This is a genomic window from Pseudomonas sp. C 49-2 (assembly GCF_003970195.1).
Taxonomy (GTDB): domain Bacteria; phylum Pseudomonadota; class Gammaproteobacteria; order Pseudomonadales; family Pseudomonadaceae; genus Aquipseudomonas; species Aquipseudomonas canadensis.
Window position 1 is genome coordinate 115343 of record NZ_RXYG01000008.1, and the last position, 56595, is coordinate 171937.

A 56595-nucleotide genomic window follows, 5' to 3' on the forward strand; every position below is an offset into this window, starting at 1 on the left:
GCCACTATGCAAGACCGTCCAACTGCAGTCTCGCCCTACCCCACCCGTTACACCTTGGACACGCCGTCTATCGAACTGCTGAACCACGCCAACGTGTTCTGCCGCGAAAGCCTGGACATCGGCACCCGCGCGTTCCTGCCCCACCTGCCGAAAAACCTGGGCAACGCACGTGTGGCGGACTTGGGTTGCGGCAACGGTGTATTGGCGATTGCCAGCGCCCTGCAAAACCCCGAAGCGCAGTACACCTTGGTAGACGAGTCCTATATGGCCGTGCAATCGGCGGCCGAAAACTGGCAAGCCGCCCTCGGTGATCGCGACGTAGTCATACGCGCCGCCGATGGCCTTGCCGGCCAGGAACCCGGTTCACTGGACGTCGTTCTGTGCAACCCCCCCTTCCATCAACAACAGGTGGTCGGTGACTTCCTCGCCTGGCGCATGTTCCAGCAGGCGCGTGAAGCGCTGGTGGTGGGCGGTGCCCTCTATATAGTCGGCAACCGTCATCTGGGTTATCACACCAAACTGGCGCGCTTGTTCCGGGGTGTCGAGCAAGTCGCCACCACGCCAAAGTTCGTGATCCTCAAAGCCCGTAAATAAACCCCGTAAATAAAAAAACCCTGCTTCTCTCGCGAAAAGCAGGGTTGGAAAGCCGAGCCGTCAGGCCCGGATCGGGATGTCAGTGGGTGGTCAAGCCGGCCGCATTCATGAACATGCGCATCAGGCTGGCCACGACAAACAGGGCCAGCACGCTGCCGGTCCAGATCATCGCCAGCCACCCCAGGCGCCGCCACAACGGCTGTTTCTCGGCCTGTTCGATCTCGTGCAACGAAGGTTTGCCGGACATGAAACGACCCTCCTAGTGATAACCGTCTTCGTGGGTGACCTTGCCGCGGAACACGTAGTAGCTCCAGAAGGTGTAGCCCAGGATGAACGGGATGATGAACAAGGTGCCGACCAGCATGAAGCCCTGGCTCTGCGGCGGTGCGGCGGCGTCCCAGATCGACACGGAGGGCGGAATGATATTCGGCCACAGGCTGATGCCCAAACCACTGTAGCCCAGGAAAATCAGCACCAGCGTCAGCAGGAATGGCGTGTAGTGCGCATTACGCGCCACCGCGCGGATCAGCCCGTACATGGTCACCAATACCAGAATCGGCACCGGCAGGAACCAGAACAGATTCGGCAGGGTGAACCAGCGCGAGGCAATTTCCGGGTGCGTCAATGGCGTCCAGATGCTCACGATGCCGATCACCGCCAACACCACAAAGGCCAGTGGCCGTGCCAGGTTGTGCATCTTTTCCTGCAACGGGCCTTCGGTTTTCATGATCAGCCAGGTGCAGCCGAGCAAGGCGTAGGCGACGATCAGCGCCACGCCACAGAACAGTGTGAACGGCGTGGCCCAGTCCAGTGAACCACCGGCAAACTGGCGATTCACCACGGGAATGCCGTCGATAAACGCCCCCAGTGCCACGCCTTGGAAGAACGTCGCCGCCAGCGAACCGCCGATAAACGCCTTGTCCCACAGGTGACGCTTATGGTCCTTGGCCTTGAAGCGGAACTCGAACGCCACGCCACGGAAGATCAGCCCGATCAGCATCAGGATCAGCGGCAGGTACAGCGCCGACAACACCACCGAATAGGCCAGCGGGAATGCGCCAAACAACGCCGCGCCGCCCAGTACCAGCCAGGTTTCGTTACCGTCCCAGACCGGGGCCACGGTGTTCATCATCACGTCACGGTCGGTCTTGCCGGGGATAAACGGAAACAGGATGCCGATACCCAGGTCGAAGCCGTCCATGACCACGTACATCATGATGCCGAAGATAATGATCACGGCCCAGATCAGCGGAAGATCAATACCCATCTCAATGCCCCTTGTGCTGGATGTGGGTGTGGTCGTCATCGTTGCCATCATCATCGGCGGCGGACAACGGACGGGCCGGTGTGCGTTTCTGGCCAGGGCCACCGTGGGTTGGCTCGGTGCTTTCGTGGGTCACAGGGCCCTTGCGCACCAGGCGCATCATGTAGCCCAGGCCTGCGCCGAACAGCGCGAAGTACACCACCACGAACAACACCAGGGTGATCGTCATCTGCGCCAGGCTATGCCCGGATGAAGCATCCGCCGTGCGCATCAAGCCATACACCACCCACGGCTGACGGCCGATCTCGGTGGTGAACCAGCCGGCAAGAATCGCGATCAGGCCGGAAGGCCCCATCCACAACGCCAGGTAGAGGAACGGTTTGGACGTGTACATCTTGTCGCCCCGGCGCAGCCAGAGGCTGAACAGACCGGTGAAAATCATCAGGAAGCCCAGGCCGACCATGACCCGGAACGACCAGAACACGATGGTCGAGTTAGGGCGGTCTTCCGGTGGGAATTCCTTGAGCGCCGGCACTTGTTTGTCCAAGGAGTGGGTGAGGATCAGGCTGCCCAAGTACGGGATCTCGACGGCGTACTTGGTCCTTTCCTCCTTCATGTCCGGCCAGCCGAACAAGATCAACGGCGTCGGTTCGTTGCCGATGTTTTCCCAGTGACCTTCAATCGCGGCGATTTTCGCCGGCTGGTGCTTCAAGGTATTCAGCCCGTGGAAGTCACCGATCACCGCCTGGATAGGCGCGACGATCAGGGCCATCCACATGGCCATCGAGAGCATTTTGCGGATCGCCGGGTTGTCCTTGCCGCGCAGCAAGTGCCAGGCCGCCGAGGAGCCGACGAAGAACGCAGTCGCTACGAACGCCGCCGTGGCCATGTGCGCCAGGCGATAAGGGAACGAGGGGTTGAAGACCACGGCGAACCAATCGGTAGGGATCACACGGCCATCAATGATTTCAAAGCCCTGGGGCGTCTGCATCCAGCTGTTGGACGAGAGGATCCAGAACGTGGAAATCAGCGTACCGACGGCCACCATCACGGTGGAGAAGAAGTGCAGATTGCGCCCCACCTTGTTCCAGCCAAACAGCATTACGCCCAGGAAACCGGCCTCGAGGAAGAAGGCCGTGAGCACTTCGTACGTAAGAAGCGGCCCGGTGACGGCGCCAGCGAAGTCTGAGAAACGGCTCCAGTTAGTGCCGAACTGGTAGGCCATGACCAACCCGGAGACCACGCCCATGCCGAAGTTGACGGCAAAGATCTTCGACCAGAAATGGTAGAGGTCACGGTAGGTGTCGTTGTGCGTCTTGAGCCACAAGCCTTCCAGCACCGCGAGGTAACTGGCCAGGCCGATGGTGATCGCCGGGAACAGGATGTGGAAAGAGATGGTGAACGCGAATTGAATTCGGGCGAGATCTAGCGCCTCCAAACCGAACATAAGTCTTCCTCTGTCAGGTAATACCGGCTGCTGGCGGGAGCCTGCACCCACTGCCCCCACGGATATGGAGTCTGGCGAATTTCAATTCGTTTCTTTTTTTAACCCACCGCGTAGGGAATCTGGCCCTAAGGCCGCCAGATCGATGCCCAGGCGGACATTGATCTGGATCAAGCATTGCTGAAAGAGTAGTCCCATTTTCGGGATTGAACTGTGTGGTCTTTTGCCGCGTGACAGACTGCCTCAGATCAGTTCTTGCAACTATCTGTTACAACTTGATGATAATCTCGGCGCTCCCTCCGGCCCTGACCTGAATCCCCGATGCCTAGTGAACCCGCGTTGTTGTTGCGTCACCACCGCCCTTTCATCGCGTTCTGGCTGGCGCGCATCTTTACCGCCAGCGGTTTCCAGATGCTCACCGTGGCTATCGGTTGGAACCTCTATCAACTGACCGGCAATGTGCTGGACCTGGGCTTGGTCGGCCTGGTGGAATTCGTGCCTCGCGTACTGTTCATGTTGCACACCGGGCATGTGGCGGACCGCTATGAACGGCGCAAGGTCGCCGCCATCTGCCAGACCGTGCAGGCACTGATTGCCTTGAGCCTGGCCATCGGCGGGCTGACCGGCAATGTGACCCGCGAGATGATCTTCATCCTCGCCTTCCTGCTCGGTGCCGCGCGTTCGTTTGAAATGCCCACCACCCAGGCGATGCTGCCCAGCATCGTACCCAGCACTTTATTCCCGCGAGCCGTGGCCTCCTCGCAGTCGGCCCAGCAACTGGCAACCATCGTCGCACCCGCCCTCGGCGGTTTGCTTTACGCGTTTGGCAGCGTCTGGGTCTATGGCCCCACGGTAGTGCTGTACCTCATCGCCTGCGTGCTGACCCTCAACCTGCCCGCCCGCCAGACACCACTCAACAAAGGCAAGGCCACCCTGGATTCTCTGCTGGCCGGCATCCGCTTCATCCGCAGCCGCCCGGATATCCTCGGTGCCATCTCGCTCGACCTGTTCGCCGTGCTGCTGGGTGGCGCCACCGCGTTGCTGCCGGTGTTTGCCAAAGACATCCTGTTGACCGGCGCCTGGGGCCTGGGCCTGCTGCGTTCGGCGCCGGCGGTGGGCGCGTTGTTGATGTCGCTGTGGCTGGCGCGGTTTTCCGTGGACCGCCATGTGGGCCGCGTGATGTTCACGGCCGTCGGCGTGTTCGGCGTGGCGACCATCGCCTTTGGCCTGTCCACCTCGTTCTGGTTCTCCCTGGCGGTGCTGGTGGTGCTGGGCGCGGCGGACATGATCAGCATGGTGATCCGCGCCTCGTTCGTGCAGTTGGAGACGCCGGATGAAATGCGCGGGCGGGTCAGTGCGGTCAACGGCCTGTTTATCGGCGCGTCCAACCAGTTGGGCGAGTTCGAATCCGGGATTACCGCCCACTGGTTCGGCACCGTGCCCGCCGTGGTCATGGGCGGGATCGGTACGCTGGTGGTGACCGGGGTCTGGATCAAGCTGTTCCCGACCCTGGCCAACCGTGACCGCATGCATGTGCCCGTGGAAGAACCCGCTATCAAGCCCGCCACATAACCTAATGTTGAAATAGGGTAAATGTGGGAGCGGGCTTGCCCGCGATCGCGGTGTGCCAGTCACCTCATCAGGACATGAGCGATCGCCATCGCAGGCAAGCCAGCTCCCACAGTTGATCTTCACTGGCTTGAAGATTTGCGTTACAGCACCTTATCCAGCGTGATGGGAAACTCCCGCACCCGCTTGCCGGTGGCGTGATAAATCGCATTGGCCACCGCCGCTGCCACCCCGACGATACCGATCTCCCCAACGCCCTTGGACCCAAGGGCGTTGACGATCTCGTCGTGTTCTTCGACAAACACCACGTCAATGTCGCCAATATCGGCGTTAACCGGAATGTGATACTCCGCCAGGCTGTGGTTCATATAGCGCCCCAGCTGATGGTCGATCTGGGTTTCTTCATGCAATGCCATGCCGATGCCCCATACAACACCGCCGAGGATCTGGCTACGGGCCATCTTCGGGTTGACCACACGTCCGGCGGCAATCGCGCTGACCACCCTGCGGACCTTGATGGTGCCCAGGTCTTCGTCCACTTGCACCTCGACGAAGACGGCTGAGTGGGTGGCGGTGCTGTAGCCCTCGCGTTTTTTGTCGGGCTCACTGTCGACCTGCACTTGCAGCGCGTCTTCGCCGCTGTCCTTGACCAACTGCGCCAGCGACACACTCACGTCGCCGGTATGCAGTAGACCGTCTTCGAAGCGCACGGCTTCGGCGTCCTTGAACACCGGGTAAGTCTGCCGTGCGATGTTCAGCAGCTTGGCATTCAAGGCCTCGCAGGCTTGCTGCACGGCAGTACCGACGGAGGACACCGTGAATGAACCGCCCTGCAACGGCGCGGTGGGCAATGATGAATCGCCCAGCAGAAACGCCACATCTTCAACCGCCACACCGCTGGCCTGCGCCGCGATCTGGGTCATCACCGTGTACGTACCGGTGCCGATATCGGTGGTGGCGCTGCTGACGGTCAGCTTGCCCTGCGCATCGATGTGCGCCTTGGCGCTGGCCTTCATCTGCATGGCTTCCCACACGCCGCCGGCCATGCCCCAACCGATCAACTGGCGGCCGTCGCGCATACTGCGCGGTTCCGGGTTGCGCTGGCTCCAGCCAAAACGCTCGGCGCCTTCGCGGTAACACTCGCGCAGGGCTTTGCTCGACCAGGGCTTGTCTTCGTTCTGGTTGCGCTCGGCGTAGTTGATCAGCCGCAGTTGCACCGGGTCCATCCCCAGTGCGCAGGCCAGCTCGTCCATAGCGCACTCCAGGCCGATCACGCCGAGGGCGGCGCCCGGCGCGCGCATGTCCAAAGGCGTGAAGACGTCCAGGGGCACCAACTTATAAGTAAGCTGCACGTTGTCGCAGTGGTAGAGCATGCCGCTCCATTCCACGACGTGTTCGCTGAAGTCTTCGAAACGCGAAGTCTGGCCAATGGCGGTGTGCCCCAACGCCAGCAGGCGCCCATTAGCGGCAGCGCCGAGTTGCAGGCGCTGCAGAGTGCGCGGGCGATAGCCGAACGTGAACATTTGCTGGCGCGTCAGCGTTACCCGCACCGAACGCTTGAGCGCCAACGAGGCCATCACTGCCAACGGCAATTGGTACTGCGGACGCAGGCCGGAACCAAACGCGCCGCCGACAAACGCGGCAAAGATGCGTACCTGGCTTTTCTCCAGGCCGAAAACTTTTTGCACATAGGCCTGACAGTTCTGCGGGCCCTGGGTCTTGTCATGGATATGCAGGGTGCCGTCCGGCTGATACAGCACCGTGCTGGCGTGGGGCTCCATCGGGTTGTGGTGTTCGATGGGCGTGCTGTAATGCACGTCCAGGCTGACGGCGGCGTCGGTCCATACTGCCTGGAAGTCACCGCGGGGTTTGGGCGGAGTTTGCGGCGAGGCGTGAGCCTGCTGCTGCATGGCCAGCAGGTCGGTTTCGAAGGCTTCGGTTGCGTACTCGATCTCCACCAGAGAGCCGGCATGCCGCGCCAATTCGAGGTTGTCGGCGATCACCAGGGCCAGGGGCTGGCCGCTGTACAGCACGCGGTCGTTGTAGAGCGGACGAAACGGCGAGCCGTCGGCCGCATCGTCGTCCTGGAAAGCGTCGTCGTAGCTGGCGATTCTTGGCCGGTTGAGGTGATCAATTACCGCCACCACCCCCGGCAGCGCCAACGCCCTGGAAGCGTCGATACGCAGCACGCGGCCCTTGGCGACGGTGCTGGACACCACGCTGCCATGCAGCAGGCCGTCCTCGGGAAACTCACCGGCGTAACGCGCTTTGCCTGTGACCTTGAGCAGACCGTCGACCCGGTCCAAGGGTTTGCCGATGGCGGTCATGGGCGTTCTCCTGCAACAGCGGCGTCACTCAGGGCACGAATGATGCCCCGGCGCGCCAACTTGATCTTGAAGCCGTTGTGTTCCAGAGGTTCTGCGTCTTGCAGCAGCGCGTCGGCGGCGTGGCTGAAGGTTTCGCGGCTGACGAGCTGGCCGATCAGCGCGGCTTCCACCGCGCGATCACGCCAGGGTTTATGGGCTACGCCACCCAGGGCCAGACGTGCGTCGACGATACGGTCGCCGTCCAGCTCCAAAGCTGCCCCGACGGACACCAGGGCGAACGCATAGGAAGCGCGGTCGCGAATTTTCAGGTAGTTGCTGTGGTTTGCCAGATTGTCGGCGGGCAGTTCGATGGCGGTAATCAGCTCATCGTCAGCCAATTGGTTGTCACGCTGCGGCGCATCGCCGGGCAGGCGATGGAAGTCGGCAAACTCGATAACGCGAGCACCTGCACGGCCTTCCACATGCACCCGCGCTTCCAACGCCGCCAACGCCACGCACATGTCGGAAGGATGCGTCGCGACGCACTGTTCACTGGCGCCAAGGATGGCATGAATGCGATTCAGACCCGTGCGTGCCGGGCAGCCGCTGCCGGGCTCGCGTTTGTTGCAAGGCACCGTGGCGTCATAAAAGTAGTAGCAACGGGTGCGCTGCAACAAGTTGCCGCCGGTACTGGCCATATTGCGCAGTTGCGGCGAGGCGCCAGCGAGGATGGCCTGGGACAGCAGTGGGTAACGCTGCTCGATCAGCGGGTGCCAGGCCAGGTCGGCGTTGCTCACAAGAGCGCCGATCAGCAGTCCGCCCTCGGTGGTTGCTTGAATTTCATTTAACGGCAACCCCGTGATATCGATGAGATGCTCGGGACGGCTGATGTTTTCTTTCATCAAGTCCAGCAGGTTGGTGCCGCCGGCGATAAAACGCGAGGCGGCGCTGCTCAGGTGCACAGCTTCCTGCACATCGGCCGGCTTGCTGTAGTGGAAGGGATTCATCGCTCACCTCCCACGACTTCTTCAATGGCATCGCGGATATTGCTGTAGGCGCCACAACGACAGAGGTTGCCGCTCATCAGCTCCTGGATCTGGGCGGTGTCGTGGGCTCGTCCTTCATTAGCCAGACCAACTGCCGAACAGATCTGGCCGGGGGTGCAATAACCGCATTGGAAGGCGTCGTGTGTGATGAAGGCTTGCTGCATCGGGTGCAGTTGGTCGCCGTCGGCCAAGCCCTCGATGGTGGTGAGCTCGGCGCCGTCGCACATCACCGCCAGGGTCAGGCAGGCATTGATCCGCTTGCCATCGCGCAACACCGTGCAGGCCCCGCATTGGCCGTGGTCGCAGCCTTTTTTGCTGCCGACAAGGTCGAGTTGCTCGCGCAGAAGGTCGAGCAATGTGGTCCAGGGCAATACATCCAGTTCGCGATCCTGGCCATTGAGGCTCAGGCGTATCGAGTGGCTGACGAACGGTTGGGCCGCCGCGCCATTGGGGGTTGCGCTCATAAACACCTCACGGGTTGGTGGACATCCGCGGCGTTCAGGGAAATCGCCGTCTCAGGGGTACGACTTCCCGGGGTAATGAGCGTTCAAGGTGATTGATCAGCGGATATTGAGCTGCGTGGTCAGGGTGTTTTGCGGGGGGTTGATCGAGGAATTGCTGTACTGGAACCAGCCTTGGGCCTCGACATTCAGGTCAAACACATAGATGTAGCCCATCAGTGTGCCCGCGCCGTCGCACACTTCGCTGATATTGCCGACCTGGCAAACCGCCGTGCGTTGCCCATTCAATTCAGCGCCATCGAAGCGACCCATGGGGCTGTTACCGAGGCCCACCTCCATGACGGAAACCTTGGTAGGCCCACGGTGCGTACACATCTGTGTGCTCTGCGCGCGCTCGGGGATGCTTTCCTTACACGCTGCCGACTCGACCTGGAATACACGCACTTCGCTCAACGGCGGTGCAGTCGCGCCCCAGGCCGGTGCTGCGCCGAGCAACAGGCTGATACAGGGGATCAGGGCTAGACTCCACGGGCTGGCGTTTTTCATGCTGCAAATGACCTTGGTTTAAACGTCGGCGCAGTATGCCTCAAGGCCTCGGCTGCTGGTATGATGCGCCGCTTTTTCCGATCCTCTCTGAAACCACAGGCGCTTGGCGCAGTTTGTGCTTTGACTTAGAGGTCAACAAATCACGACGCCACAGAGCGTCACTGGGAGCAGGCATGCTGGAAAAGCTGTTTCAACTCAAGGCACACAACACCAACGTGCGCACCGAGATCCTCGCGGGCATCACGACATTCCTGGCCATGGCCTACATTCTGTTCGTGAACCCGAGCATCCTCGGCGAGACCGGCATGGACAAAGGCGCGGTGTTCGTCGCGACCTGCCTGGCGGCCGCCATCGGTTCGACCGTGATGGGCCTGATCGCCAACTACCCGATCGCACTCGCGCCCGGCATGGGCCTCAACGCCTTCTTTACTTACACCGTGGTCCTGCACATGGGCCATACCTGGCAGGTTGCGCTGGGTGCGGTGTTTATCTCGGCGGTGCTGTTCTTCCTGCTGTCGATCTTCCGTATTCGTGAATGGATCATCAATGCTATCCCACTGCCGCTGCGCTCGGCGATTGCCGCCGGTATCGGCCTGTTCCTGGCATTGATCGCCCTGCATAACGCCGGGATCGTGGTCAGCAACCCAGCCACCATGGTCGGCCTGGGCGACCTGAAACAACCTGCGCCGATCCTGGCTACCCTCGGTTTCGTGCTGATCGTTGCACTGGAGGCCCTGGCCGTGCGCGGTGCGGTGCTGATCGGCATCCTGGCGGTGACCATCGCCTCCATCGTATTGGGCTTCACCCCGTTCATCGGTGTGACCTCGGTACCACCGTCCCTGGCCCCGACCTTCCTGCAGCTGGATATCAAAGGCGCGTTGGATATCGGCTTGGTCAGTGTGATCTTCGCGTTCCTGTTCGTGGACCTGTTCGATAACTCGGGCACCCTGATCGGCGTGGCCAAGCGTGCCGGCCTGATGGGCAAAGACGGCCATATGCCAAAAATGGGCCGTGCACTGATCGCCGACAGTACCGCCGCCATGGCCGGCTCACTGCTGGGTACTTCGACCACCACCAGCTACATCGAATCGGCTGCGGGCGTGAGCGCCGGTGGCCGTACCGGCTTGACCGCCATCGTGGTCGCGATCCTGTTCCTGCTGGCGTTGTTCTTCTCGCCACTGGCCGCCAGCGTACCGGCCTACGCCACCGCGCCAGCACTGCTGTTCGTGGCGGTGCTGATGACCCAGGGCCTGGCCGAAATCGACTGGGACGACATCACGGTTGCAGCGCCAGTGGTGGTCACCGCCCTGGCAATGCCTTTCACCTATTCCATTGCCAACGGCATCGCCTTCGGTTTCATCGCCTGGACCGCCATCAAGCTGCTTTCGGGCCGCTACCGTGAGCTGAACCCGGCATTGGTGATTCTGTCGATTCTGTTTGTGATCAAGCTGGGCTGGTTCAACGCATGACTTTTGACGCCGCAAGCTACACCGCTCAACTGCAAGACAAGGTCACGCGTTTGCGTGACCTACTGGCCCCGTTCGACGCGCCAGAGCCGCAGGTCTTCGACTCGCCGCTGCAGAACTTCCGCCTGCGCGCGGAATTCCGCCTGTGGCGCGAAGGCGGTGAGCGCCACTACGCGATGTTCTCCCAGGACGACAAGCGCACGCCGATCCTGATCGAAGAATTTCCCATCGCCAGCCTGCGCATCAACCAGTTGATGCCGCAACTCAAGGCCGCCTGGCAAGCCAGTGCGGCCCTGAGCCACAAGCTGTTCCAGGTGGAGTTCCTCACCACCCTGGCCGGCGACGCGATGATCACCCTGTGCTATCACCGCCCGCTGGACGAGCATTGGCACACCGCCGCAAACCAGCTGGCGGCTGACTTGAATGTCAGCATCATCGGCCGCTCCAAGGGCAAGCGCGATGTGATTGGCCATGACTACGTGGTGGAAAAACTCGACGTCGGCGGCCGCACTTTCAGCTACCGCCAACCTGAAGGCGCCTTCACCCAGCCCAACGGCACGGTGAACCAGAAGATGCTCAACTGGGCTTATGAAGCCCTGGGTGATCGCCCAGATGATCTGCTGGAGTTGTATTGCGGCAACGGCAACTTCACCCTGCCCCTGGCTACGCGTGTACGCAAAGTACTGGCTACCGAAATCAGCAAGACCTCGGTGAATGCAGCCCTGAGCAACCTCGATGAAAACGCGGTAGATAACGTCACGCTGGTGCGGCTCTCTGCCGAAGAACTCACCGAAGCGCTGAACGAAGTGCGTCCGTTTCGTCGCCTGCACGGTATCGATTTGAAGAGTTACGAATTCGGCAGCGTCTTCGTCGACCCACCGCGCGCCGGCATGGACCCGGACACCTGCGAACTGACCCGACGCTTCGACAACATCCTGTACATCTCCTGCAACCCTGAGACCTTGGCGGCGAATATTGCGCAACTGCACGACACGCACAAGATTACCCAGTGTGCGCTGTTTGACCAGTTCCCGTGGACCCACCATATGGAGTCCGGGGTGTTATTGACCCGGCGGTAACTCAACGTCCTCTGGTTCTTTCTTGCGCGGCCGTCCGCCCTTCTTGCCATTGGCGCGGGCGGCGGCGGCTTTGGCGGCGCTGCTTTTGCGGCCATTGCGCGAGGCGACCAGGCTGGTGGCCAGGTCCATCAGCGGTTTGCTGGTAGCAATCAGGCCCGTGACTGAAACATCAAGGTCCTGGGCCTCACAGCACAGCGCCTTGCCGCCAAAGCCGACTTCCAGTTGCGCAAAGTCCTCCAAGGAAAACCCCGCGAACTCGGGCAGGCCAGCCACCGGCAGTACAACACGACTGCCGTCGCTAAAGCCGATGGAAATGCAGTTGTCTTCATAACGCACAGAACTGGCGCGGGCATAAAGGTGCCGTGTCTTGCGCCCTCGGGCTATCGCCTTTTCGACGTCGGCCTCAGTGAGTGGTTTATAGGGTACAGCTTTGGCTTTTACGATTTGCTTCATAGTTCAATCTCCACAAAACCCGGCGCCCTGACCAGGTTCAAAATTGTTTTCTGCCCCACAACATCGTGCCGGGCGCGCGCGGTCACATAAACACCCGGCTGAATGATGAGCCCAGGCAACACCTCGCGCGCCTCCCAATCCCAGGAATGATTCTCCAGGCAGACCGTCTGCAGGTATTCCCACCAGATCCTGCGTGCCCGCGCCAAGTAGTGCCGCTGCATGACCGCCCCGCGTAGTTCTTTCAAAACCGCCATGGGTGGTTGCCGTCGCTCAGGCTCTACGTCCCACAACTCCACTTCCCCATTCAGAAAGCTGAAACGAAAACGCGCATCCCATTCGTTCCCCCGCACATGCACATGGGGCGGGCAATGCTCATCCCTGATAAACACCGAAATCACATATCCTTTGTAAGTGCCTACTCTCATCGTAACCCATCCGTTAGGTTATTTTCCGCCTGGTAACAATTTTCCCCTGTCACCCGACAACCGGCTCCATTTCCCGAAGCTGATTCACAGATTAGTAAGCACAAAAAACCCGGCGAATGCCGGGTTGTAACCACTCATGCCGAAGGCTGGAAATACCCCGCCAAGGCCCGCAAGTCCTGCTCGCTCAGCAACCCCGCGTAATACTTCAGCTGAATCCTCGCCAGCAGATACGCATGTCGTGCACTCGCCAAATCGCGGCGGGCGGTGAAGAGTTGTTGTTCTGCGTCGAGCACGTCGAGGTTGACCCGCTCACCGCCGGCCACACTCTTTTTCGTCGCAGCGACTAAAGCCGTGGCAGAGCTGACGGCCATTTCATAAGCACGCACCTTGGCCGCGCCGCTGGTGTTGAGGTTGAACTGTTTGCGCAACTCCACCAGCGTGGCCGAGGTTTGCGCGTCCAGCTCGTATTGGGCCTGGGACAGCTGGTTCGCCGCCTGCCGCGTGGAGGCCGATACGCCGCCACCGGCAAACAGCGGCAGGCTGACCTGGATGCCGACGGTGTTGGTGTCGTACTTTTGGTTGTAGCTGCTTTCCGAGTCGGAGTTGGTCTGGCGGCTGGTGGCGTACAGGCTGACCTTGGGCAAGTGACCAGCGCGTTTACGCTCCACTTCATAGGAAGCCACGTCCAGGGCGTGATGCTGGGATTTGAGTTCAGGGTTGTTGGCCATGGCCAGTTCACGCCAGGTCTCGAAACGGTTGGGCTCCAGGGGCGCAATCTCGAATTGGCGCGTCAGCGGCGCCAGTTCTTCGATTTGCAGCGGTTGGCCGACAATGGCTTCCAGCTCGCGCAGGGCACTGTCCTGCGTGTCTTGGGCTTCGATTTCCTCGGCCTGGGCCAGGCTCAGGCGCGCCTGGGTTTCCAGCACATCGGTGCGCGTGCCTTCGCCGCCTTTGAGCAGGCGGTCATTGAGTTGCAGGCGCTCGGCATACGCGCGTTTCTGTGCACGGCTCAGCTCGATACGCTCCTGGGCCAGCAACGCCTGGCTGTAAGCATTGAGCACCCGCACCGCCAGTTCCTGGCTCTTGCCGCGAAAGCGCTCGTCGGCCATCAACGCCTGCGCGGTGCCCTGACGAAAACGCGCGTAGGCTTCGTAATCCAGCAGCGGTTGCTGCAAGGTCAGGGTCGACGCATAACTGCGGTAATCACGGTCGCTTTTGACATCTCCCGCCGTCACTTCGGACTCGTTGCGCGAGTTGTTATAGCTCCACGACAAGTTCGGCAACAACGCGGCCCGACCGATCGCACGGTTTTCTTCACCGCCTTCACGCTCCTGGATCGCTGCCTGAAACGTCGGATCATTGCGTAGGGCCAAGTCGTAGGCATCCAGCAAACCCAGGGCGTGCGCCGTCGAGGTACAACCGAAACACAAGGTCAACAACAGCGCCTTCATTCTTCCACCAGGGCCATATGAGTGCGATCCATCAGGGGTTTGAACAGGTAGTTGAGCATCGAGCGCTCGCCGGTCCTGACGAAGGTTTCCACCGGCATGCCCGGGCGGATCTGCACGCCGTCCAATTGCTGCATGCCGGCCGCGCTGACTTGGGCGCGCAGCGTGTAATAGGGCTCGTCGGTGCGCTCATCGACCTGGCGGTCCGCCGAGACCAATGTCACCTCGCCGGCCACCCGAGGTGTGGTGGACTGGTTGAAGGCCGAGAACATCAGTTCCACCGGCAGGCCGGGGTGCACCTTGTCGACCATCTGCACCGGCACCCGCGCCTCCACCAGCAAGGGCTCGCCCTGGGGCACGATGTCCATCAGCGCCTGGCCGGGCTTGATCACGCCGCCTTCGGTGTACACGTCCAACCCCACCACCACGCCGCTTGCGGGCGCACGCACCAGGCTGTTGGCCAATTCGAACTCGGCCGACGCCAGGCGATTGCGCAGGTCATCGCTGCGGGTGCGGGTCTCGGCCAACTGGCCGCGCAGGTCTTTCTGGAAGTCTTCGCCGAGCTGGCGGATGCGCAGGCGCAGTTCCATCACCTGGCGTTGCAGTTGGCCGATGCGACCGTAGTCCTCGGCGATGGCGCCGTCGATCTGTGAGTACAGTCGCTCACTGTCGAGCAAGCGATTACGAGGAATGTAACCCTCGCGCGCCAACTCACGCAGGCCCTGCAGTTGCTCATTCAACGCCGCGCGCTGCTGGACTTTGCTTGCTTGCGAATCCCGCGTGCCCCGCAGTTGCGACTCCGCCCCGGCGATGGTTTCACGCAGGCCTTGTTGCTCGGTGGCCAAGGCCTGGGCGCGGCTATTGAACAACTGCCGTTGCAGGCTCAGGGTGGCCGCCGCCTCCGGATCGTTGAGCAATTCGGGGCCGAAGGTGATCGCCGACAACCCTTCACTTTCGGCACTCAAGCGCGCCTCGCTGGCCAGGGACGCCAGGTACTGGCTGCGCAGAGACTGCATCTGCCCGCGCAACGGGGTTTCCTTCAAGCGCAACAACACCTGGCCTGCGTCAACCACGTCACCGTCGCGCACGTCGATACGCTCGACGATGCCCCCGGCCGGGTGCTGCACGGTCTTGCGATGGCCCGACACCATGACCTTGCCCGGCACTGCCACGCCCTTGTCCAACGGAGCCAGTGCCGCCCAGCCAAGGAATCCGGCAAAACCGCCGAGTACCAACAGCCAGCCCAGGCGCGAGTACTTTTTGTCATCCAGCGCCAGCACGTTGCTTGGTGTGTCGCTCACCAACACAGGTTTACTCTGGTTCATGCCTGTTTTCCTTCACCGAGGCGGTAGCTCATGCTCATGGTCGATACCGGTTTGGGCGCTGCCGGTTTCTGCCGTGCCTCCAGCACACGCGCCGTCGGCCCGAAGGCCTGCAGCTGACCTTCCTTGAGGATCAGCAACTGGTCGGTCAGGGTCAGTACGTTGGGTTTGTGGGTGATCAGGATCACTGTTCGGCGCTGCTGCTTGAGCTGGGTGATCGCTTGGAGCAGAGCTTGCTCGCCGACTTCATCAAGGTTGGCGTTAGGCTCATCCAGCACGATCAGCGCGGGCAGGCCGTACAGCGCGCGGGCCAGCGCGACGCGCTGTTTCTGGCCGCCAGACAGCCCGGCGCCGCCCTCTCCCAATTGCGTGTCGTAACCTTGGGGCAGTTGCAGGATCAGCTCATGCACGCCGGCCATTTGTGCAGCCGCGAGGACTTTATCCGCATCGACCTCAGCAAACCGCGCGATGTTTTCCGCGATGCTGCCGGCGAATAGCTGGATGTCTTGAGGCAGATAGCCGATGTGCGGGCCCAATTGCTGCTTATCCCACAAGGCCAGATCGGCACCGTCCAGCCGCACCTTGCCGGCCAGGGGCGCCCAAGCGCCTACCAGTATCCGCGCCAGGGTAGATTTGCCGCAGCCCGACGGCCCGATCACGCCCAGGACTTCGCCAGCGGCCAGATTAAAGCCCAGATTGGCCAGCGCGGGCCGACGGCTGCCGGGGGCACAGGCGCTGATTTGTTCGACGCCCAGTTGGCCTTTGGGCACCGGCAGCGCCATGCGCTGCGGGCGCGCGGGATTCGCCGCCAGCATCTGCGACAACCGATCGAAGGCCAGGCGCGCCGAACCCCACTGTTTCCACACGCCGATCAACTGGTCGATGGGGCTCAGCACGCGGCCCATCAGGATCGAGCCGGCAATCATCATCCCCGGCGTGATTTCGCCCTGCACTGCCAGCAAGGCGCCCAGGCCCAACACCAGGGATTGCAACGCCAGGCGCACGCCCTTGGACCACGCGGTAACGGTGGCGGTCTTCTCACTCGCCAGGTTCTGCTGCGCCAAAAACGCCTGATGCTGGCCGAACCAACGCGCACGCAACGTGGCGAGCATGCCCATGGCTTCGATGGTGTCGGCATTACGCAGGTTGGCCGTGGCCTGCTGGCTGGCGCTGATGGACAGTTGGCTGGCCAAGGCCATCGGCGCCTGGCTGACGTGATGGTTGACCCATGCCAGCACGATCAATAGCAGCGCGCCGACCAGCGCCAACACACCGAGCCAGGGATGGAACAGAAAAATCACCAGCAGGTACACCGGAAACCAAGGTGCATCGAAGAACGCGAACAACGCCTGGCCGGTGGCGAACTGGCGCAGCGTGGTCAGGTCATGCAACGCCTGGCCCGCCGCCTGGGTGCCGCCCTTGAGTTGCGCTTCGAACGCGGCGTCGTACACCCGCTGGTTCAAGCGCATGTCCATCTGCGTACCGAGGCGGATCACCACCTGGCTGCGCACCCATTCCAACGCGCCCATCAGGCCGAACAGGCCGAGGATCATCAGCGTCAGCATCAACAGGGTCATCTCATTGCCCGAGGCCAGCACCCGGTCGTACACCTGCAACATGTACAGCGCCGGAGCGAGCATCAGCAGGTTGATCACCGCCGAGAACAGGCCGATGTTGAAGAAGCCACTTTTATAGGCCGTGAGGGCGGCCAGGGTTTCGTTGCCGGCGTGGCGCATCTGGGGATTCTCATGGGGTTGAGCGGGCAGCGCCGCTGCGTTGACAGGCAAAGCGACGCTGCGCAGAATTCGGCACCGCCGTCGCTGAAGAGTTAGAAGGCTTGGCGACAGCGGTGTGTAAAACGGCGAATGGGAGAGCGATCTGCCATTCGCTTTTTTGCTTAAGCGGCCAGGGCGAAGTCCTGAGGCACATCTTGCACGCCCACCAGCGCCACATCGGACGCTGCGACCGCAGCCGAATCCACATGGGCCACACCGGCAGCCGCCAGTTGGTCGAACGTCGAGTTGATCGACAGGCTTGGGTCGATGTCCTTGAGCAGGGAGTCGATCGCCGACGCCAGTGCCGAGCTGTCGCCGCTCATCAGGCCGTACACGATTTTGTGCACCTGGCCGTCACGGCCTTCGGATTGCAGGCTCGACAGGCCCAGGTTGGTGAAGCTGACTTCCTGCTCGGCGAGGCTGTAGGTACCGCCGGCCGCACCGCCCGTCAGGACAGTGCCCAGGTCCAGGGAGTCGATCGAACCCCACAAGGTGTGCGACGGCGGATTGAACAAGGTGTAATGCAGGTCACCGTTAGCAACCACTGCCGCGTTGCTGACAGTGCTCGACACACCGTATTGGGTGCCGTCGAACGGGCCAGGATTGAAACCACCAGTGTTCGAACCTTCTTTAACCGAACCCTCACGGTGGTTCAGGTCACCAAAGTAAGCCGACCAGTCGCTCAGGTACTGGGCAACGGTGTTAGTGGCGTAGGCCGTGCTGTATGAAATAGAAATGCTCATGCAAAACTCCAAGTCATGGGGTGGTATCTCCACAGCAAGCCACTGCCTGCTGTGGTTTTGCCCGTCACTGGGCAAAATCGGTCAGAACTGATATTCAACGGTGCCCTGCAAGGTGCGCCCACGCCCCAGGGTGAAGGCCAACACGTCGCCCAACGGCACCAGGTAGGCGCGGTCGGTGACGTTTTCCATGGCCAGGCGCAGGGTCAACTGGTCGGTGGCGCGGTAGCTGCTGTAGAGGTCATAGACGGTGTAGGGCTTCCAGTCGGCCGGGTAAACGCCGGTTTGCGAGGTGGTCACACCCGCGCCGCCTTTGACGTAGTAACCGCCGCTATAGCGAGCGCGAACGCCCACATCCAACTTACGCTCAAGGAAGCGCGCGCCCAGCGTCGCAGTGCCGCGGTCCATCGGCATGTGCTCGGAGGAGCCCAGGATCGCACTGCAGCTCTGCCCCGCATTGGCCACATCGTCGGGCACCATCGCAGTGACTGGCGCCCGGCTGCCGGGCCCTTTCTGGATCTTGGTCACACCGCCCAGCCACGCGGTCTTGCTGCAGAATTTATTGCTGCCGAGCATGCGCGTGTAGTTGAACTGGCCGTAGGCGAACCCGGCGTCGTAATCCAACTGGTATTCAAGGCCGCGAAAACGGGTGGTCTCCAGGTTATTCACATACGCCGCATTGCCGATATTGGCGATGCCATAACCCGGCGGCTGCACCCCCAGGGCCATATAGGAAAAGTCGTCCACGCGGGTGTTGAAGTAGGACACTTTCATGCCCACACGGTCTTCGGAGAACAGCAGGTCCTCCTTCAATACATTGAAGCCAACCTCCCAGGACGTGGACGTCTCAGGCTTCAAGTAGGGGTTGGGGAAGATCGACTCGGAGCCCCCGCCATGGGGCCGACCGCTGACCAACGATTCGGTGACTGCCGGCGGGCGCCAGCCCTTGCCGTACGTGGCAAAGAGTTGCAGCCAGTCCACGCCGGGCTTGATCGACAGGCCGAAGGTCGGCGAAAAATGCCCCTCTTCCCGATCCACGTCATACGTCATGGGCAAGCCAACTTGCCGCGTGGTGCCAATGATGAACGTACGGGTGTTCAAACCGGTTTCGCCCCGCAGACGATAGCGGTCGTAGCGCAACCCGGCGTTGAGGTTCAGCCAATTGTCGTAGTCGTAGTCCAGGCGAGTGAACAGGCTGCCCATCGCCCGGTCGCCCCTGGGCGTGATGCTTTCCGCCGCCGAGGCCGTCACGGCCGAGTCGGCGGCCACCATTTGGTTGGAGTCCGGGCGGACCTTGTCGTAGAAAAACTCCAGGCCATAGTTGGCCTTGATCACGGACAGTTCGCTCAAGGCAAAGGTCGAAATATTCTGCGCCTGGAAACCATAGGTGTTGGTCTGGTAAGTGACGTCGTAGCCCTTGCTGCTGCCACGGGTCAGCGTGGTTTGATCATTGCGGGTATCGACGTAATACAGCTTGGCCTTGAAATCGATCAGCGGGTTGTCCGGCGTGTAGCTGTAGTCCAGCGCGAAGTTCTGCGCCGTGACGTCACTGCTGCCGAGCTTCTCCCAGAGCTGGGCTTTTTCGGCGGTCATCATGTTGACGTCGTCGTAGCCGACTTCAGTGGTCAGGTAGCTCAGTTGCAAACGCTGATCCACCGGCAAGTTGAGACCCAGCTTGAGCAGTCGCGAACGCATCACCGAACCGGTGTATTCCACAGTGGAGTGCTTGATCCGGTCTTCACTGGCCGGCAGGAAGGAACTGCCGGTGCGCAACTCACCAATGCTGCCCTTGGTGCCGGGCTGATAGTCACCGAGGTGGCGCTCACTGGCCGCCACCAACATGTCCCACACGTCGGTGCCCACGGCAAACGCCGAGCTGCCGATAAAGTGCGTGCCGTTGCTGCGCCCGCCCAGCCCCGTGGTCAAGCGGATACGCCCGCCGATTTCCTTGCCGCCCTTGAGCAGGCCCGCCGCTTCCACGGTGCGAAAGTTGGCGACCCCGCCGATCACTCCCGCCCCGCCCATCGTCGAAGTGGCGCCCTTCTCGATCACCACTTCAGACAGCAACTCCGGGTCGACATACAGCGTGCCGTTGCGTTGCTGGTGGCCACTTTGCTGATAGTTCTGGCGCATGCCGTCCACCGACATGTTGACCCTGCCGTAGTCCTGGATGCCGCGAATATTCACCGACAAGCCAGGGTCTTGCTGGCTGACCGCCGAGTAGACGCCCGGTGCCTCCTCCAGCATTTCAGCGGCGTGCCGGGGCGGGTTTCGATCCAACTGCTCGCGCCCGACCACACTCACCGAGCGGGGCGATGAATACACCCAATCGTTGGGGTGCAGGCCGGTGATCGTGGTGGTTCCCAGCGCCAAGGCGGCGCCGCTCTGCTCAACGCGGGTCAGGGTGACTTGGCGCTCGCCGTTGAAGCGGTACTCCACCGGTGCATTGCCCAACAAACGCGCCAAGCCTTCCTGCACGCTGTACTGCCCTTTCACCGCCGTACTCTGCAAGCCTTCCAGACGCTGGCTGTCGAACAGCACTTGCAGGCCGGCCTGGTCGGCGAACGCCAGCACCGCACTGCCCAAGGATTGCGCAGGGATATCGATCATCAGCACGGCCGGTTGTGCAGCCTTCGCCTGAGGTTGCGCGGCGTACACCGGGGCCGCAGCGGCGAACAGGCCCAAGTGGATGGCCAGGGCTAACCGGCTAACGGTGATACGCCCCTTGTTGAGTGCTGACATTTCTGTTGTTCCCTGCGCTAAGCGTTTTTTGTTTATGCGAATGCTTCTCACCTAGCAAGACGTACGAGGCGCGGGAAGTCAGTAAGGGTTTTTGAAAGTTTTTCAGGAAGGGGGATTTCAGGCGGTGGGAGCAGGCCCCACCGGGTCATCAATAGATCAGGCTGAGGCCAGCCAGGTCCAGGCGTTGCACCTGGAGTTCCTGGGTAAGTGTGGCAAGGGCGGTGTCGAGCATATCGAGGCGGAACACGCCGCTGACTTCACGCTCGCCCAACGCCGAGTCGGCCAACACCACGCGCCCGGGACGGTAGCGGTTGAGTTGCTCGATGACGTTGGCCAACGGCTGGCGATCAAAGATCAACACACCGCGCCGCCAACTGGTGGCGCGCGCAACATCGAGTTGGTCCAAGGGGACGATGCCTTGCTGAGGGCTGTAGCGTACGGCCAGGCCTTCCTGGACCACCCTGTCGGACGGCCCCTTTTTCGGCGTTGCGCTCAGGGACACCTCAACACTGTGTTCCAGCACGCCGACCCACGCTTGGCTGTCGTCTTCACGCTCCACCACAAACCGCGTGCCCAGCGCGCGGGTCTGCCCACCGGCACTCTGCACCACGAACGGCCGGGTTTCCTCGCCGAGCATGGGCGCCACGTCAAAGATTGCCGAACCCTGGAGCAAGCTGATGCGACGTTGCACACCGTCGTAGTCCAGGCGGATAGCGCTGGCGGAATCCAGCTCGACCTTGCTGCCGTCGGCCAGATGCACGGTGCGCACCTCGCCTTTGGCGGTGATGTAGTCCGCTTGCATGCGCAGCAACACCTGCGGCCCGCGCACCCAGCCAACACCCGCCACCACCACGACCAACGCGACGGCGGCCGCACGTTGCCATGGCCTTCGCCGTTGGGTTCGGCGCACCGCCGCAGGTGCCACTGACGGACGCTGGCGGTGCACGGGATCTTCCTTATACACATCGCCCAATGCTGCCCATGTCTGTTCGGCAAAACGCAACGCCGCTTCGTGGCGGCTGTCGCAGGCGATCCAATGCTGCAGCTCGGCCTGCTCCTGTTCGGTCAGGGCACCTGCGTGCAAGCGCACCGCCCACTCGGCGGCCGCCTCGGTAATGCTGTGCTGTTGCGGACCCTGGCTATTCACGTGTGAATCTCGAATTTTTCGTTATGTAACGCTGTGACGTCTGAAGTGGCGCATTTCGGTAACTCATTCGTCGGATGGCGCGACTTCGCCGTCCTGCAAGCGCTGCATTACGTAGGCCAACGCCTTGGCCAGGTGCTTTTGTACGGAGCTGTCGGAGATGTCCAGGTGCCGGGCGACCTGGGCGTGGGTCATGCCTTCGATGCGGTTGAGACGGAAAATCTGCTGGGTGCGTTCCGGCAACTCCGCCAGTGCCTGCTTCAATGCCTGTCGCTGTTGCTGCGCCATTGCCTGAGCCTCCAACCCGGCCACTTCATCTTCAATCTCGGCCAGCGCCTCATGGGGCACGGAGTCTGTCTTGCGCCGCGCTTCCTGGCGAATATGGTCGATCAGCAGATTGCTCGCCGTTCGATAGAGATAGCCCTGGGAGTTGTCGATGCGCTCGCCGGCCGGCTTTTCCGCCAGGCGCAGGAAACTCTCCTGCACCAGGTCTGCGGCCAACTGCGGGTCCCGTACCTTGCGCGCCAGATACCCGCGCAGGGTATCGGCATGCTTGAGAAACAGGCCCTTGAGATCCACGTCCGACAAACCGACTCCCTGGAATGTAAAGGAAACAGGCGGGCATATTAAGCGTTGTCGAGAATGATTTTCAATTGATATCTAATCTGATCCGCTTGTACCAAAGGCCTGATTAACAGTTCGGTAATCGAACATATCCGCCGCCATCAATTGACCAAATTAACCAACCAGTACATTTTATCCACACAACTAACAAGAACTGTGGAGATACATCCCATGTCGCCTATCGTGCTGGTGCTCAACGGCCCCAACCTCAACCTGCTCGGCACCCGCGAGCCCGCCACCTACGGCCATGAAACCCTGGCCGATGTCGCCGCCCTGTGTGGTCGCAGCGCCGAACAGCTCGGGCTGAAAATCGAATTCCGCCAGACCAACCACGAAGGCGAATTGCTTGACTGGATTCACGGCGCCCGCGCACGTTGCGCCGGTATCGTGATCAACCCGGCAGCCTGGACCCACACCTCCGTGGCGATTCGCGATGCGCTGGTAGCCAGTGAAGTGCCGGTGATCGAGGTACACCTCTCCAACGTGCATGCCCGTGAAGCGTTCCGGCACCACTCGTTTGTGTCGCCCATTGCCAAGGCCGTCCTCGCAGGCTTCGGCAGCCACGGCTACCACCTGGCCCTGGAACATTTCAGCCAATTGCTCAAAGGGTCGGCCCGATGAAACCGCGTATCCTCGCCGGGCTGATCGGCGCTGGCATCCAGGCCTCGCGCACGCCCGCCCTGCATGAGCAAGAAGGCGACGCCCAAGGCCTGCGCTACCTGTATCGCCTGATCGACCTTGAGCCGCTGCACCTGGACATCAACGCCCTGCCCGACTTGCTGGACGCCGCCGAGTTGATGCACTTCACCGGCCTGAACATTACCTACCCGTGCAAGCAGGCGATCCTACCGCTGCTCGATGAACTGTCCGACGAGGCCCGCGGGATTGGCGCGGTCAACACCGTGGTGTTCAAGGACGGCAAGCGCATCGGCCACAACACCGATTGCCTGGGGTTCGCCGAAGGCTTTCGGCGCAACCTGAAGGATGTGGCACGCCAACGCGTGGTGCAGATGGGCGCAGGTGGTGCGGGCGCGGCGGTGGCGCATGCGCTGCTGGCTGAAGGTGTGGAGCAGTTGAGTATTTTTGACGTGGACATCAGCCGCGCCCGCGACCTTGTGGATAACCTTGCGCAGCGTTTCGGCGCTGGTCGGGCTCAAGTTGGCAATCAATTGGAAAATGCCCTGGCCGAGGCCGATGGCTTGGTCAACACTACGCCGATGGGCATGGCCAAGCTGCCGGGCACCCCCGTTCCGGCCACCTGGCTACGCGCTGAATTGTGGGTGGCGGAGATCGTGTATTTCCCGCTGGAAACCGAACTGCTACGCGACGCCCGCGCCTTGGGATGCCGCACCTTGGATGGCGGCAACATGGCGGTGTTTCAGGCGGTGAAGGCGTTTGAGCTGTTCAGTGGGGAAGTGCCGGATGCCGATAGGATGCTGGCGCATTTCCAAAGCATGAATACCTAACTGAGTTGGAATAAAAATCCAAATGTGGGAGGGGGCTTGCCCCCGATAGCGGTGGATCAGCCAGCTTATCTGTAGCTGACCCACTGTCATCGGGGGCAAGCCCCCTCCCACATTTTGAATGCATTCCAACCTGAGACTTCAGGCCTGGAGGTAACGCATCACCGACTCACAAATCATGTCCCGATGCCGCTGTTTAACCGCCTCATCCGACAGATCGATCTGAAAAATCTCACTGAAGGTATGGCGGTTGGACACTCGGTAAAAGCTGAACGAGTTGATCAGCAGGTGCACGTCCAACGGCTCCAGCCCTTCCCGGAACAAGCCCAGCTCGGCACCACGGCGCAAGGTTTCGCCCAGCCCTTCAAGGATCTTGCTGTTCATGGCCTTGATGGTGTCGGTGCGCTTCACATATTCGGCATTGTGGATATTTTCGATACTGACGATGCGCACGAAATCCACGTTCTGGTCATGGTGATCAAAGGTGAACTCCACCAGCCGCCGGATCGCCTCACGCGGCTCCAGCGCCGTGAGGTTCATGCGTGTTTCGGTGTTGCGAATGTCGCCGTAGAGTTTCTCCAGCACCTCGACGTACAACTGCTCCTTGCTGCCGAAGTAGTAATAGATCATGCGCTTGGACGTGTGGATACGCTCGGCGATCGCGTCCACGCGAGCGCCGGAAAGGCCTTGCTGGACAAACTCGACGATGGCTTCCTGGAGTATGTTTTCGCGGGTCTTTTCCGGATTGTTCTTACGACTCTTGCGAGGTGCCTCGGTGGTCATGGTGCGCTCACGGCCAGTGTTATGCAGGCCGTGATTATGGGCCGCGATGCGGCCTGAAAGAAAGCACCTGACCCGCCGTTATAAACGCGCCAGACGCACCGCACCGCTGCGCGATTTTGCCATCGCCGCCAGACGCACCGCCACATTGGCCGCGCCGTAGCCGGCATAACCGTTCTTGCGCTGGATGATCTCGAAGAAAAACCGCCCTTCGAACGGCTCGGTGTACACATGAAACAACTCACCGCCCTGGGCGTCGCGGTCGTACAGCACGTTGTAGTACGCCAACTCGCTGAGGAACTCGTCATCGAAATCGAACCGCGCCGCCAGGTCGTCGTAGTAGTTGAGCGGGATATCCAGCAGCGGCACACCCGCCTCTTTGGCGCGGCGCACCTCGGCGAAAATATCCGCGCAGTCGAAGGCAATGTGGTGCACGCCGGAGCCGCGATAGCTCGACAGCGCGTGGGAAATCGCGGTGTTGCGGTTCTCGGAGATATTCAGCGGCAGGCGGATCGAGCTGCAACGGCTGCGCAGGGCACGGCTTTTCACCAGACCGTAGGGGTCGGGCAGCACCACCTCGTCGTCGGCTTCGAAATCCAGCAGGCTCTTGTAGAACAGCACCCAACTGTCGAGGCTGTCGGCCGGCAACGCCATGGCCATGTGGTCGATGCGCAGCAAGCCGCCGCTGGATGACGCCGCAGGTTGCAGGTTGAAGTCAGTGTCGTAGAGGCCGCCTTCACTCTGGTCCACCAGGTAAATCAGGCTGCCATCCGGCGCACGTACCGCCGCCAGTTCCAGCTCATTGGGCCCGACCAGGCCGCGATACGGCTGGCCTTTGTACGCCACCGCCCGCTCCAGGGCCTTGGCGCTGTCCTTGACCCGAATCGCCGTGGCGCACAATGACGGTCCATGAGCTTCGAAGAAGTTGTGGGCGAAGGAATAGGGTTCACAGTTGAGGATCAGGTTGATATCACCCTGGCGCAGCAAGCTCACGCTCTTGGAGCGATGCTGCCCGGCCTTGACGAACCCCAGGCGTTCCAGCCAGACGGTCAGCTTGGCGCCGAGGCTTTCATCCACGGCAAATTCAAGGAACTCGATGCCGTCGTACTCGCTGGCGGCCGGGGTATCGAACAGAATCTCGACAGGCTGTGCAGGGGCTTCCTGCTTCAGGCGCTCGCGGGTTTTCTCTTCCAGGTACAGCAAGGAGCGCAGGCCATCCGCCGCATTCGCGCGGGTCGGCGCGGCGCGGAAGCCGTCGTTGAAAATCTCCAAGGACAGCGGCCCGGTGTAACCACTCTTGATGATCGGCGCGAGGAACCCCGCCAGGTCGAATTCGCCCTGCCCGGGGAAGCAGCGGAAATGCCGGCTCCATTCCAGCACGTCCATGGCCAGGATCGGCGCGTCGGCCATTTGCACGAAGAAGATCTTGTCGCCGGGGATCTCGGCAATTGCACTCGGGTCGCCTTTGAGCGACAGGGTGTGAAAGCTGTCGAGCAATACGCCGAGGCTGGGGTGATCGACCTGACGCACCAGGTTCCAGACCTGCTGCCAGGTGTTCACGTGCTTGCCCCAGGCCAACGCTTCGTAGCCAATACGCAGGCCACGGCGGCCGGAGTGTTCGGCGAGCAGGCTCAGGTCATCCAGTAAAATACGCTCGTCACCCACACTGTCGGCCGAGGCATTGCTGCACACCAGCACCAGGTCGGTGCCCAGTTCCTGCATCAAATCGAATTTGCGCTCGGCACGTTCCAGGTTGCGCGCCAGGCGGTCGCGGCGGCAGCCTTCAAAGTCGCGGAACGGCTGGAACAAGGTGATGGCAATGCCGAGGTCGGCACACATTTGCCTAACTTCGCGGGGGCTGCCGTCGTAATACAACAAGTCGTTCTCAAAGATCTCGACGCCATCGAACCCGGCGGCGGCAATGGCTTCGAGCTTTTCCGGCAGGGTTCCGCTCAAGGAAACAGTGGCGATGGAACGTTGCATGGGCGACTCCCGGCAATTGTTGTTTGTGGCAAATTATTCGCCGCTAGCCTAACCGCAGCAATTAAAATGTACGAACCAGTTAGTTTTTGGTGCGATTATCGAACACTATGCCCCTTTGGCGAATTGACGATTTTTTAGCCACTGCGCACCATCGATGACGTAACAGACCCAGAACACACCATAAAAATTTCAAAAAACGGGTACGACCTCATGCCTCTGCAAAACTCCGCCCTGGCCGCGCGCCACGGCACCCCGCACGCCGGCATCGGCGACAAGATCCGCGGCGCCCTCGCCGTGGGCAAAACGCGCTGGGGCATGTTGGCCCTGGTGTTTTTCGCCACCACCCTCAACTACATCGACCGCGCCGCGCTGGGCGTCATGCAGCCGATCCTCGCCAAAGAAATGAGCTGGACGGCGATGGACTACGCCAACATCAACTTCTGGTTCCAGGTCGGCTACGCCATCGGCTTTGTGCTGCAGGGCCGCTTGATCGACCGGGTCGGCGTGAAACGCGTGTTCTTCTGCGCGGTGCTGTTGTGGAGCCTGGCGACCGGCGCCCACGGCCTGGCGACCTCGGCAGTCGGCTTTATGGTGTGTCGCTTTATCCTCGGGTTGACCGAAGCCGCCAACTACCCGGCGTGCGTCAAGACCACGCGCTTGTGGTTCCCGGCGGGTGAACGTGCGGTGGCCACCGGTATCTTCAACGCCGGCACCAACGTTGGCGCGATGATGACGCCGATGCTGCTGCCATTGATCCTCCACGTGTGGGGCTGGCAGGCAGCGTTCCTGTGCATGGCATCGCTTGGCGCGATCTGGCTGGTGTTCTGGGGTTTGAAGTACTACAACCCGGAAGACCATCCGACAGTTAAACAATCCGAATTGGACTACGTGCAACAGCATGTCGAACCGGAACAACCAGGCGTACCGTTCAGCCGCATCCTGCGCATGCGCGGCACCTGGGCCTTCGCCATCGCCTACGCACTGACCGCGCCTGTGTTCTGGTTCTACCTGTACTGGCTGCCGCCGTTCCTGAACCAACAATACAACCTGGGCATCAACGTGACCCAAATGGGCATTCCGCTGATCATCATCTACCTGACGGCCGACTTCGGCAGCGTGGGGGGCGGGATTCTGTCGTCGTTCCTGATCGGTCGTGGCATGAACTCGATCAAGGCGCGCCTGCTGTCGATGCTGCTGTTTGCCTGCTGCATCGTCGGCGTGATCATGGCCGCCGGCTCCAGCCAACTGTGGGTCGCAGTGTTTGCCATCTCCCTGGCGATCGGTGCGCACCAGGCCTGGACCGCGAACATCTGGAGCCTGGTGATGGACTACACCCCCAAGCACATGATGAGCACGGTGTTCGGCTTCGGCGGCATGTGCGCGGCCATTGGCGGCATGTTCATGACCCAGATCGTCGGCCACATCCTGACGGTGACGAACAACAACTACACCGTGTTGTTCACCCTGATCCCGGCGATGTACTTCATTGCGCTGACCTGGATGTACTTCATGGCGCCACGCAAGATTCCGACAGTAGACGTCTAACTCTACCTACGCCGCTGCTGCCAGGCAGCGGCCAACCCGCTCATGCAGATCACCCCGATGCCGACCACCGTGGTCACATCGGGGGTATGGTTGAACACCAGCCAGCCCAACAACCCCGCGAACACGATCTGGCAATAGCCGAACGGCGCCAGCAAGGCCGGCGCCGCGAAGCGGAACGCCTGGGTCAGCATCAAGTGTGCGGTCATGCCACAGGTGCCCAGCGCCAGCATCAATGCGCCATGCCATAGCGTGGGGATCTGCCAGAAGAACGGCACCATCGCACTCATCACCAAGGTATTGCACAGGCCAGCAAAGAAGTTGCTGGTGGTGGGCGTGTCGTATTGGCTGAGGATGCGCGTGAGCAGTTGATAGAAGCAGAAGAACAACGCCGAACACAGCGGCAGCAGCACTGCCGGAGTGAACAGTTCGCCGCCGGGGTGGATGATGATCAGCACGCCGACAAACCCGCAGATCACCGCCAGCCATTGGCCACGAGTCACGTGTTCACCGAGCAGCGGCACCGAGAGCGCCGTCACCAGGATCGGCGCGAGGAAGTTCACCGCGGTGGCTTCCGCCAGCGGGATGTAATGCAGCGCCGCCGTAAAAAACAGACTGGTGCCCAACAGGCACAGCGCCCGCACCACCTGCATCCCGGGTCGCTTGCTGCGCAGCACGCGCAAGCCCGACTGCGGCAGGAAAATCCCGGCCATCAACAGGGTGTGCACCAAGTAACGCGCCCACACCACCATCACGATCGGGTAGAACCCCGCCAGGTATTTGGACAAGGCGTCGTGACTGGAAAACAGAAACGTCGCCAAAACAATCAGCAAAATGCCCTTGAAGGGATGGTTGACGCCGGATAAAGGGGTACTGACGGTCATCGGATTCTCGTGTGTGGCGCGCGGTCGAGCTCAACCCGGTAATCTAGCAGCCGGGTCGGAGCCTGCTCTAAGAGCATAACCAAACACCGTGCGAACAGCGCACTAAATCACCGGTTTCGAGTCCAACGCTGCACGTTGACCGTCCAGTTGTACACTTTTCAACCAAGGCCTTGCTGCTATGAAAAAAATCCTCTTTGCTCTTTCTGCCCTTGCCCTGCTCACCGCCTGCAATCAAGAAACCAAGGAAGCGCCCAAACCCGCGCCGGCTTCCGTACAAGCCACCCTGGTGCCGCAAACCCCGCCCACCGACAAATGGGTCGGCAAATGGATCGGCGTCGAAGGCCTCTACCTGACCATCGCCAAGGACGACAGCATCGGCCGAGGTCACTACCTGCTGACCATGAAATACGGCCTTGATGATGACGACGCCGGCACCTTCAAGGGTGAGGCCAACGAAGACGGCATCGCCTTTACCCGCCCGGACGGCCCCCAGCAACTGAGCGCCGGCAACGGTGAAGCCACCGGTTTGAAATGGTTGGCGGATAAAAAGGATTGCCTGATTGTCGATACCGGCGAAGGTTATTGCCGCGATTAACGGCCATACTCTTTCCCAATCAATGCAGGACCGTTCACCGAGAGGATTGCCCCATGCTATGGAAAAAAGGCCGACGCAGCGACAACGTGGTGGATGCCCGCGATGACAGTGGCGGCGGCGGTGGCGGTATGCGCTTTGGCGGCGGCAAGGGCCTGAGCCTGACGGCCATTGTGCTGATCGTCGGCATCGGCTGGCTGACCGGCCAGGACCCCTTGCAGATCCTCGGCCAGTTGACCGGCCAGATGGAACAGGCGCCGTCGGTAAGCACGCAATCGCGCCAGGCGCCGCCGGCCAACGATGAGCAAGCGGATTTTGTCCGCGCGGTGCTGGGCGATACAGAAGACACCTGGGGCCAGGTGTTCCAGGAAAACGGGTTGGCGTACAAGAACCCGAAACTGATTCTGTTCCGCGGCCGGGTGAACTCCGCCTGCGGGGGGGCCACCTCGGCCAGCGGCCCGTTTTATTGCCCGGCTGACCAGCAGGTGTACCTGGACCTGGATTTCTTCCGGGAAATGTCGCAACGCTTCCAAGCCGCCGGTGACTTTGCGCAGGCTTACGTGATCGCCCACGAAGTCGGGCACCACGTGCAGACGCTGCTGGGTATCTCTTCGAAGATCCAGGCGGCGCGCCAGCAAGGCCGGCAGATGCAAGGCGACGGCGGCCTGCTGGTGCGTCAGGAGCTGCAGGCCGACTGTTTTGCCGGGGTATGGGCCAACCGTGCGCAAAAGCGCCTGAACTGGCTCGAACCCGGCGACATTGAAGAAGCACTGAATGCGGCCAACGCCATCGGCGATGACCGCTTGCAGCAACAGGGTCAGGGGCGCGTGGTGCCGGACTCGTTCACCCACGGCACCTCGGCACAGCGGGTTCGCTGGTTCAAGACCGGCTTCGCCCAGGGCCAGATCACTCAATGCGACACTTTTACCGCCAAGAGTCTTTAAATGAATAAACGATTGGGACTGCTGCTGGGCTTGTTGGTCACCTGTTCCACCTTCGCCGCCGGGCCTGTCGTAAAAGAGCATGGCGTAAAAGAAGTCAGTCCCGATCGTTTCCAGCTGGAGGCCGGCGACCTCAGTCTGGGTTTAAGCCAGGACTGGACTAAACCGCTGCCCCAGGTCACCCGCGCCTTGATCATCGTGCATGGTCGCCTGCGCAATGCGCAGACTTACCTGCAAAGCGGTGAAGACGCCGCCGAGCATGCGGGCCAGGCCGCCCATACACTGGTGATTGCGCCGCAGTTTCTAAATGAATCCGACGTGAAACGTAACCACCTGGACAACCAAGTGCTGCGTTGGAATGGCAACGACTGGATGGCCGGCGAGCCCTCGACCGGTCCGGGGCAGATCAGCTCCTATGGCGCCCTCGACCAGATCATCAAGCACTTGGGCAACCGCAAGCTGTTCCCGGCGCTCAAGGAAATCGTGGTCGCCGGTCACTCCGGCGGCGGCCAGGTGGTGCAGCGTTTCGCGCTCACCGGCCACGACCACCCAACCCTGCAGACCGAAGGCATTGGCCTGCGATACGTAGTGGCCAATCCATCCTCCTACGCCTATTTCACCCCGCAGCGCCCGGTGAAATTTGACACGGCCAGTTGCCCAGGCTTCAACGACTGGAAGTACGGCCTGCAAAACCTGCCGGCCTACGCCAAGGGGCAGAGCGCCGAGCAGCTGGAACAGGCATATGTATCACGCAACATCACCTACCTGCTGGGCCAGCAAGACACCGACCCGAACCACCCGGCGCTGGATAAAAGCTGCGCAGCCGAGACCCAGGGCGCGTATCGCCTGATTCGTGGGCACAACTATTTTGATTACCTCAAGCAGCGTCATCCGCAGTTGAGCCATCAACTGGTGGAAGTGCCGGGGGTGGGGCATAACGGGGATGGGATGTTTACGTCGCCGGAAGGCCAGACGGTGCTGTTCACGCAATAACCTGTGGGAGGGGGCTTGCCCCCGATTGCGGTCTGCCAGCTACACATCTGCTAACTTATACATCGCCATCGGGGGCAAGCCCCCTCCCACAGTTGATCCCTATTGTCAGGGCTGGAGCATTTGGCGCAGCGCGGCGCAATCCTCGGCATGCCAATCGGCCAACTCCGGCCAGGGGTTTTCCGGCAGGTTCACCAACACCGTCTGCGTTCCCGCCGCCCGGCCACAGTCCAAGTCGAAGCGATAATCACCGACCATCACCATCTCACTCGGCGCCACGTCCCAAGCGGCCGCCAGCTTCAGCAAGCCATCCGGATCGGGCTTGGGTTGCGCATCATCACGCCCCAACACGTCCTTGATGGCAAAGCAGTCCGCCAAGCCGATCGCTTCCAGGGTGACGTGCGCCAGCTCGCGCGCATTGCGGGTCAGGATGCCCAAGCGGTAACCACGCCCGGCCAACTCGCGCACCAGATCGACTGCGCCTTGCGCCGCAACTGAACCCAGCGCCAACTCGCGCTCATGCTCCAGCAACCAGGCATGCTTGGCCGCCGCGACATCGGCAGGCAACGCCGCCAGGTGAGTGAGGATGTCGTCCTCGGGCGGAATCTCCAAGGCCACGCGAATGGCCGCGAAGTCATGCACGGCGACCGTGAGGGTGCCGTCCATGTCGAACACCCAGTGTTTGATGTCCGACAGACTCATGCCCAATCCTTGCGATGGCGAATCAGGCCTTCCTGGGTCACCGACGCCACCAGTTGCCCGGCACGGTTGTACACGCTGCCACGGGAGAAACCACGGGAATTGCCGGCCCATGGGCTGTCCATGGCGTACAGCAACCAGTCGTCGGCACGCAGGTCGGCGTGGAACCACAGCGCATGGTCGAGGCTGGCGACTTGCATATCTTTCTGCCACACGGTCTTGCCATGGGGCAGCAAGGAGGTGGTCAGCAGGCCGAAGTCCGAGGCGTAGGCCAGCAGGTATTTATGCAGCGCCGGCGAGTCGGCCAGGGCGCCATCGGCGCGGAACCACACGTACTTGACCGGGTCGGACGGCTGCGGGTTGAACGGGTCTTTTTCGGTGACCGGGCGCACTTCGATCGGCTTGGGGCACAGCAGCTTGTCGCGCATGTGCTCGGGGATCAGGTGTGCGCGTTGCTGGGTCAGCTCCAGCTCCGACGGCAGGTTTTCAGGGCCCACTACCACGGGCATGGTGGTCTGGTGGTCGAAGCCTTGTTCGTCGTACTGGAACGAGGTGGTGCACGTGAAGATCGGGTGGCCCTTCTGGATCGCGGTCACGCGGCGCGTGCTGAAACTGCCGCCATCACGCACACGGTCCACCGAATACACCACCGGCAACTTCGCATCGCCGGGGCGCAGGAAGTAACCGTGCAGGGAATGCACGTGCCGCGCTTCTTCTACGGTCTGGCTGGCAGCCGACAACGACTGGCCGAGCACTTGGCCGCCGAACAGTTGGCGAAAACCCAGGTCCTGGCTGCGGCCGCGAAAGAGGTTTTCCTCGATCGGCTCCAGGGTCAGCAAGTCCACCAGATCTTCCAATACTTGGCTCATAGAGCAACTCCTAAAATCTACGGGGCATTCCGGGCTGCCTATCCGTGCAGCGTGTCCAACCATTGGGCGCGGGTGATGCGGTACAAAACATGATGGCGCAGCGGGTCATCGGCTGCGACCTTGGGGTGTTCAAAATCTGCCAGCGGATCGTAATGCATACCGATGGCTTGCATGACTTTTTGTGATGGCAGATTGGCTTCCGTGGTGAAGGCGACGATTTCGTCCAAATTCAAACGATCAAACCCACAGCGCAACGCAGTCCACGCGGCCTCGCTGGCATAGCCCAGGCCCCAGTGCTCGCGGGCCAGGCGCCAGCCAATTTCAACCGCCGGGGTAAAGTCGGCCTCGAAGCTGACATTCAGCAATCCGGTGAGGCCGATGAATTCCCCGGTGTCCTTGCGCTGCAACGCCCACAGGCCAAAGCCATATTCGGCGAAGTGCCCGCGAATGCGGCCAATCAACGCGGCGCTTTCCAGGTGACTCAGCCTGGCCGGGAAATAACGCATCACCTGCGGGTCGGCGCACATGCGCGCGAACTCCGCCAGGTCGCTGTCGCGCCATTCTCGCAACACCAGGCGTGCGCTTTCCAATTCCAGTATCGGCTCCATGGGTCCCCTCCCTTGCCATGTGCGTGAGTGTACAGCGCTGTTAAGATCCGTCGCAGGTTCCCGTCAGAAAATCCCATGCCTTTGCCATTGATCTACCACGATGACTACAGCCCCGAGTTCCCGGCGGACCACCGCTTCCCCATGGACAAATTCCGCCTGTTGCGCGACCACCTGGTAGACAGCGGCCTGACCGAGGACAGCCAACTGCTGCGCCCACAACTGTGCCCACCCGAGATTCTGGCCCTGGCCCATGACGCTGGGTACATCGAGCGCTACATGGGCGGCGAATTGTCCCGCGAAGACCAGCGCCGCCTCGGCCTGCCCTGGAACGAAGCCTTGGCCCGGCGCACCGTGCGGGCGGTGGGCGGTTCGATTCTCGCGGCGGAACAAGCGCTGGAGCACGGCCTGGCCTGCCACCTGGCCGGCGGCACGCACCACGCCCACTACGATTACCCGGCGGGTTTCTGCATCTTCAATGACCTGGCGGTGATCAGCCATTACCTGCTGGCCAGCGGCCGGGTTAATCGCGTGCTGATCTTCGATTGCGATGTGCACCAGGGCGATGGCACCGCGCGCATCCTCCACGACACGCCAGACGCTATCACCGTGTCGCTGCACTGCGAAAAGAACTTCCCCGCGCGCAAGGCCCAGAGCGACTGGGACATTCCGCTGCACATGGGCATGGGCGATGCCGACTACCTCAAGGTGGTGGACGACGCCCTCAACTACCTGCTGCCGCTGTACCAACCCGATCTGGTGCTGTACGACGCCGGCGTCGATGTGCACAAGGACGACGCCCTCGGCTACCTCAAGCTGACAGACCAAGGCGTCGCCGCCCGCGATGAAAGCGTGATGCGCCACTGCCTGGGCCGAGACATCCCGGTGATGGGCGTGATCGGCGGCGGCTACAGCAAGGACCGCCCCGCCCTCGCCCGCCGCCACGGCATCCTGCACCACAGTGCACAGCGGGTGTGGACGTCATCAGGTTGTCATTGAACCGTGGGCGTTACCCACAATCCCTGTGGAACCACCTGTGGATAACTTGAGCGTAAGGGCCTGAAAGCCAGCAGCAGTCTGGCCCGTAGGAAGTTGTACATTTTTTGATCAGGCAGTTGCGCCGTCCTCGGGTAGAATGCTCGACCTATTCAGCGACCGTAGCCCTGCCCATGCCTCAGACCCCTCCTCCTCACGTTGCCATTATCGGCGGCGGCCCTGCCGGGCTGATGGCCGCCGAAGTCCTGAGCCAGGCGGGCGTGCGGGTGGACCTGTACGACGGCATGCCCTCGGTGGGGCGCAAGTTCCTACTGGCCGGCGTGGGCGGCATGAACATCACCCACTCCGAAGCGTACCCGGCATTCCTGTCACGCTACGCCGAACGTGCGCCGCACATGGCGCCGTTGCTGCGTAGTTTCGGGGCTGAGGCGTTGTGTGAATGGATTCATGGCTTGGGCATCGAAACGTTTGTCGGCACCTCCGGTCGTGTGTTTCCCACCGACATGAAAGCCGCGCCCCTGTTGCGCGCCTGGCTCAAGCGCCTGCGCGACCAAGGCGTGGTTATCCACACCCGTCATCGTTGGCTGGGCTGGAATGCCGAGGGCGACTTACTTATCCACAGCCCCGAAGGCGAAAAAACTGTCCACAGCGACGCCGTGCTGCTGGCCCTTGGCGGCGGCAGTTGGTCACGGTTGGGATCTGACGGCGCCTGGCTCAGGTTGCTGGAAGACAAAGGCGTGCCTTACGCCCCGCTGCAACCGAGCAACTGCGGTTTCGAGGTGTCGGCCTGGAGCGAGTTGATGGTCAGCAAATTCGCTGGCGCGCCGTTGAAAAACGTCGCCATCGGTTTAGGGGAAGACAAGCCTCGGCTGGGTGAATGCGTCATCACCGCCAGCGGGATCGAAGGCAGCTTGATCTACGCGCTGTCGGCACCGATTCGCGAAGCGATCAACAGGGACGGCTCGGCCACCGTGCATATCGACCTGCTGCCGAGCAAGCCGCTGGACAAGGTTCAGGCCGCGTTGGCGAAACCGCGTGGCTCACGCTCGATGAGCAAGCATCTGCACAGTCAATTGGGGTTGGATGGGGTGAAAGCCGCACTGCTGCGCGAGTTGGCGCCGTCTGACCACTTCAATGATCCGGCGCAGTTGGCGGTGGATATCAAGGCGTTGCCCTTGACCCTAGTGAAGACCCGGCCGATGGATGAAGCGATCAGCACAGCGGGCGGCGTGCCATTTGAAGCGTTGGATGAGCGCTTGATGCTCAAGCAGTTGCCGGGGGTGTTTTGTGCGGGAGAGATGCTGGATTGGGAAGCGCCGACGGGCGGGTATCTGTTGACGGGGTGTTTTGCCAGCGGCAGAGCGGCTGGGCGGGGGATGTTGGAGTGGCTTCACCGCTGAGATTTGCGGTGAATTCCGAGCCGCCTTCGCGGGCAAGCCCGCTCCCACATTTGACTGCATTCCAATGTGGGAACTCAGTCAAATGTGGGAGCTGGCTTGCCTGCGAAGAGGCCATCAGCAGCGCTGAAAAACTTACTTCTTCTTGCGCGGCCCGGTATTAAAAACAGGTACCTTGCGCACCGGCTTGATCGACGGCTCCGACGGCGCCACTTCTCCGCTGTCCACCCACTTGCCGAGGTTGCGCTTACCACCACCGCCCGAGGTTTTAGGCTTCTTCGGTTTCTTTGGCTTCTTCACCACCTGCCCGCTGGCATCGGTGTCCGGCACGCGGTGTTCCGGTTCGAAGTCTTGTTCCATGTGGCGGGTCAAGGTCTGACGCGTCAGCATCTCGATGGCCGACAGCATGTTCACCTCATCGGCACACACCAAGGAAATCGCCTCACCGGTGTTGCCCGCACGCCCGGTACGGCCGATGCGGTGGATGTAGTCTTCGGCCACGATCGGCAGGTCGAAGTTGACCACCAGCGGCAAGTCTTCGATATCCAGGCCACGGGCCGCCACGTCGGTGGCCACCAGGATCTGCACTTCGCTGGATTTGAAGCGGTCCAGCGCACGCTGGCGCGTGGCTTGCGGCTTGTCGCCATGGATGCCGTCGGCATTGATGCCCAGGCCCTGCAACTTATCCACCAGCGCATCCACGCCGTTACGGGTCTTGGCGAACACCAGCACCTGCTTCCAGCGGCCTTTGCGCATCAGGTGCACAAACAGCTCCGGCTTGCGCTTCTTGTCCACCGGCACCACCCACTGCTTCACGGTGTTGGTGGCGACGTTGCGCGGGCTGACTTCGATGCTCAGCGGGTCGTTGAGCATCTGCCCGGCCAGCGTGCGGATCTCATCGGAGAAGGTCGCGGAGAACAACAGGGTCTGGCGCTTCTTCGGCAGCATGCGGTAGATGTTCGCCAGCTCTTCGGAGAAGCCCAGGTCGAGCATGCGGTCGGCTTCGTCCAGCACCAGGGTTTGCAGCTGGTTGAGTTTCAGCGCGTTCTGGCGGAACAGGTCGATCAGGCGGCCAGGGGTGGCGACCAGGATGTCGACGCCCTTGCGCAGCTTCATCATCTGCGGGTTGATGCTCACGCCGCCGTACACCGCGTAAGTGGTCAGCGGCAGGTTTTGTGCGTACTCGGCGACGCTGGCGTGCACCTGCTCGGCCAACTCGCGGGTCGGGCACAGGATCAGCGCGCGTGCCGAGTTGGCGGCGACTTTCGGCCCTTCCATCGTCAACAGTTGCAACAACGGCACGGCGAAACCGGCGGTCTTGCCGGTGCCGGTCTGGGCCGAGGCCATCAGGTCGCGACCGGCCAGCACCGCCGGAATGGCTTGCGCCTGCACCGGCGTCGGGGTCTGGTAGCCAAGCGTCTCAAGGGCGCGCAGCAAGGGTTCGATCAGGCCAAGGGTGGCGAAAGTCATGTGTTTACCGTAGGAAAAATTCAGCGCAAGGTCGCAATGCGCCGCAGTTTACCTTATTTCCGCCTTCGGCTTGCGCCACTGGGGCAGGCTGATCAGCAGGACGGCGCTGATAATCACCAGCATGGCCAAGGCTTCTTCCAAACCGATGGTCTCGCCAACGAACACAATCCCCAGTAACACCGCCACCGCCGGGTTCACATAGGCATAGCTGGTGGCCGCCGCCGGGCGCACATGCTTGAGCAGGTACATATAGGCGTTGAAGGCGATGATCGAGCCGAACACCGTCAGATAGGCCAGGGCCAGCCAGCCTTCCAGCGGCGGCGTGGCCTGCAGGCGTTCACCGGATAGCGCGCTGACGAACAACAGCGCTACGCCGGCGACCAGCATCTCCGCAGCACTGGCCATGGCGCCCTGGGGCAACGGCAATTGCCGGCTCCACACCGAACCAAACGCCCAGGAAGCCGCCGCCACCAACAGCAACACGGCACCCATCGGGCTCGATTGCAACGTGCTGCCCATATTGAGCATGGCGATGCCGATGATCCCCAGAATCACCCCCGCCCACTCCAAGCGAGTGTTGCGCGCGCCCCAGAAATACCCACACAGCAAGGTGAACAACGGCACCGTCGCCACGGCCAGCGCCGCCACGCCGGACGACACGCCCATGTGTTCCGCCACGCTGACACCGCCATTGCCCACGGTGAGCAGCAAAAGACCAATCATCCCGGCTGCTTTCCACTGCGGCCACGTCGGCGCCGGCACGCCACGCCAGCGCAGGAAGCCATACATCAACGCCCCGGCCGTGCAAAACCGAATCCCCGCCAGCAACAACGGCGGCCAGTACTCCACGCCGATGCGAATCACCAGATAGGTGGAACCCCAGATCACATACAGCGCAAAAAAGGCGGCGATCAACGGTAAGGGAAAGCGACGTGGGCCAGGCATTGGGCGGCTCTATGGCAGGAGATGGGAGGCTTATTCTAAAAAGACAGGTCGTTAAACATAAGTTACAAAACCTGTTTAAAACGCCAATACACTTTTCAAAGCATGGTTGTGAAGGCTATAAACCGTGCTTTCGAAAGTCACGCGCAACCGGAGCCTTATCATGGACAAATACGACCGCATGCTCCTCAGCGCCCTGCTCGAAGACGGCCGCGCGTCCTACGCGCAACTGGCCCGCACGGTAAACCTCTCCGCCCCCGCCGTGGCCGAGCGCGTGGCCAAGCTGGAGGCCAGTGGCGTGATCACCGGGTATCAGGCCAAGGTGGACTTGTCCAAAGTGGGCTTGCCTATTCAGTGCGTGATTGAGCTACGGTTGACCAATCACGGCAGCCAGAAGGTGTATGACGCGTTGGCGGAAATCCCTGAATTGACGGAGTGCCATCGGGTAACCGGCGATCCGTGCGTGATCATGCAGGCAGCCGTGGGGTCGATGCCGGAGTTGGAGAGCTTGATCAACCGCGTGGCGAAGTTCGGGTTCAGCAAGACCTCGATTATTTTGTCGAGCGCGATAGAGCGGCGGGTGCCGTTGGGGCAGTTGGAGGGCAATGGGAAAAATGGTGGCTGAACCGCCGCCATCGCCGGCAAGCCGGCTCCCACAGTTGAAATGCATTCCAACGGTGGGAGCTGGCTTGCCTGCGATGACGTCAGTTGCATCAAAGCAGATTTGAGCGCTCAACAATCAAATCGACAATCTGCTTGATCGTGGTGATGTGATCCCAATCTGCCTGAGTGGCTTGCAGATTGAATTGCCATTTGATCTGCATGACGAAGCAGGTCAGGTCGTCATCAATGATCTTGAAGTCGCGGATGAAATCCGTTTGTTCCGTCACCTGGCTTCGGTCGATGAAGCCAATGATGTTGACGAACAGTTGGATTACTTTTTCGCTGATCTCGGCCCTCATTTAACCGAACTCCTTTCCCCCTGAGTAACTGAATAGATATCAGAGGGCCGTTTTTAAAGGCCAGCAAGACCGGTCGTATTCACTTGCGGGAATTTTCCGAGCAAGTTCTAACCCTCTTGTTACACCGAGACTGCACGACTAACCTGCCTCGCGTCATCGACCCATCGATGACCGGAAGTGCAAGCCGAAATTGACAGAAGGAGCGAGTTAAATAACCTGGAGTTTCGACATGGTCAAAGCAACTTTCGCATCAACTGGCAACGGCGCAGCCTTCCTCAGCGAAGACGCCCTGCTCAACCGCCGCGCCATCGACTACTACCTCAAAGCGTCCTCACCGGATGCGCCCCATTTCATTCTGAACGACAACCTGAGCTTCGAAGACGCCCTCGCCCATGCGGCGGATCTGCTGCATTGCGCGGTGGAGACGGTGCAGGACTCGGCTGAGGTACTGAGCGCGCAGCAGCGGGCAGTGATGCATTTTGTGGGGATGGCGAAGGGGGTGGTGGATCGGGCGTTGGAGTGTGTGCAGCCACAATAGCCTGACAACCGAGACGTTGTGGTGAGCGGGCTTGCCCCGCGCTGGGCTGCGGAGCAGCCCCAATTAAGGGCGCCGCGTTCTTTCAGTTAGAACGGAGTGTCAGGTTTTGGGGCTGCTACGCAGCCCAGCGCGGGGCAAGCCCGCTCACCACAAAAAGCCCGCTCACCACAAAAGCCCGCTCCCACACGGATTTGTGGCGAGCTCAGAACCCGCGATGCTTCTTCAGGTGTTCATTGATCTTCGCCGCCGGCACTTTCTGCAAGGTGCACAGCAGATCATGGGTCAGTTCACGCAAGCCATGGGTCCCGCGCAGTTCCTGGGCCAGGTGGGCCGTGAGGTTGGCGGCCATCTCCGCATCCGCCATCGCCCGGTGAGCCTTGCCGGTGTGGGGCAGTTGGGCGTAGGCGTTCAACGTGCCGAGCTTGTGGTTGGGCGCCGATGGCATCAGGCGACGCGCCAGCAGCAGCGAACAGGCGAACTTCTGCAAACGGGTGCGGCGGATCAGACCCAGCTCAAAGTCCCAGAACTTCTGGTCGAACGCGGCGTTGTGCGCCAGCAACGGCGTGACGCCGACGAACTCATTGACCTCATTCATCACCCGCTCCGCCGGCGGCGCGCTGCGCAGCATGGCGTTGCTGATGCCGGTGAGTTGTTCGATGAACGCGGGCACGTGCACGCCGGTTTTCATCAGGCTCTGGTAGCGGTCCACGATCTGGCCACGCTCAAGGATGACCACCGCGATTTCCGTGGCCCGGCAACGGCTGCTCGGGGTGATGCCGGTGGTTTCAAAGTCGATGACCGCTATACGTTCCAAACCTGTTCCAACTCCGTCTTAGCATTTATTTGAGCAACAACGCGCCTTCGATCGGCACATACCGGCTGGCGGCGCGTATCAATGAGTTGGCCGTCAGCCCCGGTACGCCATAGGCCACGGCCTCGACGCCATGCTTGTGGATAACCCGGTCGAGCAGCATGTCGAAATCACCGTCGCCGGAGGCCAGCACGATTTCGTCGACGTGGTCGGCGGCGTCCATGATGTCGAGGGTGATGCCCACGTCCCAGTCGCCCTTGGCCGAACCGTCGCTGCGCTGGATGTAGGGCTTGAGTTTTACCGTAAAGCCCAGGTTGCGCAGGATCTGCTGGAATTGCTGCTGCTTGCTGTCGCCACGGTCGATGGCATACGCGTACGCCTCGACTATCTGCCCGCGCGAGCTGATGTCAGCCCACAACGCAGCGTAGTTGAAGTGGCAACCATAGGCCTGGCGGACGGTGTAATAGAGGTTTTGCACATCGGCGAACACTGCAATTTTCTTCACCGCACTTCCTCATGACAGCCAGGCGCCAGGGCCCGGAAAGGGTGCAAGTATGCCAGCCGCGAGAAGGTTTCCGGGAAAAATCAGACCGGGGCAACGAGTCGCCCCGGTCTGGGTGGGTCAGACGAAGGAATCGTCGTCGCCGAAGGAGGAAGAATCGTCGGAATAATCGCTGTCGGCAAAGCTGTCCGAATTGTTGCTGCCCCAGCTGTCGTTGCCGGCGTACTTCTGGTCATCATTGCCCCAGTTGCCGTTGTCACTGGCAGGCGCTGGCTCCTCACGAATGATTTCTTCCACGACTTGCGGCTGTTGCGAATTGTGGTTGAACAGGCTGCTGATGCCTTCGGCCAGCAACACACCACCGGCCACGCCGGCAGCGGTTTTCATCGCGCCGCCGAGGAAGCCGCTGCCCACCGGAGCGGCTGGAGCAGGCTGTTGATAGTTCTGCTGCGGGGCAGGTTGGCTGAACCCAGGCCGCGCCGGTTCGCGCCAGCCGCCACCAGAAGACGGCGGTGCACTTTGAGCCGGCTGCTGATCACGGGAACCGCCGCCGCCAAAGATGCTCGACAGGAAACCGCCGCTGCTCGCCGGAGCAGGCTGCGCGGATTTGGCCCGCTGCAGTTCATCTTGCAATTGCTGGATCTGCTGCGCCTGCTGCTTGTTCTGCGCGTCGAGGCTCTTGAGCGCGTGTTCCTGCACCAGGATCGACTGGGTCATGTAATACCCGGCCGCCGGTTGGCGCGTCATGTGCTCCTTGATCCGCGCTTCGGCCTGGGCGTCGCGGGGGGCTGAGTCCGTTTCGGCTTGTTGCAACCGTGAAAACAGTCCATCGATCAGGGTTTGCTCTTCGCTGTTCATGGCGACCTCGTTAGATTGCCGGTAGAAATCGTGGTCTCGCCTTTAATCAGGCGCCGCCCTAGTTATGGGGGTGTTACGAGTTGTTTCAATGGTCTTTACTCAAGGTTTACGTTTGCTTACCTCCGGTGATGATCGGTTAAAGTGTTGCCCTTGCTTTCAGGCCTGCGATGAACTTGATGAATCCGTTAGACGTGCTGCGCGACTCCTTCCGTTTCACCCAACGCAACCTGGGCGCCATCGTCCAACTGTGTCTGCCGTTGGTGATTTTCGAAGCCCTGCTGCAACAGGTGCTCAACCACGTCGTCGGCCCGGATGCGTTTCCCGGCTACAGCGTGGTGGTGGGGTTGCTGGTGTACCCGCTGTATACCGGCGCGCTGATCCTGTTTCTGGATGCTCGCACCCGTGGCGAGTCGCCGCGCACTAAAGATGTCTGGGCCATGGCCCTTACCCTGTGGCCGCGCTTCGCCCTGCTGACGGCGATGAGCACGCTGCTGATTCTGCTGGGCCTGTCGCTGTATTTCCTGCCGGGGCTGTGGCTGATGGTGGTGCTGGCGTTTGCCGAGTACCTGCTGGTGCTGCGCGGCATGCCGGCGTTGGAGGCGATGAAGGAAAGCTTCCGCCTGAGCCGTGGGCATTTCTGGCTGATCCTGGTGTGCCTGCTGTGCGTGATGACGCCACTGTGGTTGCTCAAGGGCGCCAGCGTTGCAGCGTATCCAACACCTGCGCCGCTGATTGGCTTGCTGTTGGACAGTGCCCACAGCTTCCTCCAACTGTTTACCAGCGTGGTGCTGTTTCGTTTATTCATGCTGATCGGTGGCGATGCCGACGCGCGGTGATATGCTCCGTGCCACCTCTGAAACGCTATAAGCCGAGCCGATGACCCGTTTATTGCGCATCACCTTGCTGAGCCTGCTGATCGTCGCAGGCTTGCTGACCGCCCTGATCTACAGCCTGACCTGGCGCCCCGAGGCGAAGGAAACCCTGCCGGTGAGCTGCGTCGCGCCGCGTGCGCCGACACTATTGCCGGGGCAGGCACTTAAGGTCATGACCTGGAACGTGCAATACCTGGCCGGCAAAAATTATGTGTTCTGGTACGACACCTCCGACGGCAGCGGCCCGGACGACCGCCCCACCGTGGAAGACATGGCCGCCAGCCTCGACGAAGTGGCACGGGTCATCCGCGACGAACAACCCGACATCCTGCTGTTGCAGGAGCTCGACGAAAACGCCAAGCCTTCTCACTACCAGGACCAACTGGCCCTTTTGCAGGAGCGCCTGGTCGACCTCTACTCCTGCAGCGCCCAGGCCTTCGACTGGAAAGCCGACTTCGTGCCAAACCTGCACATCTTCGGCAGCGTCGGCCGCAAACTGGCGACCCTCAGCCGTTACCAGATCGAACACGCCGAACGCCTGCAACTACCGGCGCCCGAGGCCAATATCATCAGCCGCCAGTTCCAACCCAAGCCGGCTTTGCTGCTGACTTACCTGCCCTTGAGCGATGGCGGCCAACTCGCGGTGCTCAACACCCGCCTGGATGGCGATGCCCCTGGGCGCAGCGCGGTGCAGGATCAGGTGAAAACTACGGTCAAACTGCTGGATAAATTCGAGGGCCGTGGCACGCCCTGGCTGATCGGCGGGGATTTCAATCTGCTGCCCTTGGGGCAATTCCTACGCCTGGACGCCACCAAACGCGGGCAGTATTCGCCGGACAGCGAGCTGCATTTGCTGTGGGACAAATACCCAATGATCCCGAGCAACAGCCAATCCAGCGGGATTGATCGTGAGAAATGGCTGACGAACTTCCCCAACGACCCAAGCGTAGACGGCCCGGATCGTACGCTGGATTACCTGTTCCACAGCCCGCGGATCAAACGGGTGGAAGCCAAGGTGCGGCAGGAGGATACGTTGCGTATTTCCAACCATTTACCGGTGATTGCGCGGTTTCTGCTACCTGCCGCCCAGTAGTCACTTGCGCGGTTTGATCCGCGCCGTCGCCTCCGCCACCAGCGGGTCATCCGGCCAATAGTGCTTCGGGTACCGCCCCTTCAAATCCTTCTTCACCTCGGCATAGGTACTGCGCCAGAAGTTCGCCAGGTCCTGCGTCACCTGCACCGGCCGCCGCGCTGGGGACAGCAAATGCAGCTTCACCACTTGGCGCCCTCCAGCAATGCGCGGGGTGTCGGCCAGCCCGAACAATTCCTGCAAGCGTACCGCCAGGATCGGTGGCTGTTCGCTGTAGTCCAAACGCACTGACGAACCCGATGGCACTTTCACATGCTGTGGCGCCAGTTCGTCCAAACGTTGGGGCAGTGGCCAGGGCAGCAGGTTGTGCAGGAAGCTGGAGATATCGAGGTTGGCAAAATGGCTCAGGCGCGAGACTTTGCCCAGGTAAGGCATCAGCCAGTGTTCGAGGCTGGCGAGCAAAGCTTTGTCACTAATATCGGGCCATTCGCTGGTTTTACCGGCGTCGAGTTGGCGCAACAGCATGACCCTGGCCTGCCATTGGCGCAGTTCCGGCGTCCACGGCAGCAGTTCCAGGCCTTTGCGACGTACCAGGTTGACCAGCGCCTGGCTGCGAGCGGATTCGTCGAGGCCGGTCAGCGGTTCGCGGCTGAGCACCAGTTCACCGACCTTGCGCTGGCGTTCGGCGCGCAGGACACCTTCGCGTTCGTCCCAGTCAAGTTGGTCGACATTGCGCACTTGCTCGGCCAGCACCGTGTCGAACAGCGCCGGATCAAAATCCGCCGCCAGGTAGATACGCTCTTCGCGCTGGCCCTGGCGACTGCCCAGGTCGGCGATGACCAGCCAGGCCTGTTTCATCAGGCTGTCGGCTTCGGCGAACAGCGCCGCGCGGCCGTTGGCCAGGCGATATTCCGCACCGCCGGGGCGACGTTGCTGGGCGACGCGATCCGGGTAGGCCAGCGCCAGCAAGGCACCGAGCCAGCGCGGGTGGTCGGGGTCGGCAACGGCTTGAGTGGCCTGGCCTCTTAAGTAACCACGATATTGTCGCGCCAGTTGCCTGGCCCGCTGCACGCCGCCTTGGGTACCGCGTGCGCGTTCTTCGCCGGACAACAGCGCCAATCGACTGTGCAAATCCGCACCGCCACCGCGCAGGATGTCGCGCTCTCCCAGCAATGCGGCCACATCGCAGGCCGTCGCCGCTAATCCAAAATCCTGCCCGCGCAGCAGCAGATGGGCGATACGCGGATGGGCCGGCAACTCGGCCATCTTCTGCCCATGGGCGGTGAGTTTGTCTTCATTCAAAGCACCGAGGCGCACCAGCAAATCCTGGGCCTGGGCATACGCGGCGGTCGGCGGCACATCCAGCCACACCAGTTGGTTGGGCGTGACACCCCAACGCGCGAGCTGCAAAGCCAGTCCGGCCAGGTCGGCGGCGAGGATTTCCGCACTGCCGTAAGCGGCCAGGCCTTCGTGCTGGTCTTCGGACCACAAGCGATAACACACGCCCGGCTCCAGGCGCCCTGCCCGGCCGGCGCGCTGGGTGGCGCTGGCGCGAGAGATACGTTGGGTATCGAGGCGGGTCATGCCGCTGCCGGGGTCGAAACGCGGTACTCGCGCCAGCCCGGCATCAATCACCACGCGCACGCCATTGATGGTCAGGCTGGTCTCGGCGATGTTGGTCGCCAGTACTACTTTGCGTTTACCGGCGGGTGCTGGATCGATAGCAGCGCGTTGGGCGTTCAGGTCCAGTTCGCCATGCAGCGGGCACAACAACACATCGGTGCGCTCGCCGAGGGCGTCGGCCAGTTGCTGGTTGACCCGACGAATCTCGGCCTGCCCCGGTAGGAAAACCAGCACGCTGCCAGTTTCGTCGTGCAGGGCTTCGAGAATGGTCTGCACCACACGCGGCTCGATGAACTCACCGGGCTGGTAAGGTCGGCCCCAGCGCATCTGCACCGGGAACATACGCCCTTCGCTACGCAGGATCGGCGCGTCGTCCAGCAGACTGGCCAGGCGTTCGCCTTCTAGGGTGGCGGACATCAGCAGGATTTTCAGCGGTTGATCATCGCGAAACAGTTCGCGGCCGTTGAGGCTCAGGGCCAGTGCCAGGTCGGCGTCGAGGCTGCGTTCGTGGAATTCGTCGAAGATCAGCAAACCCACGCCGTCCAGCGCCGGGTCATCCTGCAGGCGGCGGGTGAGGATGCCTTCGGTAACCACCTCGATGCGCGTATTGGGGCCGACCTTGCTGTCCAGACGAATGCGATAGCCGACGGTTTCGCCGACCTTCTCGCCCAGTTCACTGGCCAGGCGTTCGGCCGCCGCACGGGCTGCAAGACGGCGGGGTTCGAGCATCAGGATGGTCTGCCCGGCCAGCCAGGGTTCGTTCAATAACGCCAAGGGCACGCGGGTGGTTTTACCGGCGCCGGGGGGCGCTTCGAGCACGGCTTCATGGCGATTCGCCAAGGCGTCACGCAGTGCAGGTAAAACTTCATCAATCGGCAACGAATTCATACTGGCTCCAAAGCAGAGCGGCGAGTATAACGGCGAACTGCCGGATGCCGACGCTGGTCTGAAAAACACCACCGGCTGCGCCTGGCAACGCGGTCAAAGGTGGGAGCTGGCTTGCCTGCGATGCTGACAACTCGGTCTTTCAAATAAACCGAGGTGATGCCATCGCAGGCAAGCCAGCTCCCACATTAGAGCGGTGTTGCTCGGCAGTATTGTCATATAGTCCCGTATCAATCGTGTTCAGGAGATTTTCCATGCGTATCGCTTCCCGAGTCATTGGCGGTGTCCTCGCCGTCACCCTGCTGAGCCAATTGACGGCCTGCGGTTCGATCTTCTACCCGGACCGCCGTGGCCAGATCGACGGCAAGATCGACCCGACCATTGCCGTGCTCGACGCCGTGGGCCTGCTGTTCTATGTGATCCCCGGCCTGATCGCGTTCGGCGTGGACTTCGCCACCGGCGCTATCTACTTCGAACCGGGCAAGACCGCCCAGGTCGATCCGCAGAAACTCCACGAAGCCATTGGCGCCGACGGCAAGGTCGACAACGCCAAGCTGCAAAGCATCATCCAGAAAGAAACCGGCCGCAGCCTGCCACTCGACGACCCGCGCATGATCCAGTTCAAGGGCAGTGTGCAACAGCTCGCCAGCCTGGGCCTGCAACCCGCCGCTTAAGGATCCGAGCCGCCTATGACCAGCAGTCCCGAACACGCCAGGCTCTTGCGCCTGGCCACCCGCGCCTCGGTGGGCGTGGCTTGTGCGCTGATTATCACCAAGGCCATCGCCTGGTGGCTCAGCGGCTCGGTGAGCATGCTTGCCGGGTTGACCGACTCACTGCTGGATGGCGTGACCTCGCTGCTGAACCTGGTGGCGGTGCATTACGCGTTGCGCCCGGCCGATGACGATCACCGTTATGGGCACGGCAAGGCGGAGTCGCTGTCGGGCATGGCGCAGGCGCTGTTTATCGGCGGCAGTGCGGTGTTGATCGCGTTCCAGGCCTATCAGCGCCTGCAACATCCGGAACCGGTGGGCGCACCGTGGTTGAGCATTGGCGTGATCGTGTTTTCCCTGGTACTGACCGTGGCTTTGCTGATGCTGCAACACCGGGTGATCCGCGAAACCGGCTCCAACGCCGTGCGCGCGGACTCATTGCATTACCGCTCCGACCTGATGCTCAACGGCAGCATCTTGGTAGCGCTGGTGCTGGCAGGGTTTGGCTACCATCAGGTCGATGCCTGGTTCGGACTGGGCATTGCCGCTTACATCTTATGGAGCGCCATCCAGATCGCCCGTGAAAGCTTTGCGGTGTTGATGGATGAAGAACTGCCGCCGGACGTGAGCCAGCACATGCTCGAACTGGCCCGTGGCGTACCGGGTGTATTGGGCGCGCATGATTTGCGCACGCGGATTTCCGGCAGCCACTGGTTTGTGCAACTGCACCTGGAATTGCCGGGGGAATTGACGCTGTCAGTGGCCCACGGCATCAGCGACCAGGCCGCCGATGCGATTCACAAGGCCTACCCGCGCGCCGAAGTGCTGGTGCACGCCGACCCGCGGGAAGTGGTCACAGGCAATAAAACCTAGTACTGCACCTGATAACCGCGGCTGCTCAGGCAGTTGCCCTGGGCCTGGCGGTAGGTTTGCACCACCGCCGGATCGGGGGCGTAGGTGACTTGCTGCGGGTCGAAGCCACTTTGCTGCACGGCCCAGCGATAACAGTCATAACCGTCCTGCTGCACCTGGGCCGGTGACTGGCCGTTGGCCGGATACGCCACCACATCATAACCATTGCCTTGCGGCGCGGGCTGCGGTGCCGGTACGGCGGCTGGTGGTTGCACCACCACGTATTGCTGGGAGCTGCTTTCGTAGGTGTAGTAGGAACCCGCCGCGAGGAAGAACAGCGCGCTGCCGATCCACACTTCACGCGCGTAGTCCGGCAGGTAATGCACACGGATGCCGTAGGGCGGCGTCACCACCACATAGCGCGGGCCTTGCGGGCGATACCAATAGCCGCCGGAGTAGAAGTAGTCCTGGCCACGGTAAGGCACGCGGTAATTGCGATCAGGGAAGCGGTCGATCACATAACCTGGGCGATGCTGCGGGCCTGGGCCCCAGCCGTTGCCATGGCCGTCAGGGCGACCAGGCCAGCGGTTGTCACCGGGGCGCGAGCCTGGGCCGCCGGCCTCCCAGTGTTGGTTGCCGTCATTGCGTCGAGGGATGTCACGGTAATAGCCCTGACGCGGTTCCTGGGTCTGGCGCACGGTGTCGGGGCGACTCTGGATCGGCAGGTTGTTCGACGGCTGTGGTTGTGGCTGGGGCCGCCCCTGCTCATTGCCCTGGGGACGCCCTTGCCATTGGCCACCACCGTTCTGGCCTGCGCGATCAAAATGCTGATTCTGCGGGCGCGGCTGGTTGTTTTCCTGACGTGGTGGGTTGTTCTGCGGACGCGGCTGTTCATTACCGCCTCCTGGCCGTCCGCCCTCCGGCCCTCTTTCATGCTGACCACCGCCCTCACTGCGCGGCCCGGTATCACGTTCGTCGGCCACTGCCTGGGCGCCAACGGTGACCATCAGCAAACCTACACCTGCCAAACGCCAGATGCGCTTCATGCTATTCCTCACTGCGGATTAGGGCCTGTCCATGAGACTGGAAAAGCCAGGCCCGGTTCTCGGACAGGTTATCAGCAGGCAAAAGAAAAGGGGTGACCCGTCGGCCACCCCTTGAGAACTTCGTCCTGGCTCAACGCTTTTGACGTTGGCTCACCTCACGCCGTCTTGTGGACAGTGTGCAGCCTGGAGGCCGGCTCAACCCTGCTGGGGTGGCGGCCGCAGCGGGCCTGATTGGGCGGGCTGCTTTGGACTGTTGTCCAGGCGGTGATTCTGTTGATAAAGATACCCGCCAGCGCCCGGCAGATGATTGCGAAGATTGCGTCAATAAACAGTGCTTGCGCAATTTTTAACCCTTCATGGATAATTCACCGCAATAGTTACGACAAAGGCCATCCCAATGAGCAAGCTTGACCGATACGACCTGAGTATTTTGGCGGAATTGCAACGTGATGCGAGGATCTCCAACCAGGAGTTGGCCGAACGCATCGGCTTGTCGCCTTCGCCGTGCTCGCGCCGGGTCAAGCAGTTGGAGGACGACGGCTACATCGCTCGCCAGGTCGCCTTGCTCGACCGCAAGATGCTTGGCCTGAGTCTGACCGCCTATGTGCTGATCGGCATGGACCGCCACACGCCCGAACGTTTCGAAAACTTCGAAGCGGCAATCCGCACCCTGCCCCAGGTGCTGGAATGCAGTTTGGTCACCGGGATGGATGCGGACTATCAGTTGAAAGTGGTGGTGCCGGACATGGATCACTATCAGAAACTGCTGCTAGGTCACCTGACCCGCATTGAAGGTGTGACCAGCGTGCGCTCCAGCTTTGTGCTGAATCAGGTGCTCAACAGCACCGAATTGCCGCTGACGCACCTAAGAACCTGAGATCACCACTCAACAATGTGGGAGCTGGCTTGCCTGCGATGCAGGCGACTCGGTGTGTCAGCAAAACCGAGGTGATGCTATCGCAGGCAAGCCAGCTCCCACATTGACCGCGCCGACTCAGGTCAATGTTGCGCCTCAGACGCTGCCTTATACTACCCGCCTGCCTTTGTCGGAAAATTCGCCATGAACAACATCGACCCCGCCCTCTTCGAAGAATGGATGATGACCGGCCTGGTCACGATCCTGATCATTTTCATGGGCTTTATCGTCTGGGACCTGGCGAAGAAGTCCAAGGCCGGGCGTTTTGGCTCGTTCATCCTGTTCTTCGTCTTGGGCCTGGGCGTGGCCGCGTTCATCATCAAGAGCGTGGTGATCGGCCTGATCGAGTCCGGCGCCTTATAAGCGCGCCGGCACTTCCTTCCACTGGCCTTGATCCAGGCAGTCAATCGACCAGTCGCCAATGCGCACGCGCACCAGACGCAGGGTGGGCAAGCCCACGGCGGCGGTCATGCGCCGCACCTGGCGATTACGCCCCTCGCGAATCACCAATTCAAGCCAGTAAGTCGGTATGTTTTTGCGAAAGCGCACCGGCGGGTTACGCGGCCATAACTCGGGCTCATCCAACTGCCGCGCTTGCGCAGGCAAGGTCTTGCCGTCATTCAGTTCGACACCGTCGCGCAAGCGTTGCAGTTGCTCTTCGGTCGGTTCGCCTTCCACCTGCACCCAGTAGGTTTTCGCCAACTTGTGCTTGGGGTCGGCAATCCGCGCCTGCAACTGGCCATCGTTGGTCAGCAACAACAAGCCTTCGCTGTCACGGTCCAGGCGGCCCGCCGGGTAGATGCCGGGGATGTCGATGAAATCTTTGAGCGTCGCGCGCCCGCCTTCGTCGCTGAATTGGGTCAGCACGTCAAAGGGTTTATTGAACAGGATCAGTTTCGGCTCGGCCGGTGGCGCCTTGGCGACACGCCGCGCTGCGGAATACGGAGGTTTCACGCCTGGGCGGCGCGAATCGGGACGGGTGGGACGGGACATGGCGAAGGAACATCTAACGGTCAGGACCGACAATGCTAGTGGCCTGACCGTTAAATGACCATCCCAACCGCTTAGCGGAACGGCGGCTCGTCGAAGCTGCGCAGTTTGCGCGAGTGCAGCGAGTTGAGTTCGGTACGCAGCAAATCCACCGCCTCGATGCCGATCTTCAAGTGCTGACTGACCGCACGCTCATAGAATGCGTTGGCCGAACCGGGCAGCTTGATCTCACTGTGCAGTGGCTTATCCGACACACACAGCAAAGTGCCGTACGGCACCCGCAAGCGATAACCCTGGGCGGCGATAGTGCCGCTTTCCATGTCCACGGCCACGGCGCGGGACAGGTTGATCAGCGGCCGCTCCTGTGCCCAGCGCAGTTCCCAGTTACGGTCGTCGTAGGTCAACACAGTGCCGGTGCGCAGGCGTTTTTTCAGCTCTTCGCCTTTTTCGCCGGTGACGTTGGCCGCCGCTTGCTGCAAGGCCAACTGCACTTCGGCCAGGGCCGGGATCGGGATGTTCGGCGGCACGACGCGGTCGAGAATCCCGTCGCGGCGCATGTAAGCGTGAGCCAGCACGTAATCGCCGATGGTCTGGGATTGGCGCAGGCCGCCACAGTGGCCGATCATCAGCCAGCAATGCGGACGCAGCACGGCCAGGTGGTCGGTGATGTTCTTCGCGTTGGACGGGCCGACGCCAATGTTGACCAGGGTCACGCCGTGGCCGTCAGTGGCTTGCAAGTGATAAGCCGGCATCTGATAACGGTGCCACACCACCCCGGCAGCAATCGCGGAGGCTTCACCGTGGTCCATCGCTTTGTCGATCACTACGTTGCCCGGCAGCACCATGCGGATAAAACGCGGGTCGCTGCGCAGTTGTTCCAGGCCATGCAGGATGAACTGGTCGACATAACGGTGGTAGTTGGTCAGCAGGATCCACGGCTGCACATGGCGCCAATCGCTGCCGGTGTAGTGCACCAGGCGGCGCAGGGAAAAGTCCACGCGCGCCGCATCGAACAACGCCAGGGGCAGCGGGTCAGTGTTTTCCCAGTCGTACAGGCCATCGGCGATGCCATCAGTGGCGGCCGACAGGTCGGTACTCGGGAACACGCGGGCCAGGGTCGCCGCAGTCACGCCGGAGCCGGCCAGTTCATCACCCTGCTCCACTACGTAAGGGTATGGGATGTTCTGCTGGCTGACGCCCACTTCCACCGTCACGGTGAAGTCGTGCATCAGCGGCACCAGTTGCTCCAGCAGGTATTTACGAAACGCCGCAGGATGGGTGACGGTAACGCTGTAGGTCCCTGGTAACTGAACCTTGGCATACGCCCGGGTGGTCTGTGGGACTTCGCCGTGGCAGTGGTAGGTCAGGCGCAGTTCCGGATAGCGGAACAACGCACGTTGTTCGGCGTCGGGTTCGACGCGGTCCTTGAGGTATTGCTTGAGGGCTTGATTGAGCGCGCCCGTGGCACGCTCATGCAGGGCCGCCAGCCGGTCCACGGCTTCTTCAGCGGTTTGAACGACAACAAAAGCTTCGGTCACGGTAAGCATCCTGTGTTCTGACTTGCAGGCCTTTATCTTGCCTGTATCCCCGTCAGACGCAAACTTTGAATGCAATCAACAAGGTGTGGACCTGGCGACAATCGCCGCCACGTCCACGCCACGCGGCAGGGTGCCATACACTCGACCGGACGATTCGCCCAAGCGACTGGCGATAAACCCATCGCTGACCGCCGCATTGCCGGCTTCCAGCAACAGCTTGGCCTGCAACGCCACGGCGATGTCTTCGGTAAGCTGGCGCGCACGGTATTGGATGTCCTGGGTGTCCATAAAGGCTGACTTCAATTGCTCGATATGCCGCGCCAGTAGCTTGTCGCCATGCCCATCCCCCAGCTCGACAAACAGCGCTTCCAGCACGCCCGGCTCTTTTGACAACGCGCGCAGCACGTCCAGGCACTGCACGTTGCCAGAACCTTCCCACGTCGAATTCACCGGCGCCTCACGGTACAGGCGCGGTAGGATGCTGTCCTCGACGTACCCGGCACCGCCCATGCACTCGGCGGCTTCATTGATCATGGCCGGGGCGCGTTTGCAGATCCAATACTTGCCCACGGCTGTTACGAGCCTGGCGAACTTGGCTTCCTGCTCATCGCCCAAATGATCCAATGCGCGGCCCATGCGCATGCTCAGGGCCAACGCGGACTCGCTTTCCAACGCCAGGTCCGCCAGCACGTTTTGCATCAAGGGTTGTTCGCTGAGCACCCGCCCCCCCACCAAACGATGGGCACAATGATGGCTGGCTTGGGTCAATGCCTGGCGCATCAATGCGCTGGAGCCGACCATGCAATCGAAGCGGGTCATGGCGACCATTTCGATGATAGTCGGAACGCCACGCCCTTCCTCACCGATCATCCAGGCCAGGGCGCCACGGAACTCTACTTCGCTGGAGGCGTTGGAGCAGTTGCCCAGTTTGTTTTTCAAGCGCTGGATGTAGAACTCGTTGCGCGTGTCATCCGGGCGGTGCCGGGGCAGTAGGAAGCAGGTCAGACCCTTGTCGGTTTGCGCCAGGGTCAGGAAGGCATCGCACATCGGTGCCGAGCAGAACCACTTGTGGCCTACCAGTTCATAGGCCTGGCCCGGACCGCCGGCACCCACCGGGTAGGCGCGAGTGGTGTTGGCGCGCACGTCGGTGCCGCCCTGTTTCTCGGTCATGGCCATGCCGATAGTGGCACCGGCCTTGTGAGCGATGCCGACATTGCGCGGGTCGTATTGGGTATTGAGGATTTTCGGCAGCCAGGTCTTGGCCAGGTCCGGTTGCAGGCGCAGGGCGGGTACACAGGCGAACGTCATGGTCAACGGACAGCCGGTGCCGGCTTCGGCCTGGCTGTGCAGGTAGGTCATGGCGGCGCGGGCCACATGGGCACCGGACTGCGGATGCGCCCACGGCAGCGACGGCAAGCCATGTTCGACGGCCGTGCGCATGAGTTCGTGGTAAGCCGGGTGAAACTCCACCAGGTCGATGCGATGGCCATATCGGTCATGGCTGCTGAACACCGGTTTGTTCTGGTTCGCCAGGAACCCGGCCTTCATCAACGGCCCACCGGCCAGCGCTCCATAGGCATCGATACGCGCTTCTGCCCAGCCAGCACCAAAGCGGCCCGACCATTCCTGCAGGGGCAAATCGATACGGTACAGGTTGGTGCCGTCCAGGGACGGTGGCTGGTTGGTGACGTCGTGGGTTTCGGCAAACTGATGCAGGTTCATGACGGGCCTCCTGGAAAAAGGCCACGTTCAGTTGAGGCCTGAAATTCAGTTAAGCACCGTCATACCGCTTAAAAAAGTGGCATACCCGCCGAATGTCCGGCGCTTTCGCCCTCTACAGGACACAGCAACCGACGCTCCAACACCGCCTGTAAGGCCTCGAAACGCACAGGCTTGGCCAGGCGATCGGAGAGGCCGATGCCATGGCAGCGCTCACGCTCCGACGCATTCAGCGACGTACTCAAGGCGATTACCGGTAACTCACCGCAGCCAGGAAGTGCACGGATCTGACAACACAACGAGAAGCCACCTTCAGGGATATCCAACAGTACTGCGTCGAAATCTCCTGCTTGCAAGGCAGCCAACGCGTTCGGGCCGGTGTCCACGGTTTTCACCCGGTATCCGAGTTTGAGCAGCATGCCGCGCACTACCAGTTGGCCGACGCTGTTGTCGTCCACCAGCAGCACCGAGCACTCCTGAGGTGCGCGCTGCTTATCCGGCGCAGGCCGGGATTCAGGTGCTAGGGGACTGACCTCCACTTCAAGCTGGAAGCGGCTGCCTTTGCGCGGCTCGGAATGATGGGTGAGACGCCCGCCCAGCAGCTCGATCAGTTGCCGGCAGATCGCCAGGCCGATACCCAGGCCACCGTACTCGCGGGTCATGGAGCCATCCAGTTGGAAGAACCGCTGATACAGGGTCGCCTCGTCGAGGAAAGCAAAGCCGATTCCGGTGTCGGTCACGATAAAGCTCAAGCGCAAGCCACCGCCACTCTGCGGCACACCGACCACGCGCACGCGCACCGCGCCTTCGTGGGTGAACTTAAAGGCGTTGTCCAGCAGGCAATCCAGGCACTGCAGCAGTTTGTCGGCGTCGCCCAGTACGCGGTCCGGCAACTCGTCCGCCACATCGATGGAGAACGCCAGGCCTTTGCTCTGGGCGCTGGCGGTGAACTGCTGGCGCAAGGTGTCGAGCGTACCGCGCAGGCTGAATACCTGGGGTTGGGCGCTCAAGCGGCCGGCCTGCAATTCGGTGAGGGTAAGAATGCCGTTGACCATGCGCATCATGTCCCGTGCCGAACCGGCGGCGGTTTGATGGTATTGCGCCAGGTCTGCGTCCAGGGGCACGGTCTGCATCAGTTCGAGGGAGCCGATCACGCCGTTCATGGGCGTACGCAGTTCGTGGGTCAGGGTGGCGAGGAACTCGTCCTTGAGGCGGTTGCTGCGGGCCAATTGCTGGTTGAGCACTTCAAGTTTTTGGCTGGCATCGAGCAGGATCTGCGCTTGTTGCTCGCGCATGGAATTGATGCGGTCGGCCAGAGCCAGGGACAGCAGCGCCACTTCAATAGCCGAACCGATCTGGCTGGCGTACATGGTCAGGAATACGTTGGGCAGATAGCCCAGCACCATCAGCGTATTCACCACTCCACCTAGCAGGAACGCCGACCAGGCGATGATGAAATAGCGCGCCACCCGCTGGCCGCAATACCAGGCCTTGATGGCGGCGACAAAAATAGTCACGGTAAACACCAGGGCTAAACCGGTGGCCAGGCGCAGCGCCAGCGCGTAGCTGGTCATCAACGACAGCAGCATCACCACGCCACCGCAGGCCACCAGCGCCAGCAACAGCCGGTTGATCCAGCGACTGTGCTGGGCCGTGTGCAAAAAGCTGCGCGCAAACAGACTGCCGAACAACGCCGCCGAGCCGATCAGGAATGGCGTCGCGGCATTCGCCCACCAAGGATTGTTCGGCCAGAAATACTCCACCGCCGCACCGTTGACCGACAGCTGATACATGCCAAACGAGGCGATATAAAAGATGTAATAGAGGTAGCTGGTGTCGCGCACGCTAAGGTAGATGAACAGGTTATAGACCAGCATCCCCAGCAACACGCCATAGATCAGGCCCAGCACATACAGGCGCAGCGGCTGTTGTTCCAGGTAGGCGGTGCTGGACCACAGCGTCACAGGCGCCTGGATCGACCCTTCGCTTTGCAGGCGCAGGTACACGGTTTTTGCCTCGCCCGGCGTGAAGTCGAGCTTGAACAAGTAGTTGTTCTGGCGGATCTCACGGGCGGAAAACGGC

At 61.5% G+C, this 56595-nt stretch carries 54 protein-coding genes (2 of these 54 only partly in view); 20 read left to right on the plus strand and 34 right to left on the minus strand.

Features of this window, described 5'->3' with window-relative positions; translation table 11 throughout:
* Positions 1-594, plus strand: the 3' portion of a protein-coding gene (locus EJ576_RS17235) for a methyltransferase (RefSeq protein WP_122728028.1). The gene continues 531 nt to the left of window position 1, outside the view; 594 of the gene's 1125 nt are visible here — the last part of the coding sequence; the start codon falls outside the window, past its left edge; its stop codon occupies positions 592-594.
* Positions 595-673: 79 nt separating this feature from the next.
* On the opposite strand, the gene EJ576_RS17240 is transcribed toward EJ576_RS17235, so the two are convergent.
* From EJ576_RS17240 to EJ576_RS17250, 3 genes are read right to left on the minus strand one after another with little or no spacing between them, the layout of a single operon-like run.
* Positions 674-841: a DUF2474 domain-containing protein gene (locus tag EJ576_RS17240; protein WP_010206690.1), complete on the minus strand. Its 168-nt coding sequence runs from the start codon at positions 839-841 to the stop codon at positions 674-676.
* Positions 842-853: 12 nt separating this feature from the next.
* Positions 854-1861: a cytochrome d ubiquinol oxidase subunit II gene (gene cydB, locus EJ576_RS17245; protein ID WP_126570756.1), complete on the minus strand. Its 1008-nt coding sequence runs from the start codon at positions 1859-1861 to the stop codon at positions 854-856.
* Position 1862: 1 nt separating this feature from the next.
* On the minus strand, positions 1863-3305 hold the full coding sequence (locus EJ576_RS17250) for a cytochrome ubiquinol oxidase subunit I (protein ID WP_016976762.1): 1443 nt from the start codon (positions 3303-3305) through the stop codon (positions 1863-1865).
* A gap of 318 nt (positions 3306-3623) precedes the next feature.
* On the opposite strand from EJ576_RS17250, the gene EJ576_RS17255 reads away from it, so the two are divergent.
* Entirely contained in the window at positions 3624-4874 is a 1251-nt protein-coding gene (locus EJ576_RS17255; RefSeq protein WP_126570757.1) for an MFS transporter, read from the plus strand.
* Positions 4875-5014: 140 nt separating this feature from the next.
* On the opposite strand, the gene EJ576_RS17260 is transcribed toward EJ576_RS17255, so the two are convergent.
* From EJ576_RS17260 to EJ576_RS17275, 4 genes are all read right to left on the minus strand, one after another.
* Positions 5015-7198: a xanthine dehydrogenase family protein molybdopterin-binding subunit gene (locus EJ576_RS17260; protein WP_126570758.1), complete on the minus strand. Its 2184-nt coding sequence runs from the start codon at positions 7196-7198 to the stop codon at positions 5015-5017.
* Positions 7195-8184, minus strand: coding sequence for a xanthine dehydrogenase family protein subunit M (locus tag EJ576_RS17265; protein WP_126570759.1), 990 nt, complete (start codon positions 8182-8184; stop codon positions 7195-7197). Before EJ576_RS17265 ends, EJ576_RS17260 begins: the two co-directional genes overlap by 4 nt.
* Positions 8181-8687, minus strand: a complete 507-nt coding sequence (locus EJ576_RS17270) for a (2Fe-2S)-binding protein (RefSeq protein WP_122728020.1) — start codon at positions 8685-8687, stop codon at positions 8181-8183. Before EJ576_RS17270 ends, EJ576_RS17265 begins: the two co-directional genes overlap by 4 nt.
* 96 nt (positions 8688-8783) lie before the next feature.
* Positions 8784-9230, minus strand: coding sequence for a DUF4879 domain-containing protein (locus EJ576_RS17275; RefSeq protein ID WP_126570760.1), 447 nt, complete (start codon positions 9228-9230; stop codon positions 8784-8786).
* A gap of 173 nt (positions 9231-9403) precedes the next feature.
* On the opposite strand from EJ576_RS17275, the gene EJ576_RS17280 reads away from it, so the two are divergent.
* Positions 9404-10699, plus strand: a complete 1296-nt coding sequence (locus EJ576_RS17280; RefSeq protein ID WP_122728019.1) for an NCS2 family permease — start codon at positions 9404-9406, stop codon at positions 10697-10699.
* Complete coding sequence (gene trmA, locus EJ576_RS17285) at positions 10696-11775, plus strand: tRNA (uridine(54)-C5)-methyltransferase TrmA (RefSeq protein ID WP_028618023.1); 1080 nt, start codon at positions 10696-10698, stop codon at positions 11773-11775. The genes EJ576_RS17280 and trmA overlap by 4 nt, the downstream gene beginning before the upstream one ends.
* Here the strand turns inward: trmA and EJ576_RS17290 are convergent.
* The 9 genes from EJ576_RS17290 to EJ576_RS17330 all read right to left on the minus strand — a co-directional run bounded on the left by EJ576_RS17290 (position 11758) and on the right by EJ576_RS17330 (position 22412).
* Entirely contained in the window at positions 11758-12228 is a 471-nt protein-coding gene (locus EJ576_RS17290) for a DUF2442 domain-containing protein (protein ID WP_028618024.1), read from the minus strand. The genes trmA and EJ576_RS17290 overlap by 18 nt on opposite strands.
* Positions 12225-12653, minus strand: a complete 429-nt coding sequence (locus EJ576_RS17295; protein WP_126570761.1) for a DUF4160 domain-containing protein — start codon at positions 12651-12653, stop codon at positions 12225-12227. Before EJ576_RS17295 ends, EJ576_RS17290 begins: the two co-directional genes overlap by 4 nt.
* A 134-nt stretch (positions 12654-12787) precedes the next feature.
* Entirely contained in the window at positions 12788-14104 is a 1317-nt protein-coding gene (locus EJ576_RS17300; protein WP_122728015.1) for a TolC family outer membrane protein, read from the minus strand.
* Positions 14101-15426 carry an HlyD family type I secretion periplasmic adaptor subunit gene (locus EJ576_RS17305; protein ID WP_126570762.1) on the minus strand — a complete coding sequence of 442 codons (1326 nt, stop codon included), beginning with the start codon at positions 15424-15426 and terminating at the stop codon, positions 14101-14103. Before EJ576_RS17305 ends, EJ576_RS17300 begins: the two co-directional genes overlap by 4 nt.
* On the minus strand, positions 15423-17159 hold the full coding sequence (locus EJ576_RS17310) for a type I secretion system permease/ATPase (RefSeq protein WP_126570763.1): 1737 nt from the start codon (positions 17157-17159) through the stop codon (positions 15423-15425). Before EJ576_RS17310 ends, EJ576_RS17305 begins: the two co-directional genes overlap by 4 nt.
* A gap of 161 nt (positions 17160-17320) precedes the next feature.
* The gene (locus EJ576_RS17315) at positions 17321-17941 is read right to left on the minus strand and encodes a heme acquisition protein HasA (RefSeq protein WP_028618028.1); all 621 of its coding nucleotides are present in this window, start codon (positions 17939-17941) and stop codon (positions 17321-17323) included.
* Between the two features lie 81 nt (positions 17942-18022).
* Positions 18023-20680 (minus strand): TonB-dependent receptor, encoded by a 2658-nt coding sequence (locus tag EJ576_RS17320; RefSeq protein WP_126570764.1) that lies wholly within the window; start codon positions 20678-20680, stop codon positions 18023-18025.
* Between the two features lie 148 nt (positions 20681-20828).
* Positions 20829-21827, minus strand: a complete 999-nt coding sequence (locus EJ576_RS17325; protein ID WP_122728005.1) for a FecR family protein — start codon at positions 21825-21827, stop codon at positions 20829-20831.
* Between the two features lie 63 nt (positions 21828-21890).
* On the minus strand, positions 21891-22412 hold the full coding sequence (locus EJ576_RS17330; RefSeq protein WP_028618031.1) for an RNA polymerase sigma factor: 522 nt from the start codon (positions 22410-22412) through the stop codon (positions 21891-21893).
* Between the two features lie 207 nt (positions 22413-22619).
* On the opposite strand from EJ576_RS17330, the gene aroQ reads away from it, so the two are divergent.
* Positions 22620-23069, plus strand: a complete 450-nt coding sequence (gene aroQ, locus EJ576_RS17335) for a type II 3-dehydroquinate dehydratase (protein WP_126570765.1) — start codon at positions 22620-22622, stop codon at positions 23067-23069.
* A complete protein-coding gene (locus EJ576_RS17340; RefSeq protein WP_126570766.1) occupies positions 23066-23914 on the plus strand; it encodes a shikimate dehydrogenase in 849 nt (282 codons plus the stop codon). The genes aroQ and EJ576_RS17340 overlap by 4 nt, the downstream gene beginning before the upstream one ends.
* A 138-nt stretch (positions 23915-24052) precedes the next feature.
* Here EJ576_RS17340 and EJ576_RS17345 read toward each other — a convergent pair whose 3' ends face one another.
* On the minus strand, positions 24053-24694 hold the full coding sequence (locus tag EJ576_RS17345) for a TetR/AcrR family transcriptional regulator (protein WP_028618034.1): 642 nt from the start codon (positions 24692-24694) through the stop codon (positions 24053-24055).
* Between the two features lie 78 nt (positions 24695-24772).
* On the minus strand, positions 24773-26674 hold the full coding sequence (gene quiC / locus EJ576_RS17350; protein ID WP_126570767.1) for a 3-dehydroshikimate dehydratase QuiC: 1902 nt from the start codon (positions 26672-26674) through the stop codon (positions 24773-24775).
* A gap of 210 nt (positions 26675-26884) precedes the next feature.
* Between quiC and EJ576_RS17355 the strand changes: the two genes are divergently transcribed.
* Entirely contained in the window at positions 26885-28219 is a 1335-nt protein-coding gene (locus EJ576_RS17355; RefSeq protein ID WP_126570768.1) for an MFS transporter, read from the plus strand.
* A gap of 2 nt (positions 28220-28221) precedes the next feature.
* Here EJ576_RS17355 and EJ576_RS17360 read toward each other — a convergent pair whose 3' ends face one another.
* Positions 28222-29100: a DMT family transporter gene (locus EJ576_RS17360; RefSeq protein WP_016976739.1), complete on the minus strand. Its 879-nt coding sequence runs from the start codon at positions 29098-29100 to the stop codon at positions 28222-28224.
* A 178-nt stretch (positions 29101-29278) separates the two neighbouring features.
* Here EJ576_RS17360 and EJ576_RS17365 point away from each other — a divergent pair, with 178 nt between their 5' ends.
* The 3 genes from EJ576_RS17365 to EJ576_RS17375 are packed head-to-tail and all read left to right on the plus strand — an operon-like array spanning position 29279 to position 31626.
* Positions 29279-29695 carry a lipoprotein gene (locus tag EJ576_RS17365; protein ID WP_068931992.1) on the plus strand — a complete coding sequence of 139 codons (417 nt, stop codon included), beginning with the start codon at positions 29279-29281 and terminating at the stop codon, positions 29693-29695.
* A 53-nt stretch (positions 29696-29748) separates the two neighbouring features.
* Entirely contained in the window at positions 29749-30636 is an 888-nt protein-coding gene (locus EJ576_RS17370) for a neutral zinc metallopeptidase (protein WP_068931993.1), read from the plus strand.
* Complete coding sequence (locus tag EJ576_RS17375; RefSeq protein ID WP_126570769.1) at positions 30637-31626, plus strand: alpha/beta hydrolase; 990 nt, start codon at positions 30637-30639, stop codon at positions 31624-31626. It begins immediately after the preceding gene.
* Positions 31627-31731: 105 nt separating this feature from the next.
* Here the strand turns inward: EJ576_RS17375 and EJ576_RS17380 are convergent, their stop codons facing one another.
* From EJ576_RS17380 to EJ576_RS17390, 3 genes are read right to left on the minus strand one after another with little or no spacing between them, the layout of a single operon-like run.
* The gene (locus EJ576_RS17380) at positions 31732-32325 is read right to left on the minus strand and encodes an HAD family hydrolase (protein ID WP_122727993.1); all 594 of its coding nucleotides are present in this window, start codon (positions 32323-32325) and stop codon (positions 31732-31734) included.
* The gene (gene tesB / locus EJ576_RS17385) at positions 32322-33191 is read right to left on the minus strand and encodes an acyl-CoA thioesterase II (protein ID WP_016976734.1); all 870 of its coding nucleotides are present in this window, start codon (positions 33189-33191) and stop codon (positions 32322-32324) included. Before tesB ends, EJ576_RS17380 begins: the two co-directional genes overlap by 4 nt.
* Positions 33192-33229: 38 nt before the next feature.
* On the minus strand, positions 33230-33799 hold the full coding sequence (locus EJ576_RS17390) for a GNAT family N-acetyltransferase (RefSeq protein WP_122727991.1): 570 nt from the start codon (positions 33797-33799) through the stop codon (positions 33230-33232).
* 75 nt (positions 33800-33874) lie between these two features.
* Between EJ576_RS17390 and EJ576_RS17395 the strand changes: the two genes are divergently transcribed.
* A complete protein-coding gene (locus EJ576_RS17395; protein ID WP_126570770.1) occupies positions 33875-34795 on the plus strand; it encodes a histone deacetylase in 921 nt (306 codons plus the stop codon).
* Positions 34796-34965: 170 nt separating this feature from the next.
* Entirely contained in the window at positions 34966-36192 is a 1227-nt protein-coding gene (locus tag EJ576_RS17400) for a TIGR03862 family flavoprotein (protein ID WP_126570771.1), read from the plus strand.
* A gap of 132 nt (positions 36193-36324) precedes the next feature.
* On the opposite strand, the gene EJ576_RS17405 is transcribed toward EJ576_RS17400, so the two are convergent.
* Both EJ576_RS17405 and yedA read right to left on the minus strand, forming a co-directional pair.
* Entirely contained in the window at positions 36325-37659 is a 1335-nt protein-coding gene (locus EJ576_RS17405) for a DEAD/DEAH box helicase (protein ID WP_126570772.1), read from the minus strand.
* A 48-nt stretch (positions 37660-37707) separates the two neighbouring features.
* Positions 37708-38604, minus strand: coding sequence for a drug/metabolite exporter YedA (gene yedA / locus EJ576_RS17410; protein WP_068932000.1), 897 nt, complete (start codon positions 38602-38604; stop codon positions 37708-37710).
* A 160-nt stretch (positions 38605-38764) separates the two neighbouring features.
* Between yedA and EJ576_RS17415 the strand changes: the two genes are divergently transcribed.
* Positions 38765-39226 (plus strand): Lrp/AsnC family transcriptional regulator, encoded by a 462-nt coding sequence (locus EJ576_RS17415; protein ID WP_010174823.1) that lies wholly within the window; start codon positions 38765-38767, stop codon positions 39224-39226.
* Between the two features lie 88 nt (positions 39227-39314).
* Here the strand turns inward: EJ576_RS17415 and EJ576_RS17420 are convergent, their stop codons facing one another.
* A complete protein-coding gene (locus tag EJ576_RS17420) occupies positions 39315-39563 on the minus strand; it encodes an acyl carrier protein (RefSeq protein WP_122727986.1) in 249 nt (82 codons plus the stop codon).
* A gap of 229 nt (positions 39564-39792) precedes the next feature.
* Here EJ576_RS17420 and EJ576_RS17425 point away from each other — a divergent pair, with 229 nt between their 5' ends.
* On the plus strand, positions 39793-40101 hold the full coding sequence (locus EJ576_RS17425; RefSeq protein WP_126570773.1) for a DUF6124 family protein: 309 nt from the start codon (positions 39793-39795) through the stop codon (positions 40099-40101).
* Positions 40102-40303: 202 nt separating this feature from the next.
* Here the strand turns inward: EJ576_RS17425 and EJ576_RS17430 are convergent, their stop codons facing one another.
* The 3 genes from EJ576_RS17430 to EJ576_RS17440 form a co-directional block, all read right to left on the minus strand.
* Positions 40304-40915: a PolC-type DNA polymerase III gene (locus EJ576_RS17430; RefSeq protein WP_122727982.1), complete on the minus strand. Its 612-nt coding sequence runs from the start codon at positions 40913-40915 to the stop codon at positions 40304-40306.
* A 25-nt stretch (positions 40916-40940) separates the two neighbouring features.
* Positions 40941-41417, minus strand: coding sequence for an NYN domain-containing protein (locus EJ576_RS17435; protein ID WP_010206743.1), 477 nt, complete (start codon positions 41415-41417; stop codon positions 40941-40943).
* Positions 41418-41534: 117 nt separating this feature from the next.
* Positions 41535-42272, minus strand: a complete 738-nt coding sequence (locus EJ576_RS17440) for a DUF2076 domain-containing protein (protein ID WP_068932002.1) — start codon at positions 42270-42272, stop codon at positions 41535-41537.
* A 176-nt stretch (positions 42273-42448) separates the two neighbouring features.
* Between EJ576_RS17440 and EJ576_RS17445 the strand changes: the two genes are divergently transcribed.
* Entirely contained in the window at positions 42449-43108 is a 660-nt protein-coding gene (locus tag EJ576_RS17445; RefSeq protein WP_025999910.1) for a YciC family protein, read from the plus strand.
* Between the two features lie 40 nt (positions 43109-43148).
* Positions 43149-44237: an endonuclease/exonuclease/phosphatase family protein gene (locus tag EJ576_RS17450; RefSeq protein WP_126570774.1), complete on the plus strand. Its 1089-nt coding sequence runs from the start codon at positions 43149-43151 to the stop codon at positions 44235-44237.
* Here EJ576_RS17450 and hrpB read toward each other — a convergent pair whose 3' ends face one another.
* Positions 44238-46745, minus strand: coding sequence for an ATP-dependent helicase HrpB (gene hrpB, locus EJ576_RS17455; RefSeq protein WP_126570775.1), 2508 nt, complete (start codon positions 46743-46745; stop codon positions 44238-44240).
* A 251-nt stretch (positions 46746-46996) separates the two neighbouring features.
* Here hrpB and EJ576_RS17460 point away from each other — a divergent pair, with 251 nt between their 5' ends.
* Positions 46997-47416, plus strand: a complete 420-nt coding sequence (locus EJ576_RS17460; protein ID WP_010206751.1) for a hypothetical protein — start codon at positions 46997-46999, stop codon at positions 47414-47416.
* Between the two features lie 15 nt (positions 47417-47431).
* Positions 47432-48325: a cation diffusion facilitator family transporter gene (locus EJ576_RS17465; RefSeq protein ID WP_016978609.1), complete on the plus strand. Its 894-nt coding sequence runs from the start codon at positions 47432-47434 to the stop codon at positions 48323-48325.
* On the opposite strand, the gene EJ576_RS17470 is transcribed toward EJ576_RS17465, so the two are convergent.
* The gene (locus EJ576_RS17470; protein WP_123475727.1) at positions 48322-49350 is read right to left on the minus strand and encodes a DUF6515 family protein; all 1029 of its coding nucleotides are present in this window, start codon (positions 49348-49350) and stop codon (positions 48322-48324) included. The two genes, EJ576_RS17465 and EJ576_RS17470, sit on opposite strands and share 4 nt — an antisense overlap.
* Before the next feature lie 397 nt (positions 49351-49747).
* On the opposite strand from EJ576_RS17470, the gene EJ576_RS17475 reads away from it, so the two are divergent.
* Both EJ576_RS17475 and EJ576_RS17480 read left to right on the plus strand, forming a co-directional pair.
* On the plus strand, positions 49748-50227 hold the full coding sequence (locus EJ576_RS17475; RefSeq protein WP_003194418.1) for an Lrp/AsnC family transcriptional regulator: 480 nt from the start codon (positions 49748-49750) through the stop codon (positions 50225-50227).
* A 192-nt stretch (positions 50228-50419) separates the two neighbouring features.
* On the plus strand, positions 50420-50629 hold the full coding sequence (locus EJ576_RS17480; protein WP_025999909.1) for a DUF2788 domain-containing protein: 210 nt from the start codon (positions 50420-50422) through the stop codon (positions 50627-50629).
* Here EJ576_RS17480 and EJ576_RS17485 read toward each other — a convergent pair.
* The 4 genes from EJ576_RS17485 to EJ576_RS17500 form a co-directional block, all read right to left on the minus strand.
* The gene (locus tag EJ576_RS17485; protein ID WP_126570776.1) at positions 50624-51259 is read right to left on the minus strand and encodes a pseudouridine synthase; all 636 of its coding nucleotides are present in this window, start codon (positions 51257-51259) and stop codon (positions 50624-50626) included. The two genes, EJ576_RS17480 and EJ576_RS17485, sit on opposite strands and share 6 nt — an antisense overlap.
* Positions 51260-51330: 71 nt before the next feature.
* Positions 51331-52803, minus strand: coding sequence for an AMP nucleosidase (gene amn, locus EJ576_RS17490; protein WP_161634128.1), 1473 nt, complete (start codon positions 52801-52803; stop codon positions 51331-51333).
* Between the two features lie 66 nt (positions 52804-52869).
* Complete coding sequence (locus EJ576_RS17495; protein ID WP_126570777.1) at positions 52870-54516, minus strand: acyl-CoA dehydrogenase family protein; 1647 nt, start codon at positions 54514-54516, stop codon at positions 52870-52872.
* Between the two features lie 68 nt (positions 54517-54584).
* Positions 54585-56595, minus strand: partial view of a hybrid sensor histidine kinase/response regulator gene (locus EJ576_RS17500; protein WP_126570778.1) — the 3' portion only. 380 nt of this gene lie beyond the right edge of the window; only the last 2011 of its 2391 coding nucleotides appear in the window; the start codon falls outside the window, past its right edge; the stop codon is at positions 54585-54587.

Coding starts and splice junctions, on each gene's coding strand:
- EJ576_RS17240 (WP_010206690.1), bottom strand. CDS start 841: ATGTCCGGCAAACCTTCGTTGCACGAGATCGAACAGGCCGAGAAACAG.
- cydB (WP_126570756.1), bottom strand. CDS start 1,861: ATGGGTATTGATCTTCCGCTGATCTGGGCCGTGATCATTATCTTCGGC.
- EJ576_RS17250 (WP_016976762.1), bottom strand. CDS start 3,305: ATGTTCGGTTTGGAGGCGCTAGATCTCGCCCGAATTCAATTCGCGTTC.
- EJ576_RS17255 (WP_126570757.1), top strand. CDS start 3,624: ATGCCTAGTGAACCCGCGTTGTTGTTGCGTCACCACCGCCCTTTCATC.
- EJ576_RS17260 (WP_126570758.1), bottom strand. CDS start 7,198: ATGACCGCCATCGGCAAACCCTTGGACCGGGTCGACGGTCTGCTCAAG.
- EJ576_RS17265 (WP_126570759.1), bottom strand. CDS start 8,184: ATGAATCCCTTCCACTACAGCAAGCCGGCCGATGTGCAGGAAGCTGTG.
- EJ576_RS17270 (WP_122728020.1), bottom strand. CDS start 8,687: ATGAGCGCAACCCCCAATGGCGCGGCGGCCCAACCGTTCGTCAGCCAC.
- EJ576_RS17275 (WP_126570760.1), bottom strand. CDS start 9,230: ATGAAAAACGCCAGCCCGTGGAGTCTAGCCCTGATCCCCTGTATCAGC.
- EJ576_RS17280 (WP_122728019.1), top strand. CDS start 9,404: ATGCTGGAAAAGCTGTTTCAACTCAAGGCACACAACACCAACGTGCGC.
- trmA (WP_028618023.1), top strand. CDS start 10,696: ATGACTTTTGACGCCGCAAGCTACACCGCTCAACTGCAAGACAAGGTC.
- EJ576_RS17290 (WP_028618024.1), bottom strand. CDS start 12,228: ATGAAGCAAATCGTAAAAGCCAAAGCTGTACCCTATAAACCACTCACT.
- EJ576_RS17295 (WP_126570761.1), bottom strand. CDS start 12,653: ATGAGAGTAGGCACTTACAAAGGATATGTGATTTCGGTGTTTATCAGG.
- EJ576_RS17300 (WP_122728015.1), bottom strand. CDS start 14,104: ATGAAGGCGCTGTTGTTGACCTTGTGTTTCGGTTGTACCTCGACGGCG.
- EJ576_RS17305 (WP_126570762.1), bottom strand. CDS start 15,426: ATGAACCAGAGTAAACCTGTGTTGGTGAGCGACACACCAAGCAACGTG.
- EJ576_RS17310 (WP_126570763.1), bottom strand. CDS start 17,159: ATGCGCCACGCCGGCAACGAAACCCTGGCCGCCCTCACGGCCTATAAA.
- EJ576_RS17315 (WP_028618028.1), bottom strand. CDS start 17,941: ATGAGCATTTCTATTTCATACAGCACGGCCTACGCCACTAACACCGTT.
- EJ576_RS17320 (WP_126570764.1), bottom strand. CDS start 20,680: ATGTCAGCACTCAACAAGGGGCGTATCACCGTTAGCCGGTTAGCCCTG.
- aroQ (WP_126570765.1), top strand. CDS start 22,620: ATGTCGCCTATCGTGCTGGTGCTCAACGGCCCCAACCTCAACCTGCTC.
- EJ576_RS17340 (WP_126570766.1), top strand. CDS start 23,066: ATGAAACCGCGTATCCTCGCCGGGCTGATCGGCGCTGGCATCCAGGCC.
- EJ576_RS17345 (WP_028618034.1), bottom strand. CDS start 24,694: ATGACCACCGAGGCACCTCGCAAGAGTCGTAAGAACAATCCGGAAAAG.
- quiC (WP_126570767.1), bottom strand. CDS start 26,674: ATGCAACGTTCCATCGCCACTGTTTCCTTGAGCGGAACCCTGCCGGAA.
- EJ576_RS17355 (WP_126570768.1), top strand. CDS start 26,885: ATGCCTCTGCAAAACTCCGCCCTGGCCGCGCGCCACGGCACCCCGCAC.
- EJ576_RS17360 (WP_016976739.1), bottom strand. CDS start 29,100: ATGACCGTCAGTACCCCTTTATCCGGCGTCAACCATCCCTTCAAGGGC.
- EJ576_RS17365 (WP_068931992.1), top strand. CDS start 29,279: ATGAAAAAAATCCTCTTTGCTCTTTCTGCCCTTGCCCTGCTCACCGCC.
- EJ576_RS17370 (WP_068931993.1), top strand. CDS start 29,749: ATGCTATGGAAAAAAGGCCGACGCAGCGACAACGTGGTGGATGCCCGC.
- EJ576_RS17375 (WP_126570769.1), top strand. CDS start 30,637: ATGAATAAACGATTGGGACTGCTGCTGGGCTTGTTGGTCACCTGTTCC.
- EJ576_RS17380 (WP_122727993.1), bottom strand. CDS start 32,325: ATGAGTCTGTCGGACATCAAACACTGGGTGTTCGACATGGACGGCACC.
- tesB (WP_016976734.1), bottom strand. CDS start 33,191: ATGAGCCAAGTATTGGAAGATCTGGTGGACTTGCTGACCCTGGAGCCG.
- EJ576_RS17390 (WP_122727991.1), bottom strand. CDS start 33,799: ATGGAGCCGATACTGGAATTGGAAAGCGCACGCCTGGTGTTGCGAGAA.
- EJ576_RS17395 (WP_126570770.1), top strand. CDS start 33,875: ATGCCTTTGCCATTGATCTACCACGATGACTACAGCCCCGAGTTCCCG.
- EJ576_RS17400 (WP_126570771.1), top strand. CDS start 34,966: ATGCCTCAGACCCCTCCTCCTCACGTTGCCATTATCGGCGGCGGCCCT.
- EJ576_RS17405 (WP_126570772.1), bottom strand. CDS start 37,659: ATGACTTTCGCCACCCTTGGCCTGATCGAACCCTTGCTGCGCGCCCTT.
- yedA (WP_068932000.1), bottom strand. CDS start 38,604: ATGCCTGGCCCACGTCGCTTTCCCTTACCGTTGATCGCCGCCTTTTTT.
- EJ576_RS17415 (WP_010174823.1), top strand. CDS start 38,765: ATGGACAAATACGACCGCATGCTCCTCAGCGCCCTGCTCGAAGACGGC.
- EJ576_RS17420 (WP_122727986.1), bottom strand. CDS start 39,563: ATGAGGGCCGAGATCAGCGAAAAAGTAATCCAACTGTTCGTCAACATC.
- EJ576_RS17425 (WP_126570773.1), top strand. CDS start 39,793: ATGGTCAAAGCAACTTTCGCATCAACTGGCAACGGCGCAGCCTTCCTC.
- EJ576_RS17440 (WP_068932002.1), bottom strand. CDS start 42,272: ATGAACAGCGAAGAGCAAACCCTGATCGATGGACTGTTTTCACGGTTG.
- EJ576_RS17445 (WP_025999910.1), top strand. CDS start 42,449: ATGAATCCGTTAGACGTGCTGCGCGACTCCTTCCGTTTCACCCAACGC.
- EJ576_RS17450 (WP_126570774.1), top strand. CDS start 43,149: ATGACCCGTTTATTGCGCATCACCTTGCTGAGCCTGCTGATCGTCGCA.
- hrpB (WP_126570775.1), bottom strand. CDS start 46,745: ATGAATTCGTTGCCGATTGATGAAGTTTTACCTGCACTGCGTGACGCC.
- EJ576_RS17460 (WP_010206751.1), top strand. CDS start 46,997: ATGCGTATCGCTTCCCGAGTCATTGGCGGTGTCCTCGCCGTCACCCTG.
- EJ576_RS17465 (WP_016978609.1), top strand. CDS start 47,432: ATGACCAGCAGTCCCGAACACGCCAGGCTCTTGCGCCTGGCCACCCGC.
- EJ576_RS17470 (WP_123475727.1), bottom strand. CDS start 49,350: ATGAAGCGCATCTGGCGTTTGGCAGGTGTAGGTTTGCTGATGGTCACC.
- EJ576_RS17475 (WP_003194418.1), top strand. CDS start 49,748: ATGAGCAAGCTTGACCGATACGACCTGAGTATTTTGGCGGAATTGCAA.
- EJ576_RS17485 (WP_126570776.1), bottom strand. CDS start 51,259: ATGTCCCGTCCCACCCGTCCCGATTCGCGCCGCCCAGGCGTGAAACCT.
- amn (WP_161634128.1), bottom strand. CDS start 52,803: ATGCTTACCGTGACCGAAGCTTTTGTTGTCGTTCAAACCGCTGAAGAA.
- EJ576_RS17495 (WP_126570777.1), bottom strand. CDS start 54,516: ATGAACCTGCATCAGTTTGCCGAAACCCACGACGTCACCAACCAGCCA.